Raw genomic sequence first — 57,454 nt, 5'->3', positions numbered from 1 at the left:
TCTGGCTTTTTTATTTTTAATTTTCTATTTGCGAATATAAACTACTACATCTGACTCTGTTTCGCCATTATTGTTTTCATATTCAGAGGTTATAGTAAGTGTATCTCCATCAATTGTATACATTGCTTCTTCAACACTATCATCATTATCACTAGCGTAACTAATAGCTAAAACTCCTTCTGAAGGAATACTCCATTCGCCTGTATCACTATCGCTATCTATTTCGCATTCTTCTGGATCACCAGTTATACTGCCATAAGCAATAAATTCAAATGACATATCTTCATTGAAGACGACAGTATTTTTTTTATCACAATCGTCCACTTCTACAAGCTCACCATCAATTTCCTCTTGGAAATAAGTCCATGAACCAATTAATGGATTGATAGATTCACCATCATCGTCTTTATCACAACAAACAATAGACTTAATAGAAAAGTTGAGGCTAAAAATAATTTTTTCATAATATTTTATTTAAGTTTGAGAAAATAAAACGATTGCTTTATAACTTTATTATGTAAGAATTTTATTGTTTAATATTTCATAAAAAATTTATTATTTCTTATGAAAATACCACCAGTTCATATCTCTAGTTAATTTATAACCTAATTTCTCATATAGTTTAATAGCCGCATTACCTTTAGTAGTGTGTAAAATGGCTTTTTTGTTGGCATTTAACACTTCTTTGGTTACATAATACACTAGCTGTTTCGCTAAACCACGCCTTGTATATTCAGGGTGCGTAACTACTGCACTTATTTCAATAAATTCATTTGTTTGCAATCTTTGACCAGCTATAGCGACTAATTTTTTATCTTTAAAAATGCCGTAATAATTTCCCATTTCAAAAGTTCTTTTTCTGTAATAACCGGGCATTACTAGCCAAATCAAATCATAAATAGCATCAATATGTTCTTCTGTAAGAGCAGTGATAGTTTCATTAATATCCACAGGTATCAAATTATCAAGTACCATTTGACAACCTTCAATTTTACGATCTAAAGCCACTTGGCTTTCATCAAAAATTGGAGTTTCATTTTCTGATACTAAAAAGAAGCTTTCAGAAATTTCACCATATGAATTCAAAGCTTTTGCTGTTTTTGAAGCATCAGTAAACGCACCAAACGGACAGATTTCAGGGTCATAAAAATCTACACCATTAAAACTTATTTTAAATTTTTCATGTGTTTCATTAAGTGAATGAAGAACTGGATTTTTTAATGTTTTTATAAAATGATTCATCTAAACAAAAATAGAAATTTTGCTTCTTTTTAAATAAGACTTTAATTCTTAGACCTATATTTAAAATATAGTTTTCTTAAAAGATAAATAGATACTGCTAAAAATATTCCACGCCCTAGAAAATAACCTGTAGGAACTTGATTTAAACCATAAAAAATGCCAACCAAAAATTTCCCTTTATATTTTAGTGATCTAATATTTTCAATGGAACTCCAGCTATCATAAGTTAAATAAAAGTATGTCGAAAAAGCAATTAGAATTAATAATCCTATATAATCTATATTTTCTTGTTTCTCTTTGCTCATAAGTCTATAACTTGCAATAGAAAAGTATTATTATATTACACCCTCGGAAACTTTACAACAAACACAGTTCCTTTTTCAGGCAATGAAGTAAAATCAATAGAACCATTATAAGTCTCTACAATATTTTTAACCATTCCTAAACCTAAGCCCATACCACTGGTCTTAGTTGTAAATTTGGGTTCAAATATTTTATCTTTATTCTCTTCTGTAATTCCGACACCATTATCTGCTACTGAAATTTTCACAAATTTATCTTCAGCAGAAACGGTTACTAATATGCGCGGTGATGCAACATCAGGCACTGCTTGAATAGCATTTTTAACTAAATTAGTCACTACACGTATTAGCTGTGTACGGTCTAATTCTGCTATAATTTCTTCATCATCAGCTATAAAACGAATGTAATTTTCATTAAAAATATCAAGTCCGAGCTTTACAATTTTAACCACATTCAAAGTTTCATTTTGTTGTGCTGGCATTTGTGCAAAATTGGAGAATGCACCTGCAATACTACTCATCGTATCAATTTGCTGAATCAAAGTTTTTGAATATTCTGTGATTTTTAATTTTATGTCAGGATCATCGGCATTGAACTTACGCTCAAAACTTTGAACGGTTAAACGCATTGGTGTTAATGGGTTTTTAATTTCGTGTGCAACTTGTTTAGCCATTTCACGCCAAGCTTGCTCACGCTCACTTTTGGCTAATTTTATAGCACTTATTTCTAGTTCATCAATCATTGCATTATATGCATCAATCAACTTTTCAATCTCACTTGACGGATTATCAATACGAATCTTTTCATTCGTATTGGTTAAAAAAGTAGCATTCATCCTATCAGACACATCTTGTAAAGAGCGTGTGATGAATTTTGATATAAAAAATGCCAACCAAATAGCTATCAATAACATTAAAACATAAACACCAGCAAGGCGAACTAAAAACTCTTTTAATTCTTTATCATTAAAAGAATTATCTTCAAAATAAGGTAAATTTAAAATTCCTATGCGCTTAAATTTGTTGTCAAGTATGTATGTGTATGAAGCTTGGTAGCTGTTTCCTGCTACTGCCTTTTCTTCTAAATAGCGAGCATCAACACTATTTTTTAGATGGTTTAATACTGATGGTGTTAAACACATGGATATAGAATCATTCCCAAATTTTGGTCTTGAACTCTTAATTAAACCACCCTCAAGGTCATAAATATTAAAATTTACATTGAGCACATCAGCTATCTCGTAAATTTCATCTTTAAAAATTAAATCTAAATTCTCGGTTGTAGCGACATAGGTAGTTTTACGAAGTGTATAACGTATGTTTTCTTTTATCTGTTCTTCTTTACGCTCTAATCGATCTTGGTGATAATCTTTTGCCTGTTCACCATATTGGTAAATTGTTACACCCGCAATTAATACAGATGCTACTAGCACCAATAAAATCATGGCTATAAATATTCGAGACCTAAGAGAGAACTTTGTAAGCAACTATTCTAGTTTTGAAATTAAAGATAACAATAATTGCACCAAAATATTTTAAGCATTGGGATTCTTGTCTCTAATGCGTTTATATAACTTAATACCTAGCATCAATAACACACCTAAACAAATAATACCTGCCACACCATACACCCAACTAAAGGCACTTTTTAAGATAACAATAAACACAATTGCAAATAACAAAATAGTAGCACCTTCGTTCCAGATGCGCATAAAATTAGAAGAATATTTAATTTCTTCACGTTGCAATTGTTTAAATATCTGATGTGTTTTTAGGTGATAAATAACTAACAAGAATACAAAACCAAGTTTTGCATGCATCCAAGGTTGTGATAACCATTCACTAAAAAGTATCAATAACCAAACAGCAAATACTATTGCTAGTATTGCTGATGGCCATGTAATAATATACCACAATCTTTTTGTCATCAACTTAAATTCTTTAGTTAGAATTTCTTTTTCTGGTGAAGTACGAAAAGATGCTTCAATTTGGTTAATAAACAATCTTGGCACATAAAAAAGACCTGCAAACCAAGTAATTACAAATATCAAATGTAATGATTTTATATAACCGTAAATTTCTGTCATTAGTCTTTTATAAATAGATAATTAAGTTTCAACTGATTAAACTCTTCATTGAAAGCTTCAATTTCGGTACTAATCAGCGCATCAAAAATACTTAATTGTTCATTTATTTTAGCCGTTAATTTATTTTTAACCGCAATATCTTGTTCAGTTGGCGGAAAATCATCAATTGAAACCAAACTATTTAAATGTCCTAACTTATTCGTTAATTTAATAGGGAAATTTAAAGGGTCTTGTCTACTTTGGTTTTTCGTTTGATATAAAGCTTTTTCTACTTCAGCAAATTTTTCTTTCATAGCTTTTGCTTTTTCAATTAAAACTTTAGTTGACTCATTATCTTTATACTGCTTTTCAAAAGCACTTAATTGTTTTGTAATTGTTCTAATTTTATCAATTGAAGTGTGAGCTTTGTCAATTGTAGTATTGATATCACTTATAAAATCAAATTGTTTTTGCATGGCTTCAACAGAAACCTCAGCTCTAGGATCTGGTAAAATTTTAAACTCCTTAGAACTTACCGCTCCATTAAATGACAAACTCACCTTATAAGAGCCTGGAACAGCTTTTGCTCCATCAAAATTTGCCCACCAAAAAATCATTCCATCTAATTTTTTAGCTCCTTTGCCTCTTGTATCCCAGACATGTGTGTTGCCACCTTTTTCAATTTTCAATTTTTCATCTTTTTCTTTTGATGTATTTGAAAATGTAGCAAGCGTATCTCCCTTTATACTCAAGTAAGTTAAAGCAATACTATCTGTTTCTTTTACATTATTTAAATAGAAATGTGTTACTACACCATTCGGGTGATTTTGACCTGATGTTTTTGACGCTTTTTTATTTGATCTCCCTTTTGTTCTATAGCTATCTTTAGGTTGAAATAGAATAACGTTTTTATTTTGGTCGTTCGTTTCAAGCTGATGTAAAACGGTTAAATCATCAATAATCCATAAACTTCTACCTTGTGTAGCAACAATTAAATTATCATCCTTAATTGTTAAATCTGTAATTGGTACAACAGGTAAATTCATTTGAAACGGATTCCAATTTGTTCCATCATCAAATGAAATATACATTCCTGTTTCAGTACCTGCGTAAAGTAAACCTTTTCGCTTAGGATCTTCACGAACTACTCTTGTAAAATGTTCATCTTTAATTCCATTAGTAATTTTAGTCCACGTTTTACCATAATCTGTAGTTTTATACAAATACGGGTTAAAGTCTCCTAACTTATATTTTGTAGCCGCAACATAGCATGTACCTTCATCAAAAGCAGAGGGTTCTATACTATTTATCATTGACCATTCGGGCATATTTGTTGGTGTAACATTCTCCCAAGATTTTCCACCATCTTTAGTTACATGAATTAAACCATCATCACTACCAACCCATAGCAAACCTTCTTTAAGTGGACTTTCATTAGCTGTAAAAATGGTACAATAATATTCTACACTAGTATTGTCTTGAGTAATAGGTCCTCCACTCGACTTTAATTTCGTTGAATCATTTCTTGTTAAATCATCACTCAAAAGTGTCCAGCTTTGTCCTTCATTTTCAGAAACATGCACATGATTGGAAAATGTATATAGTTTCTTAGGATTATGCTTGCTAAATATGATTGGAAAATTCCACTGAAAACGATATTTCATAGCTTCAGCGCCAGCACCCATTGGATTATCTGGCCAAACATTTATACCACGAACAGTATTTTTATCATGATTTACACGTGTTAAAAAACCATCATAACTACCACCATAAACAATATCATCATTTTTGGGATCAACAGCAATCCAAGCAGATTCTCCACCAGCTGTTTCTTCCCAATCTTCACTAGAAATACTAGAACCGTCACTTCTATGTTTTATTCTGATTGTAGAATTATCTTGTTGCGCTGCATATATACGATATGGAAAAGAATTATCTGTAGTTACTCTATAAAACTGAGCTGTAGGTTGGTTGTAGTACGTACTCCAAGTTTCACCACCATCATTTGAAATTTGAGCACCACCATCATCGCCAATAATCATTCTCTTAGAGTTCTCAGGGGCTATCCATAAATCATGATGATCACCATGTGGGGCATTAAATGTTGAAAAAGACTTTCCGCCATCTGTAGATTTGTGATAATTTACATTTAAAACATAAACCACATCTTCATCTTCAGTATCTGCATACACACGTGTATAATACCACGCACGTTGGCGCAACTTACGTTCTTTGTTTACTTGAGTCCATTTTTCACCACCGTCATCACTCCTGTACAAGCCTCCTTTTTCTTTATTCTCAACTATCGCCCAAACTCGATCGGAATTTTTAGGCGAAACCGTTACTCCGATAATTCCTAAAGTATCTTTTGGGAAACCTTCATTTTTTGAAATTTCTGTCCAAGTAACTCCACTATCTGTACTTTTCCAGAGAGCAGAACCTTCACCACCACTACTTAAACTATACGGTGTACGCTCTGCACGCCAAGTAGAAGCATATAATATTCTAGGGTTATTGGGGTCGATAACTAAATCTACAGCTCCTGCATGATCATTTACAAAAAGAACTTTCTTCCAGTTTTTTCCACCATCAACACTCTTATAAATACCACGTTCTTGTGTTGGCTTATAAATATTACCTAAAACTGCAGCATACACAATATCAGAATTGGTAGGATGCACTCGCAACCTTGGCACATGTCTACTCTTAGCTAAGCCTAATGATTCCCATGTTTTACCCGCATTTTCTGTTTTCCAAATTCCGTAACCTGAAGAAACGTTTCCACGAAGTGTTTTTTCGCCACCGCCAACATAAATTACATTTGGGTCACTTTTTGATACCTCAATAGCACCAATACTACCGCCGAAAAAGCCATCAGAAATATTTTCCCATTCTCTTCCTCCATTTGTAGTTTTCCAGACACCTCCACCTGTTGCGCCAAAATAAAATAAATTTGGTTGGTTAGGAACACCTGTAACTGCTGCAGAACGGCCACCACGAAAAGGACCTATTAACCTATACTCTAAACTAGAATATAAATTCTCAGGAATTTGAACAGTTGTTTGTTTTGATTTTTTTCTTTTCTGAGCTTGGCTAGAAAAAGGGAATACAGTAATAAGCAGTAAAAGCATACTACTTCTTAAAAAATTCGTTATCATCTTTTGAGTTAGTTATAATTAGTCACTCCCTAAATTAAGGAGATTTGAACGTTTCTGAAAATAATATGTGCTCTATCAAATTTAAAAATATGTATTGGTGTAACAAATCATTAAATTCCACTACTAATAAGTGTAATTTTTAATTTTATCTAGCCATGTTTAATACCAAATCTAAAAAAGAAATTTCAGAAGAAGACTTACTAATATTAACACAAGCTAAACAGCAAATGGACGATATTGGCTGGGCGATGAAAGGACTTAATAAAGTTGGAAATGTAATACAGAATAAGATAGATTTACTACCAGAAAAGCAATTAAATAAATTACAAAAAATCAGTTATGATATTTTATTGAAAGTAGTAAATGCAAATTTATTATCAATGAAAGCTGATAAAATTACTAACCAACCGATTAATAATGCTTACAAAGCTATGGTTACCACTTCTGGAGTTTTAGGCGGAACCTTTGGTATGATTGCTTTTACTGCCGATTTAACTTTGACCACTAAAATAATGATGCGATCTATTATGGATATAGCACGTAGCCAAGGTGAAGATATTACAGATTTAGACACACAATTAGCATGTTTACAGGTATTTGCTTTAGGTGGAAAATCTAAACATGATGATAATTTAGATACAGGTTATTATGCTACAAGAATAACACTAAATTCTACTATGAAAGGAGCTACTGCTGGCGCAGGAAAAATAACCTCAACATTATTAAAATCAAGTTCAAACCCTATAATTCAAGTTTTGGGCGCTATAGCCTCAAGATTTAGTGTTCAAGTATCTGAAAAATTTGTAGCTCAAGCAATTCCTATTTTAGGTGCTGCAGGTGGTGGGGCTATTAATTTGGCATTCATGAACCACTTTCAAAGTATGGCACAAGCACATTTTTCAATACGAAGACTTGAAAGAAAGTATGATGAAAAAACAGTCAAAAAAGTTTTTGATAAGATAGTTTTATATTAAATCTTTTTTAATCTCTTTTCTTAAAAAATACCCTGTAACTATTGTAGCTAAAACATCAGCAATAGGAAACGAAATCCAAACTCCTAATTCATCAAAATAATTAGGCAAAATTAATATCAATGGAATAAAAAAGAAACCCTGCCTAGTTAACGTTAATAGCAGTGCCGGAGTTGCTTTACCTATTGCCTGAAAATAAGCCGCTCCTATTAATTGTAAGGCAATTATTGGCGTTGCAGCAAATACCATTCGCATGGCAAAAGGTGAATGCTTTAAAACATATGCATTCACTGCTAATTCTGTTGCCGACATTCCCGTTTTAGAACTTAAAAAAAGTGAAGCTATTTCTGCTGGAAAAGACATTAGACCTATAAATACAACAGTTGCTAAAATTGATGCGTATTTGATAGCTGTATTGATACTTAAACGTACTCTATCATATTTTTTTGCTCCATAATTAAAGCCTGCTATAGGTAAAAAACCTTGTGTAACTCCAAATACAGGAAATAAAGCAAACATTAACATACGGCCCACAATAGCATACACTGCAACCATTGCTTCGCCGCCTAAACCAAAAAGTATGTTATTCATTAGTAAATACACAACACTAGTTGCCGCTTGCCTTGCCATAGTAACAAAACCCAATGAGCCTATTTCTTTTAGTAGAGGAAAATCAAATATTAAATGAGAAAAATTAATTTTTAATTCTGAATTTTTTGAAAGGAAAAAATATAAAATATAGCCAAAACTTAATAAATAACCTGTAGTAGTAGCCCAAGCCGCGCCTTCCATTCCCCAATCAAAAATATAAATGAAAAAATAGTCCATTATCAAATTGCCAATTGAAGGAATTATCATGGCTATCATGGCAAATTTTGGTTTCCCTTCTGCTCGTATAACAGAATTCCCTAACATGCATAGTGCAAGAAAGGGAACACCGTATAATACTATTGTATAATAAATTTTAGCAGGGACAAAAATAGTACCTTTTCCTCCAAAAGCAGGGATTATACTATCTACATAATACAAGCCCAATGCAACCATGCTAATAGTTATAACAAGTGTTAATGCTATTTGATTTCCAAAAGTTTTTAAGGCTTTTTCATACATATTAGCACCTAAGGCTCTTGATATTATACTAGCTCCACCAATACCAACTGACATACCTAGTGCTGCAATAAAAAATGAAACCGGCAATACAACATTTATAGCTGCAATTGCAATTGAACCAATCCAATTTCCTACAAAAATAGAATCAACCAACACATTCAATGACATTACCAAAATACCAATTGAAGCTGGTACTGCTTGGTTAATCAATAATTTACCTATTGGTAACGAACCTAATTTTTCAGAGGAAACTTTTGCCATTATGCAGGAAGTTTTCCACTAACTTCCCAATCATTAACCCATTTTGCCATTACTCCAACCCAATCGTCACTATCATTTAAACAAGGGATATGTTTATAAGCTTCACCACCTGCTTCTGTATACTGCTCCTCACCTTCCATTGCAATTTCTTCTAATGTTTCTAAACAATCAGCAACAAATGCAGGTGTAATTACAGCCAACTTTTTCTTTCCTTCTTTAGGGAAACGTTCAAACTCATAATCAGTATAAGGTTTCAACCACGGATCTTTTGGTAATCGAGATTGGAATGATATACTCACTTTGTCTTTTGGCAAGTTTAAAAAAGCTCTTACATTTTCAGTTGTATCAAAACATTGGTGACGGTAACATGTATTATGTGCTACAGAATTTGTTTGACAACAGCTACCATCTATTTTACAATGAAAACGTGTTGGATCTGATTTACGAATATGACGTTCTGGTATTCCGTGGTATGAGAATAACACATGGTCATAATCAAAATCTTTCAAACTTTCTCCTATACTTTCTGATAATACTTTTATGTATTCTGGGTTTTTATAAAATGCAGGAAGCGTTGTAAATTTCATTTCAGGAAAAAACTCATCTTTAACTTCCATTGCCTTTACAACTACTGTTTCAAAAGATGACATCGCATATTGCGGATACATTGGCACCAACAAAACTTCATCTACACCTTTATCTTTTAATTCTTGTAATGCATTTTTAATTGTCATACTACCGTAACGCATGCCTAATGCAACCGGCATTTGAGTATGTTTACGTAATTTTTCAGTAAACCGTTCAGAAATAACAATCAAAGGAGAACCTTCATCCCACCAAATTTTTGCATAAGCTTCGGCAGATTTTTTTGGTCTTGTTTGAAGTATTAAACCACGTACTATTATGTTTCTCAAAACTTTAGACACATCAATAACACGTTCATCCATTAAAAACTCATCTAAATATGGTTTTACATCTTTTGGTGTCGGGCTATCTGGTGAACCTAAATTAACTAATAAAACTCCTTTCATTCTATTTTAATTTACTTTAGTGACGCAAAAATAATACATGCTAATTTTAAAAGTTGAATTATTTTAATTACTTTATCTATGATTGCATAGTTATATTCAATTTTCACATAGATTTAACAGCAAAACAGTACTGTTTTCTTATGTTGTACGCTAACCAATAAACACAAAAGTATATGTTTAAAAATCTATTTAATGAACCAAACACATTAATTATTATACTAGTTGTTGTTCTAACGTTAGTATTACTTCAATATATAACCGTTCGTATTTTACGTAGATTCGGTAAAGACCCTAAATATCTGATTAATAAAAGTGAAATAAAAAAAGTTAGCACCCCTATTTTTATTCTCTTTTTAGGTATTTTATGTGGTCTAAAAATTATTCATGAATACCTAGATATTACTGAGCTCTCTTTTGTATTAGGCAAAATAAGTACTTTACTGATTATTATATCAATCACTTGGTTGATAATTGTAACTTTAAAAGTTATTAAAAGAAAGGTAATATCTAAATACGATGTAAATGCTTCAAATAATTTAAAAGCAAGACAAGTATATACACAATTTAATATTTTAGAACGGATCATTATTTTTATCATTATAATTTTAGCAATTGGTATTGCCTTAATGAGTTTTGATAGTATAAAGGAAATTGGAGTAAGTATTTTTGCTTCTGCTGGTGTTGCCGGTATTGTTATTGGTTTTTCTGCCCAAAAAATGATTGGTAGTATTTTAGCAGGAATTCAAATTGCAATTGCACAACCCATTAAAATGGACGATGTTGTAATTGTTGAAGGCGAATGGGGCCGCATTGAAGAGATTACATTAACATATGTTGTTGTAAATATTTGGGACAAAAGAAGGTTAATATTACCAACCACCTATTTTATAGAACAACCTTTTCAAAACTGGACCAAAACCTCTTCTGATATATTAGGGACTGTTTTTTTACATACTGATTATAATGTACCATTTGACGAACTTAGAAAAGAACTTACTCGTGTTTTAGAAAGTACAGACCTTTGGGATGGTAAGGTGAATGTTTTACAAGTTACAGATTCATTAGCCCAAAGTGTAGAAATTAGAGCTTTAATGAGTGCAAAAGATTCACCAACCGCATGGGATTTACGTGTTTTGGTACGCGAAAAATTAATTACCTTTTTACAAGAAAATTATCCTGAAAGTATTGCACGTACAAGAGTGGTTTTAAAAAACAATGAACAAACAAAATAGATTAGAACAATAGTGCGTTATACTGTATAAATACAATGCTTTGTTTAAATTTCATGAAAATAAAACTGTCCATTAAATTAACTTTTATTCTTGTTTTTTTAAGCACTTTTTTTGCAATTAATGCGCAAGAAAAAAATAGTTTGTTGTGGGAGATTTCAGGAAACGGATTAGAAAAAAGTTCTTATCTCTATGGAACCATGCATGTTAGTAAAAAAATCGCATTTAGGTTAGATGATGTTTTTTTTGAAGCATTAGACAAAAGTGAAGTTATCGCTTTAGAGTCTGACCCAAATACTTGGTTAGAAAACAATGATGCTATAACTTATGGTTTTGGGGAAACATTTATAACAAAAGCGTTTTACGATAGGTCATTTACAATGGATCCGCCGAGAAAAGAAGAGATTGCAGCTTTTTTGGGTCTTGAAGATAAAATGATCAATAATATTTTATACAGAACAGATCAAACTTCTCAAAATTTTGAAGAAGACACTTATCTTGATATGTTTATTTATCAAGCAGGGAAAAAATTTAACAAACCCATTGTTGCACTTGAAGACAATGAAGAATCATCAACGCTAGTTGGCCGTGCGAGTTTTAACAGTGTAAAAGATAAGCCTGCAGATTGGTTGCAGAAAAAAATGCAACTTCAAGAACCGTTACAGCTTTTAGAAGATGCGTATAGAGAGCGAAATATTAATTTATTAGATTCCTTAGACCAAGGAATGTATACTGATTATTATTTGAAGAATATGCTATATATACGTAATAAGAACATGGCAACTAAGCTTGATTCCGTAATACAAAAAGCAAAAGTATTTGCAGGTATTGGAGCTGCTCATTTACCAGGTAAAAATGGAGTGATTTCTTTATTAAGGAAAAAAGGGTATACTGTTAAAGCATTAACTTCAAAGACCACAAGAAAGGGCAATAAATTAAAAGAAAATTTTGAAGAAAAAATAAGAGAAAACAAGTATAATTTAGAAACGGTAGACGACGAATTTTTTTCTATTATACTGCCTAATAAATTATATCCAATAGCTGAGTTTTCTAATACATTTTATGTGTCACCTGATCTAGCGAATGGTAGTTTTTTCACCGCTAATAGAATCCCTACATTTTCATATTTAGACAAAGAAAAAACACTTACAATTGATGCTATTGACAAGCTCTTGTTTGAAAATATACCTGGTAAAATAATTGAAAAAAAATTCATCATAAAAAATGGATACCAAGGAATTGACATAAAAAATCTTCTTAAAAATGGTGAATACCAACGCTATCAAATATTCGTTACTCCATTAGAAATTATCGTTTTTAAAATGGGTGGGCATGATGATTTTGTATCTCAATATGCAGACACTATTTTTAAAAGCATTAAGCTTAAAAATTTAAATTCTACACTACACAAAGTAAGTTCAAACTATGACGATTTTGAAGTTGATATGCCCAAAACTTATAGTTTTACTAACTCAAAAAGAAATGGGAATAGATTAATACAAGCATTTGACTCCACAAATAATTCTTATCGGTTTTTAAAAAAATCAACTTTACATGATTATAAATTTATTGAAGAAGACACTTTTGAGCTAAAACGTATTCAAAAAATATTTTACAAAAAATTAGAGGTTAAACCTGTTTATAATCAATTTAAAAATAATAGTTTATTATCCTCTGCTATAATAGATACTTTAACCAATAAAAAACTTCATTTATACACAAAATTAAAAGGTGAAAATTATTATTTATTAGGAATGATTTCTTCAAACAGTAATGAAGCCATCAAGTACTTTAGTTCTTTTAAAATTAAAAACCCAAAATATACTGAAGCGTATACACAAGTTAAAGATACCGCTCTGTTTTTTTCAACTGTGACTTCTGTAAAGCCTCCTAAATTTGTTGCAAACAGTAATAGTTATCAGAAAAAAGATATTAAACCTTATAATGCTTACAGTAAAAAAACAATCTACCAAAATAAAAATAATGAAGCAGTTCACGTACAATTAAACAAGTCTCACGATTTTCTAATGTTCCCTAATATTGATTCTATCTGGAAGCTTAGAAAAAAGCTATATAGCAATAAAAAATTTAATATTAAAAATGTAATAACCAAAAGTAATGATGACGGATTTGATGTATTAGAACTTACTTTAACTGACACTGCAAGTACGAGAGGTATACTTATAAAAAATGTTATTAAACAAGGCTTACTTTACGAACTTAAAGCTGTTATTGATACAGCCGAAAAACCTAGTAAATTCATAACTAAATTTTTTGATAATTTTAAACCATTAGATACTGTAATTGGTGAAAATTTACTTCTTGATAAAACCACTACTTTTTTTAGTGCATTAAAAGCAAATGATAGCATTGCGTTAAGTGGTTATCCTTTTATTGCATTTAATAAATCACATATTGATTCACTAAAATATTATATTACTGAATTTGATTTTACTGAAGATCAAAAGAAAATACAGAGTTATTTAATACAACGTTTAGCACAATTAGATGATTCTGAATCTATGCAGTTCTATACTAATTTTTATGAAAATTCGTATAACAATTCCTCTTCACAAACCAAAATATTACAAGCCATAACCAAAAAAGAAACTGATGTTTCTGCAGAACAACTTTTAAGTTTAATGTCAAAAGATCTGCCATTAGTTTCTAGCAATTATGAAATATACCAGATCTTTAAACCTTATATGGATAGCCTGCCGTTGGCAAAAAAATTATATCCCGAAATATTAGATTATAGTGCAATTGAAGAATACAAGTCACCCATTTTTTCACTCTTAGCTAAATTAAAAACTAACGGACTTATAAAACCAAAAATTTATAAGAAGTATAGAAAACAAATGTTAAATGATGCCAAAATTCAATTAAAAAGAGAGCTAGGTAATACATCAAAAAATAACGTAAGCAATTATCAAACAAATTTATTAAGTATTAAAAATAAAAATGTTTTAGAAAGCTACATACAATTACTACACCCTTTTATAAAAGAAAAAGAAATTCATTTATTTTTTGATAAACTATCACTATTACAGGATGCCACTATACAGACTACAAATGTAGCACTTTTGCTTTCTTCTGGCAACACAGTAGACAAAAGTGAAATTAATGAATTAGCAACTGAGCTGGATAGCAGGAATTTATTATTTTCAAAATTAAAAAAAGAGGGGAAGCTAGCTTATTTTCCTAATGAATTCAAATCACAACAAATGCTAGCTGAAGCACAGCTTTTTGAACAAAAAAGTTATAATAAATCTACAGATTCAATTAAGTTTATAGCAAAGAAGAATATCGTTTTCAGAAATGAAAACTATACAGGCTATGCCTTTAAATATCTTAATGGTAGCGATTACGACAAGAATTTTAAAATGTTTATTGCTATTTATAAAGATGATTCTAAATTAAAATCTAAACCATTTTATAAAAATAACGGACGCAGAATTGAAGATACCGAAACAGATGATGAAACGCTAGATTTAGTTATTGAAGAATTTATACTAAAAGACAGAGAACGAGCTGAAGTTTATACCACAAACCAAATAAATAACTTTGGTTATTATGATTATTAATTTTCATTACCTTTAAATAATTAACTCTTTTTAATGCATAAAGATACCGACCAAAACCTAATAACTCCTGAATTTATAGATTTACTCCGTACAGAGGGAACTAAAATTTGGGCTATTTGTTTAAATATAAATTCTGATAATACATACAAACAAGCTATAGCTTCAATTTTAGATCCTAACTTTAAAAATACTTCCTATAAATTTGAGCATTTAGTTTTAAGAGATATTGTGAAAATTTACAACACATTTTCATTACATTATAATGCAACTTCAAGAATTCCTCAAAAAATAAAGTTTGCATTAATTTATTTATATGAAAAATTACAAGGAAAAGATTTAGCTAAAAGTTTTGATATACAAAAACTTACAAAACTACCGTTATCAAATCAGTTTGATAAGAATATTGCCCTAATACAAGAAACATCTTTCTTTCAACCAATTGAAAGTTTAAAATCTGAATATTTATCTACTTTAATACTTAAAAAAAATAATAGTTCTGCTTATGAAAGTGTTGCTTCTTTTTTAAATAGAACAGCATTAATAATGGCTCAATCTGATGGTACAATTGCCAAAAAAGAAGAGGAAACACTAAAAGAGATTTCTAAAAAAGTAAGCAACCCGAAAATTAGTATTAAAAATTCTAAATACAACGATGTTCCTGAAGACGACACTTTAGAAAAAGTGCTTGAAGAACTCAATGAATTAATTGGTTTAGAAGAAATTAAGAAAAATGTAAATGACCTTATTAACTTTTTAAAAGTTCAAAAATTAAGAGAAGAAAAAGGTTTAAAGACCAATCAAAATTCTTTACACTTTGTTTTTATGGGACCTCCGGGAACAGGAAAAACAACGGTTGCACGAATGTTAGGCAGAATTTTTAAACACTTAGGTTATTTAAAAAGAGGCCATTTGGTAGAAACCGATAGATCTGGTTTAATAGCTGGTTATGTTGGACAGACTGCAATAAAAACTGACGAAATTATTACCGCAGCAACTGATGGCGTTTTATTTGTTGATGAAGCTTACGCCTTATCTGGAGGAGGGTTAAATGATTTTGGAAAAGAGGCTATTGAAATTATACTAAAACGTATGGAAGATTTACGTAATAATTTGGTAGTTGTAGTTGCAGGATACCCTGATGAAATGGAAATATTTATTGAATCAAATCCTGGTTTACAATCACGTTTTAACAGGTATTTAAATTTTAATCATTATGAACCAAATTCATTATTAAAGATTTTTGAACTTATTGCTACTAAATCAGATTTTAAATTAACTGAAGATGCAAAAGATAAATTATTAGAAATAATTGAAAGAGTTTATGAAAAGAGACATAAAGGTTTTGGTAATGCTCGTACAATGCGAAATTTATTTGAAAAAATAATAGAAAGGCAAGCCAATAGAATTGTTACTCTAGATACTATTACCGAAGAATTATTAATTACAATTACTGAAGAGGATATTCCGGAAATACTAAAAACTGTAAAAGAGATTAGTGTTTTTGAAGAAGATTAAAACTTTAAGACCAATAACCGAAAATGACCATACAAGATTTAATTAACTGGTTTGACAACCGTGATACATACGTATTATATTATTATGCAATAATTTTGATTGCGACTCTCATTTGTATTTCAATAGTAAATAGAAATAACATTACGAGTGTTAAATATATAATGTCAATCATAGTTTATGGTGTTGCTATACCCGGAATTTTAGCTTTATTCTTAACATTATATAATATTTTGTTTTTGCATAAAAGCATGCTTGAGGTTAGTATGATCTCTTATTTTTTACCAATTATTGCTATTCTAGTGATTCTTTTTCTACTTAATAGAAAGATCAAAATGTCTAAACTACCTGGGTTTAGTAAACTTTCGAGTTTATTTATTATGATAAGTATTGCTTTTTTACTTATTTTCATCTTACAAAAATCATTTTTTGGCGTATTAATTTTAGGAAGTTTCACACAACTATTATTAGTTTTTGCAGTTATAATGGTGGTATTAAGGTTTGCATGGATAAAATTTTCAAAATAAAATAAGTGTAACAAAAACTAAATTTTATATACTAATAGTATAAATAATTATTTCAAATAACTGAAAACAGGGATGAGAAGTCCTTTAAAAATATTTAAATTTAAAGCTTCAATAACATATACGTTTAATATAACGAAGCACCAACCAAAAACAGCTTATAAATGGCAAAAGAAAAGTTTAATTGGAAATCTTTATTTGTAAATGAAGAAGGAGTTAAAACCTCTAAAACGAATACTGAAACTAAGATTGAAGAAGAAGTAAAAACAACAATAACTTCTAGTACAAAATTCCCTGAAAGCGAACCTAGTAAAACAATTAATGTAAATCCATCAGCAATTAATGATTCTGTTTTAGACACCATTATTGAAATGTATGAAAGTGGTTTTGATTCTTTAAACCTGCCTGGTTATGATTTTTACGAGTTTTTTAAAGCAATAAAAGCAGTAGGCTCTAATGATGCAAACGTTTATAAAATGGCCATGACCATGGCACAAAGTGTAGATTCTAAAGTCAGTAAGCAATCTTTATTAGAAGGTGCTTCATTTTACATTAAAGAAATAAATAATGTACATGAAAAATACCAAACCAAAGGAAACGATAAAAGAGATCAGATACAACTTGGTCAACAACAAAAGAAAAAAGAATTAACCACAGAAATTTCTACTTTAGAAAAGCAAATTCTTGAATTACAAACACAAATTAGTAATAAGAAAAACATCTTAAATTCTATTGATAATGATTTAGTTACAGAGGTATCTGAGATTGAACAAAAAATAGTTGCTAATGATATTGCTAAAAACAAAATTCTAGAAACAATAAACACCGTAGTTACAGGTGTTAACAACAACCTATAACAAACAACCTAACAACAAATGAATATTGAAGAATCAAAAAGTCATGTATTAGACTTGCCTATTTTAAAGCATTTTGATGATGAAAAAGGGGAAATATCATTAAACCCTAATAATTGGAGAAATGGTGAAAAAGGATTAAATACAGCCATAAAACTAGCATTATTTGCAGCTGTTGGTTATGGCGCCTGGGTATATATATTACCACCATTATTTACTGCTTTAGGACAAATAATTGCACTGGCAGGTGTGGCTATATTTATTGTGTTTTTTATTTTAATGCTCCCTGTAATTTTTAAAGGTTTAAGAAGGTTAACAAGGTTTCTTCATAAATCATTAATAAAACACGATCCATTTGGTGAATTACAAGAGCAAAAAATGAAGATGCTTAGAAATCGTAAGGTTTTTAAAGAATCTAAAGCTAAAATAAAGGCATTAAAGTCTAATATGGAAGCTGAGTCATATAAAGCTGAAAAAGAAGCCAAAGAATATCAAAATAGAGTTTTAATGCTTCAAAAACAGGCTCAGAAACTTAAAACTGAAATGGAACGCATTGTAAAAGAAAAAGGTTCTGGCGGTAGAGATACAGATGAATATGTAGATTTACATAGTGCGCTTGCTAAAAAATTATCAGAATCACAACGTGTAACTCATCAATTAGAACAAAGCAAAAGTTTCATAAAAAAATACGGTAGTAGAGCCCACGTTATGGGAAAACTAGATCGCAAATTAACTTTAGCAGGTACTGCAATTGACATCAAAATTTCTGATTTTGAAGTAACTATTGAAATGCTTGAAAAAGAATTTGAATTTGCAAGATCAGCAAGAGAAGCAACAGACAGCGCAAAATCTGCAATGTTATTTACAAAAGACTGGGAACTTGAATATGCTTTAGATGTAGTTACAGAAACTATTGCTATGGATATTGCTAGAACTCAAGAAAACTTGACTGACATTGATATGCTGACTTCAAAATATGATGTTGATAGCGATGAATTATACTCTCAGTTAGATTCACTTGCCGACAATATTAAAACTGGAAAAGATTTTATTCCAGATTCAGAACAATACAGCAACCCTAACTACAAACTAACGCATGAAGACAAGCAAGAAAGCGGTGGATTTGGGCAAATGTTTGATTAAATATAAATAACTTAAAAACTATAAATACAACACAAAATGGGTAAGATCTTACGAACAAAAAAACTCACCACATTATCAGAATTATTAATCGTCATTGTTTTGTTAGGCGGAATTTTAACTGCTGTATACTATTTTGCTCCAGGTTTGCGCGTAGGCGATTCTAAAGTTTTAGATGGTATCAACGTAGATAAACAAGATGTAAATAATGTAATTACATCTGCGAAAATGGAATTACCATCAACTAGTAAATCAAATGCTGTTAGCGACAAACCTTTAGTAAGAATTGCCGCTTATGCTTGGAATGCTCAATCAGGTATTATTGTTTCTAATGGTGGACCAAAAACTACGAAAGGTTCGTTAATGGAACAAAACGGTGTTAATCTTGAAATTATTCGTCAAGATTGGCTTTCTGAATTACGTAACATGCAAATGAAATTTGTTGAAGAGTTTGATCGTGGTGAAGAATACCCAGATGCCGATAAAAGTGCTTTTGCAATAATCATGATGGGTGATGGTGCTCCTTTTTACATTAGTACTATGCAACAAGCCTTAGATGATAAATTTGGTAAAGACAAATATCACGTACAAGTAGTTGGTGCTGTAGGTATTAGTTATGGTGAAGATAAATTAATAGGGCCTCCAAGCTGGAAAGTAGACCCGAAGAGCATGAAAGGCGCTTTAATTTCTACTGTTTTAGGTGATGGTGACTGGGTAACAGCGCTAAATTATTGTTTTGCTAATGGTTTAAAAGTAAATCCAGATTCAAATACCTACGACCCTGAAGCGGTAAATTTTTATCCTTCTCAAGATGATGATTACATTAAATCTGCAGAAGAATTAATAAAATCTCAAAAATCAGGATGGACAGTTCCTTTAAAAGAAGTTAAAAACGGAAAACTTACTGGAAAAACTATCAATAAAAAAATTGACGGTTGTGCTACATGGACACCTGGTGATAAAATGGTTTTTGATGCTTTAAGTGGTTTTACTGATATTGCATCAACAAAAGAGTTCAACAACCAAATGGCAACAACTATTATTGCTGTTAAAGAGTGGTCTGTTGAGCACCCTCAAATAGTGAGTAACATTTTAAAGTCTGCATTAACTGCATCAAACCAAATGAAACAATATGATGAGTGGCAAGTAAGAGCTTCTGAAGCTGTTGCTGAAACTTATGATTTAGAGTCTCCAGAATACTGGTATGACATGTTTAAAGGTCAGAAAGGTAGCAAAAATGGAATCGATTATAATATGGGTGGTTCTAGAGTTTTTAACTATTCTGATGTTATGCAGTATTACGGTATTACTGATGGTACAAATAGATATAAAGCTGTTTATAACCAAGTTTCTAGTTACTTAAAAGAATTAAACCCATTCGGTTTTAACGAGTCTGTTAAACGTATTGTACCTTATGATGAGGCGGTAAACTTGTACTTCATTAAAAATATTAATGACATTGAATCTGGTACTGCATATAAAGCAGATTATACTAAAGAAGCTAAAGAGGTAATGGCATCTGGTGAATGGAATATTAATTTTGACACTGGTAGTGCAAATATTTCTAGTTCTTCTGAAGACACTTTAGAAACTATTTATAACTTATTAATACAAGCTGAAGATTCTAAATTAAAACTAGAAGGTCATACAGATGATACTGGTTCATCAGAATCTAATTATGATTTATCTCAAAGACGTGCACAAGCTGTTGTTACTTTCTTAAGAGGTAGAGGCATTCCACAATCACGTTTCCAAACAGTAATAGGGAAAGGTGAAGATGAGCCTGTTGTACCGAATACTTCAAATGCAAGTAGAGCTAAAAACAGAAGAGTTGTTATTGAACTTTTAAAATAAGGTTTATCATTTAATTTCATCTTAAGGTGAAATTAGAATAACTAGTGAAATATATACTAACCGTCCTAAAATAGGGAATCCTGATTTAGGGCGGTTTTTAATTTCTAATTAAAAAAAATGAAAAATATATTAACTCCTTTCGAAAAAATAAATAAGAACACCAAATTGTTTATTTCTCTTGGCTGGGTGTTTGTTGTAGTATTAACTTGGTATTTATCAAGCATGGGAGAGAGGCATTTATTTCCATCTCCACAACAAGTATTTCAAGGCTTAGCTGAACTGTATAATGAAGGTCTTGTAGTACATATAGGAAGCTCATTACTATTGTGCTTTTCCGCCATAATAATTGCTATAATTATTTCATTAATATTTAGCTACTTATCTACTATACCATTAGTGCAACCTGTAGCAAAAGCACTAAGTAAATTGAGGTATTTACCATTAACGGGAATTACATTTTACTTAGCTATATTAATTAGTGATGCTCGCACCATGCAAATATGGGTTTTAGTAGTTTTTATGAGTACCTATTTGACAACCTCTTTATTAAGTATGGTAAACTCTATTCCTCAAGAAGAGTTTGATCATGCAAGATCATTGGGCTGTAACAGATGGGAAGTTTTATGGGAAGTTGTAGTAAAAGGCAGAATAGATTATGTTATTGATGTTATACGTCAAAATTTAGCAATTGTTTGGATGATGCTTGTAACCGTTGAGTCTATTTTAGTTGCAGCAGGTGGTTTAGGTTTTCTGATTAAAAATTCAGATAAGTTTATGAATCACGGGCGAATTATCGCTTTACAAATAGTGATTTTAGTAGTTGGTCTTTTAATTGATTTTGTACTAGACTACTTAAGAAAAGGTTTTTTTAGATACTCAAAAATATAAGTTAGATGCAATATACAAGTCAAAATACATTACTTTATGTTGAAAACTTAAGCGTTGCTTATGGTGATAAAACAATAATAAAAGACATAAATATTGTCGAAAAAGATACGGTAAGAGATGGTTCTGTCACAGGTCAAGTCATAGCTGTAGTAGGAAGATCAGGAACAGGAAAATCTACTTTTTTTAGAGCACTTACAGGCTTAGTAAAACCTACTACAGGAAAAGTTTTAATTGCAGATACCACTACGGATTCAATAGATGACGCTAAAGAGGTTCATGAAGGTGATATTGGTTTTGTAGACCAAAAATATACGCTTTTTAGAAATAAAACTGTTTATGAAGCACTTCAATTTGCATTACGTAATAAAGAAATGTCTAAAGAGGAAAAAGACAAACAAATATTAACCTATTTAAAAGATTGGGGCTTAGAAAAAGCTAAAGATCAATACCCTTGCGAGCTCTCTGGCGGACAGCGTCAAAGAACGGCAATAATAGAACAAATATTTTGTTCTGGTCATTATATGGTTTTAGACGAACCTTTCTCTGGCTTAGATGTTGGTAACATTCAAGATGTAAAAAATGCATTCAAATTAATTACCGAAAGTCATGAATTTAATACAATCATTTACTCTACTCATGATATCGAATTAGCAGTAGAATTAGCAGATAGTATTTACGTAATTGGCTACCCTGAAATTGATGGCAAAAAAATGCCTTATGGAAGTATCGTCAAACATATTGATATGAAAGCTTTAGGAATTGCTTGGAAAGAGTTTGGACTAGAACATTTAGATATTGTGAAGCAAATAAAAGAAGTGATGTTACAATCATAAAGAATATGTTTAAAACAATTACAACACTATTTTTATTTTTAAACTTCACCATAAGTTTTGCACAACAATTATTCTGTTCTGTGCAGGACAAACAAGCTGTTAAATCAAAAATTACACAACTGGAGTCTTTAATTAAAGATAATATAAACAATACCATGGTTGCGGTTGGAAAAACGTTTTTAGACACTCCGTATATAGCCAAAACATTAGAAATTGGTAATACAGAATCTCTAGTAATTAATTTACAGGGGTTAGATTGTACAACCTATATTGAAAATGTTCTTGCCTTTAGCTTACTTACTAAAAAAGACACACCAACTTTTGATGACTTTACTGACGTTCTTGAAAAAATTAGATATAAAGATGGCATTTTAAATGGTTACCCATCACGTTTGCATTATTTTTCAGAATGGATTGCAAACAATCAAAAAAAAGGTTTAGTAACTGATATTACTTCTGATTTAGGAGGACATATTAGCACTAAGGAAATTAATTTCATGAGTGCTCACCGAAATCTTTATCCTTTTTTAAAAGATAACGATACTAACTTGAAACAGATTCAGGCATCAGAAAATTATTTAAATGATAAAGAGATATGTATTTTACCTAAAAATGAGATTAAAGCAAATGAGCACCTAATAAAATCTGGAGATATTATTGCTCTAACTACTTCAATTAAAGGATTAGACATTACCCATACTGGTATTGCAACACGCGAAGAAGATGGACGCATACATTTATTACATGCTTCAACATCAGGGAGTGTAAAAGTTACAAAAAAACCTTTAGCAGATTATTTAAAAGGCATAAAAAACAATACCGGAATAATGGTTGTCAGAGTAAACAATTAAAATATTCGGTAATGATCGCAAATAAAAAAAGCCACCAAATTGGTGGCTTTTCTATATATAAAATTTGATGTTATCTTTTTAAACACCAATTGATAGCACCAATTAAATGCTTTCTAAAATCTAAATCATCATAAGAAGCTTCTGTATGACCTAAGCCGGTATAAAAAGCTCTTCCACCGTCATATTCATGATACCAAGCTATTGGGTGATCATCTCCATTTTTACCACCTGTATACGTAGATTCATCTAATTTTAATAACACATGAATATCTGGATTAATATCTTTAAAATCATACCACTCATCAAAATGAGACCAAGTACCACTTAAATGTGATGTTGACATATGACTACCATCAATAACCTGTATTGTTGCACGTTGCTCTTTTGGGTGACTTACAAAATATGCACCAACTAATTTACCATACCAAGGCCAACCTTGTTCCGTATCAGTAGCTGAGTGGATACCCATAAAACTTCCACCACTCTGAATATAAGTTTCGAAAGCACCTTGTTGTTCACTATTTAAAACATCACCAGTAGTATTTAAAAACAATACCAATTGATAATTAGCTAAGTTTTCTGTGTTAAATTCAGAAGCATCATCAGTTGAAACGATTTGAAAATCATTTCTAATTCCTAATTGCTTCAATGTTTTAATTCCTGTTTCAATTGATCCATGATTAAAACCTGATGTTTTTGTAAAAACTAAAACTTGTGGTTTTTCAGGAATTGTATACACAGAATCTTTTACAGGTTGTGTCTGATTTAAAACTACTTGTTGATCTATTTTAGTACCACCACAGGCAAAAAACAAAACACTAATTGCAAGTATTAATATATTCTTTACTAATAATTTCATAAATGACTAATTCTAATATTAATTGATAAATATCGTAAATTCTTCGATATTTTTACAAAATAACCTTTTAAATATTTATTAAACTAGTTATTTAACCAGCTAATGACATTAAGTACTTTTTAGGTGTAGTACCGTATTTCTTTTTAAAAGCTGCTATAAAATGACTTGATGTACTATAACCAACCTTCAGCCCTACTTCATTGACATTATGTTGACCACTCTCTAGCATTTTACGTGCATAATCCATTTTATAATCAAACAAAAAACTAAAAACGGAATCACCATAAATTTGTTTAAAACCTTCCTTTAGCTTTTTTAATGACAATCCTATTTCCTCAGAAAGCTCGGTTAATGTTGGCGGTTCAGCCATTCTTGAAATAATAATTTCTTTTGCGTTTCTAATTCTACGAACATTATCTTCATCAACTAAAAAAGGACATTGTTCAATATCAGCATCTTCATTCTTATTAAAATAAAGAGCAATTAATTCGTAGACCTTGCCTTTTATATATAGTTCTTTTATTGAAGGATGCAAGTTGTAATTCATCATCTGACTTAAAATTACAGCTATTGCAGGATTAAAAGCTTCTTGACTATAATATTTTTTATCTGTATTATCTTTACTTAAAAAAGGGATATAACTCGCTTCTTTAGAAAACAAAGAATGAAACTTTCGAATGGTCATAACAACAGAAACTAACCACGAATTAGGATTAAGTTCCAAATTTAAAGGTAAGTCTAACTGTGTATTATATAATAGTAGTGAACCTTCTTCAGGAACTTCAAGTGCATAACGGCCATCATTAAAAATAAACTTAGCACTACCTTTTGAGCAGAAATGAAATTGAATGTACGAACTATCAATTTCACGCGTAACCTTCTGCATATGAGCATCATCGTTCTGAATTTTTAAAACAAAGAAACCATCATCAATCAAAATTTCTTCAAATGAACCTTTAGCGTTATTTTTTTCTGACATAATATTAATTTTTTATATCACTCTATTTAGAAAAGTTATAAATAAAACTTGTTAAAACCTTTTATATGACAGTAAAAATACTACAAAGCAGTCAATTAGAGTATAAAAAAGTTTAAAAAAACTTAAAACGATACTTATTGTTCTTTGAGCGTTATTTTTTTTCAATTTTGGAACATACTTTTGTCACCGATTGCAAGAATCCCATGAAAGATTATCACATTTCAAAACACAATTCTTTATACACTATAGGTCTAAACTACAAAAAGGCAGATGCTGCAATACGTGGTAAGTTTAGTTTAAGTGAGCCTATAATGGATAAATTGTTAAAGCAAGCTAAGTCTCAAGGTATTGAAGGTTTATTAGTTACATCAACTTGTAATAGAACAGAATTACATGGTTTTGCACAACACCCTTTTCAACTTATAAAACTTTTATGTGACAATACAATTGGTACTGTTGAAGAGTTTCAAGAAGTAGCTTACGTTTATAAAAACAATGAAGCTATTAGTCATTTATTTAGAGTTGGTACAGGTTTAGATAGCCAAATACTTGGTGATTTTGAAATAATAAGTCAATTACGCCAAAGTTTTAATCGCTCAAAAAAACATGACATTGCTAATCCGTTTTTAGAGCGTTTATGTAATTCAGTAATACAAGCAAGTAAGCGTATTAAAAATGACACTGAAATATCATCAGGTGCAACATCAGTATCTTTTGCTTCTGTTCAATACATTTTTAAAAATGTTCCTGATATTTCTGAGAAAAATATTTTGCTTTTTGGAACTGGTAAGATAGGTAGAAATACTTGTGAGAATTTAATTAAGCACACAACAAATTCACATATAACACTTATCAATAGAACTAAAGATAAGGCTGAGAAAATTGCTGGTAAATTTAATTTATTGGTGAAAAATTATGGTGATTTACAAACGGAAATTAGAAATACTGATGTGCTTATTGTAGCTACGGGCGCACAATCACCAACTATTACTAAGGACTTAATTTATACAAAAAAGCCCTTATTAATATTAGATCTTTCTATTCCTAAAAACGTAGCCGATGATGTTGCTGATTTACCAAATGTAACTTTAGTTCATTTAGATCACTTATCACAAATTACTGATGAAACTTTAGAAAGAAGAAAGCAATTTATACCAGAGGCAGAAGCTATTATTGAGAAAATTAAAAATGAATTTATTCAATGGTTAGAAACAAGAAAATTTGCTCCGGTAATTAAAGCTTTAAAGAAGAAATTACATGTTATGAAAGACGAAGAACTTGACTTTCAAAGCAAAAAACTTTCTGACTTCAATTCAAAACAAGCTGATATTGTTTCAGAACGTATTATTCAAAAAATAACAAAACAATTCGCCAACCACTTAAAAGGTGAAAACACTGATGCTGATAATAGTTTAGCATTAATAACAAAGGTGTTTCAATTAGAAGAAACTATAAATGAGTAAAGTAATCCGCATTGGAACACGTGATAGCGAATTAGCGCTATGGCAAGCAAAAACTGTACAAAAACAACTACTAGAACACGGATACGAATCAGTTCTAGTACCTGTAAAATCATTAGGTGATTTACAGTTAGACAAACCTTTACATGAACTAGGAATTACTGGTGTTTTCACAAAAACATTAGATATTGCAATGCTAAAAGGCGAAATTGATATTGCAGTACATTCAATGAAAGATGTACCTACAGTTTTGCCAAAAGGAATTGTACAGGCTGCAGTTCTTAAGCGAGGAAATTATATGGATATTTTGGCTTTTAAAGACAATGAAGAGTTTTTAGGTCAGAAAGAAGGAATAATTGCTACAGGTAGTTTACGTAGAAAAGCGCAATGGTTAAATAGATACCCTACCCATACAGTGGTGGACTTGCGTGGTAATGTACAAACTCGTGCTGAAAAACTTGAAAATAATGAAAGTTGGAACGGTGCAATTTTTGCCGCTGCAGGTATGGAGCGTGTAGGTTTAGAGTTTGAAAACACAATTGGCTTAACTTGGATGGTTCCTGCTCCTGCTCAAGGTGCAGTAGTTATTGTAGCTTTAGAAGATGATGATTTTTGTAAGTCTGCATGTGCTGAGTTGAACGATAAAGAAACAGATATTTGCACAGGTGTTGAAAGAGAATTTTTGAACACACTTGAAGGTGGTTGTACTGCACCTATTGGAGCATTAGCCAATATAAAAGATAACAATATTAGTTTAAAAGGTGTTTTACTAAGTGTTGATGGTAAAAAGAAAATTGAAGTTGAATTTACATCAAAATTAGGAAAGCATGAAAATTTAGCACAAGCATGTGCTGAACGTATTTTTAGTCGCGGTGGTAAACTTTTAATGAGTGAAATTGCCGGTTTGGACAAAATACCCAATGTTTTTTCTACTAAAAAGCTTACACCTGAACAAAATGAGCTTTTTGGTTCTAATATCAAACCTTCATCAGAAGATTTTTTACAAATTAGCCTAAATCGTATTCCTAGGTTAAAGCTTAAAAAAGCAATTGACAATGTAATTATTACAAGCCAAAATGCCGTTGAAGCAATTATTGCTAGTATTAGTCCTGATGAATTAAAATTCAAAAATATCTACTGTGTTGGTCGTAAAACTAAACGTTTAGTAGAAAAAAGAATTGGAAAAGTTACTCATACTGAAAATAGTGCTCAAAAATTAGCAAATTACCTTGTAGAGTTTATGGAAGGTACTGAAGCAACCTATTTTTGTAGTAATATTCGTTTAGACGAATTACCATCAATTTTATCAGAAAACAATATTGATTTAAATGAAATTGAAGCGTATGAAACAAAACAATCGCCTATAAAAGTTGAAGATACCGTTAAAGGGATACTATTTTTTAGTCCGTCAACAGTTGAAAGCTTTTTACAGAAAAATAACAACACAGCAGTAGTTGCTTATTGTATTGGAGAAACCACTGCAACAGAAGCCAAAAAGCATTTTAGTGATGTTAAAATTGCAAAAATGCCTACTTTAGAGTCTGTTATTGACCTTGTCAATACAGACTACAAATAATTATAGATCTATATTAAGATGTTGGATAAAGTTAGATTATCTAACCTTGCCGTTCTATTCTTAGACCTTGGTTTGATAATCTTTTTGATTTTTGATTTTGGTTTTAAAGACTATCAAGATTTAAGACAGTATAAATTAATTGTACTGCCCACGCTAATATTGGCTCTACTTATATTTAATCTTTACAAGTATCGCTATTTTAAAAAAGAAAACATATCGAGTATAAGTCCGAAAATCAACTTATACTATTTAAGTATTTTAGTTATTGTTGAGGTAATTACAATCGTAAGTGAATTTGAACACTCATTATTTGAAACCTTTTTCAATTTTAGATATATAATTGAATACGGCTTACTTCTTTATTTTTTTATTAGGATATCTTTTTTAGTCAGAAGAGTATATGCTTTATATTTTAACCCAGCTATCCTTTTTATAGGAAGTTTCGCTTTAATCGCATTAGGTGGAACTTTCTTATTAATGCTACCCGCCTCAACCACAAATGGAATAAGCTTTATTGATGCTTTATTTACCGCCACAAGTGCAACATCTGTTACTGGTTTAATAGTAGTAGATACAGCTAAAGATTTTACATATTTTGGGCAAACAATTATAATGTTCCTTTTTCAATTAGGCGGTCTAGGCATGTTGACTTTCACCTCTTTTTTTGCGTATTTTTTTAAAACAGGATCCTCTTTTAAAGAAAGCCTATATATGAAAGACATTATGGGAAGCAATGATGAACTTGGTAGTATCATGAAAAAAGTGATGCAAGTTGTTGTTTTTTCATTATTGATAGAATTGTTTGGTGCTATATTAATATACAGCTCTTTGCCATTACAAGATAAAATAGCAAAACAAGGATTTTTCTCTATTTTCCATGCAATATCAGCCTATTGTAATGCTGGTTTTTCATTAGAATCTAACGGTCTGTATGATAAAAACTTTAGATTCAATTATTATTTTCAATGGATTATAATGGGATTAATTGTTTTTGGCGGTTTAGGTTATCACATAGCTTATAATGTAGTTCAATACTTAAAACGATATGTTATAAACCTATTCAGAACAAAAAATAAGATTTTTTTATCTCGAGTAATATTACTGAATACCAAAATAGTACTCTACACTACGTTATTTTTGATTGTTTCTGGCACAGCATTCTTTTTAGTTTCCGAACAACAAACTAACCTGTTAGAGCATACCACTTGGTTTGGCAAATTAACCACGTCATTGTTTTCATCAGTCACAGCAAGAACAGCTGGCTTTAATACTGTAGATTATGCGAATTTTAGTATTCCTGGTATATTGTTTATGATTTTATTAATGTGGATTGGAGCTTCACCTGCATCGACAGGTGGCGGAATTAAAACCACAACTTTTGCAATTGCATTATTAAACGTCATATTTGTAGCTAAAGATCAACCTTATATAGAAATTGGTACTAGACGAATAGCACCACAATCTGTACGCAGAGCCTTTGCTATTATAGCCATATCATTACTTTGTATTGGTTCAGGCATATTACTTTTACTAATCTTTAATCCGGAATTTAACCTAATACAAATTTCGTTTGAAGTCTTTTCTGCTTTCAGTACGGTAGGTGTGTCTATGGGTATCACATCCTATTTATCGGCAAGTAGTAAAATTGTTATAATCATACTTATGTTTTTAGGAAGAATAGGTCTTTTAAATTTATTAATAGGTTTATTGAAAAGCGTGAATCAAGATGATTACAGTTATCCTGAAGAAAATATTTTAATAAATTAATTCAAAATTACTCGTATGAAAATTATAATTATCGGACTTGGGAATTTTGGAATGTCAGCCGCAATAAATCTTTCAAATACAAATAATGAAGTAATCGCTGTTGATATAAATCCAGAGAGAATTGAGTTAGTTAAAGATCAGGTAGCACATGCAGTTGCTTTTGATGCAAAAAAAGAAGCCGCTTATAATTCATTGCCACTAAAAAACACAGATTTGGTAGTTGTTGCACTTGGTGATAAGAATGGTGCAGCAATAATAAGTGTTGCTATTATAAAAAAAATGACGGATGCTAAAATAATTGCAAGATCATCGTCACCTATTGAAGATACTATACTTGAAGCAATGGGTGTTGACGAAATTATTCATCCAGAAAATGAGTATGCTGAAAAATTTACAAAAACCGTAAATTTAGGTGGTAGTATTGATAATTTTGAACTTGATGATGATCATTTAGTTTCCGAAATTGAAGTGCCTAAAAATTATATAGGTAAAGCAATTAAAGAAGTAAATTTTAGACAAGAATATGATATTAATATAATTACAATTCTTAGATATCATAAAAAGAAAAACATACTTGGTAATTCATACAAAACAAAACAAGTATTAGGTACTCCTGGGCCAGATACAGTATTAGAAAAAGAAGATGTTCTAGTTGTTTTTGGAAAAGATAAAAATATAAAACGCTTAATAGGCTAAGCAACCAATTAGTTTATTTAAAAAAATAATTCAACAAATAGTAAAGAAAAAATGATAAAAAACGATTTATTCTTAAGAGCATTAAAAGGTGAAATTGTAGAACGTCCACCAGTTTGGATGATGAGACAAGCAGGTAGATACTTACCTGAATTTATGGAAATAAAAAAAGAATATGACTTTTTTACTAGATGCCAGACTCCTGAATTAGCTTCAGAGATTACGGTACAACCCATTCGCAGATATGGTATGGATGCTGCCATTTTATTTTCTGATATTCTTGTTATTCCTCAAGCGATGAATATTGAAGTACAAATGAAACCAGATTTTGGGCCTTATTTACCAAAACCTATTCGTACCCAAAAAGATGTTGACAATATAATAGTACCTGATGTTGAAATTGCTCTAGACTATGTAATGAAGGCAATTAAGGCCACAAAAGAAAAACTGGATGATGAAATACCATTAATTGGTTTTGCAGGTTCACCGTGGACAATTTTATGCTACTGTGTACAAGGGCAAGGAAGTAAAACATTTGACAAAGCAAAAGAGCTTTGTTTTACACAACCAATGGTAGCACATCAATTATTACAGAAAATAACAGATACTACCATTGCCTATTTAAAAGCTAAAGTAAAAGCTGGTGTAAATGCCGTTCAGGTATTTGATTCTTGGGGTGGCATGCTATCGCCAACAGATTACAATGAGTTTTCATGGAAATATATACAGCAAATTATTGATGCCTTAAAAGATGAAACACCAGTAATTGTTTTTGGTAAAGGTTGTTGGTTCGCATTAGGAGATATGGCAAAATCAGGTGCTTCTGCTTTAGGTGTAGATTGGACATGTTCAGCTAGAAATGCACGTTACTTAACTGGAAACAGCATTACATTACAAGGTAATTTTGATCCTGCACGATTATTATCACCTCCTGGAGATATAAAAAAGATGGTTACACAAATGATTAATGAGTTTGGTAAAGACAAGTATGTTGTGAATTTAGGTCACGGAATTTTACCTAATATTCCAATAGATAATGCAAAAGCTTTTGTAGATGCCGTCAAAGAGTATAAAGGATAAATCAAACAAATATGATTAAAAATATACTGATAGGAATTAAATCATATGGAGGTAGTTTAAAGCTAATTTCAGAATTAAAACTTTGGAATTATTTTTATATACCGGTTGTTATAAGCTTAATTACAGCTGTAATAATTGGCTTTGCAGCCTTTAGTTTATCAACACCTATTGGTAATTTTATAGCTAATATTTGGGTTTGGGGCTATGGTAAAGATATATTCATAAGCTTTTCAACAGTAATAGGAGCTATTTTAGTTTTAATTATTGGCTTAATAGTATACAAACATATCATATTAGCATTATCGGCACCTTTTATGAGTCCTGTTTCCGAGAAAATAGAAAAACATATATTGGGTACAGATATTCATTCACATACCAATTCTAATTTCTCAGAACAATTATGGAGAGGTATTAAAATTAATGCTCGAAATTTAGGAAAAGAGCTCCTGTATACAATACCGTTATTATTATTAAAATTTATTCCAATAGTAAATATATTTTCAACAATAGCAGTGTTTTTAGTTCAAGCCTATTATGCCGGTTTCGGGGGTATGGATTATACTCTTGAACGTCATTTAAATTATAAAGAAAGTATTCTATTCGTAAAAAAGAATAGAGGAATAGCTATTGGAAATGGTATCGTATTTATGCTTTTTCTATTAATACCGGTAATTGGAATATTAATTGTACTTCCATTATCAGTAACGGCTGCTTCAAAAAAAACAATTAGTATATTAAACAGCAATAATAATAGTAATCTACTTAATATTAAGTAGATTACTATTATTATTTAAAATTAAAGTTTAATGATTTTTAATGATGAAATATTTACAATTGAAGCGATTAGCACTAAAGATAGTTGGCGATTATGTGATTTTATCGTTACAAATTCAGATCGACTAAAAAGATATTTCACTAAAACTCTTCAACAAAATTTAAACCCTGCATTATCTGAAATATTTGTTGAACTCAAGGTTAAACAGTTTATAAATAAAAATGAATTTTTATTTACTTTAAAAGAAAAATCTAATAAAAGAATTATTGGTTTATGCTATGTAAAAGAAATCAACTGGGATTTAAATATAGCAGAATTGGCATACTGTATTGATTATCAATTTGAAGGAAAAGGAATTACAACGAAAACCATTCAGTATATTTCAAAATATTGTAATGAAGAATTAGATCTAAGAACATTACGAATTATTGCACACAAAACCAATTTAGGAAGCATTAAAGTAGCGGAAAAATCTAATTTCAAATGGATAAAAACATTATCAAATGAACATACCCCGCCAAATGAAGCTCCATTAGATATGGAATTATATGAATTATATTATGAAAGATAAATTTTACACATACATTCAGCAACTACAAGATACCATAACATCAAAACTTGAACAAGTTGATGGAACAGCTAAATTTCAAGAAGATATTTGGGAAAGGCCTGAAGGTGGTGGTGGTAGAACCCGTGTAATTGAAAATGGAGAAGTTTTTGAGAAAGGTGGCGTAAATATATCAGGCGTTCATGGGGCTTTACCAGATAGTATGCAGAAGTATTTTGACGTTAAAGATGCTGATTTTTTCGCTTGTGGTTTGAGTTTAGTTCTCCACCCAAAAAACCCAATGGTACCAACTGTACATGCTAACTGGCGTTATTTTGAAATGTATGATAAAGAAGGTAACATAGTTGATCAATGGTTTGGTGGAGGTCAAGACCTTACACCATATTATTTATTTGATGAAGATGCCATTCATTTTCATTCTGTTTGCAAAAAAGCTTGTGATTTACACAATCCTGACTTTCACACAACTTATAAGAAAAAATGTGATGAATACTTCTGGAATGCGCACCGCAACGAAGCTCGTGGCTTAGGTGGTTTATTCTTTGACTATTGTAAAGCTACTGAAGAAATGCAAATGCAAGACTGGTATAATTTTGTTACAGAAGTTGGAAATAGCTTTTTAGAAGCATACGTACCAATCGTAAACAAAAGAAAAGAATTAAGTTATTCTAATGAACAACGCAAATGGCAAGAAATACGTCGTGGTCGTTATGTAGAATTTAATTTAGTACATGACAAAGGCACTTTATTTGGTTTAAAGACTAATGGTCGAATCGAGAGTATTTTGATGAGTCTACCTTCGCATGTACAATGGGTATATGACCATAAACCAGAAGAAGGTTCTGAAGAGGCCAAATTATTAACTGTTTTAGAAACTCCTAAAAATTGGGTTTAAACATTTTCCTATAATACTAAAAGAAACACATATCGTACCTGATCAAAATATACCAATCAGATTATCTGATTACGCAAGAAGTATATTTATTACCGTTCCTAGCAGAGCTGGTATGAAAAAAGCAATCCAGAAAAAATATGTGAAAGTTAATAATATTATAGCTGAGACAGCAACACTTTTACAGGGTGGAGAAACTATTTCGCTTTATGGTTTAGAAGGTACAAAACCCGTTTTTGAAAAGAAAATAGACGTGATTTTTGAAGACGAGCATATTGCAATAGTATACAAACCTGCAGGTATATTGGTAAGTGGTAATAAGTTTCAAACTTTAGAAAATACTTTACCGTATAATCTGAATAAAAGTAGTGAACCTGATGCTTTAGTACAGACATTACCTGTTCACAGACTAGATTATCCAACTACAGGATTATTATTAATAGGAAAAACTGCAAAAGCTGTAATTCTATTAAAAAAAATGTTTGAAAATAAATTAATTGACAAAACCTATACTGCTGTAACTTATGGCGAAATGCCTATTAAAGGTGTTATTTATGATTCAATTGATGAAAAAGACGCGACCTCAGCATATAAAGTACTTGAAACATTAAAATCTGAACGGTATAATTTTTTAAATTTAGTAGAATTATATCCAAAAACAGGAAGAAGGCATCAATTACGCAAACATTTAGCAAGTATTGGAACTCCAATATTTGGTGATTTAGATTATGGAATAGAAGGCCTCATATCAAAAGGTAATGGCTTGTACCTACATGCTAGTAATTTAAAATTTAAGCACCCGATTACATGTGAAAAATTAGATATAACAGCTCCATTACCTAAAAAATTCAAACGCTTATTTAGTACCTTTTAAAATGCAAAATAATATATGCCCTTGTGGCTCTAAGAATAAATATACCGATTGTTGTAAAATAGCTCATACAGCAATTAGCAAGGTTAAAACTGCAGAACAGCTAATGCGCTCACGTTATACAGCTTTTACCATGGCAAATGGTGATTATTTAATGAAGAGCCATCATTCTACTACACGACCAATAAAAGATAAAAAGGCAATTGAAATATGGGCTAAATCTGTAAACTGGATTCGCCTTGAGGTTTTAGAAACTAAAAACGGTTTAGAAATAGATACTAAAGGAACGGTAACTTTCAATGCCTACTATTTTGAAAATGGAAACGTAGAAGTAATTCACGAAAAATCTGCTTTTGTAAAAGAAAACGATAATTGGATGTATTTAGGTTTAGCAAAATAAAAAAGTAAGATTTGCAACCTTGTTTTTTTATTTTTTCTACTCAATAGCCTCCTACTCCTCTACTTTCTTTAAATTATCGTCGGAATTACGATCTATCAATTTATTATAAGGGTCAATCCCGGCTTTTAAAGGTTTTTCGTCAGTAGTAACAGTAAACGTATTTTCTCCTGTATTTAACCACTCTAGTTTAAAGTAAAGTGGGCTTTTAATAGTTACTCCTTCATCATTAGTAATATCTTCTCCAAAAAGTCCAATATCAACCAGATTCTTTTTGTCATCTACTTTCTCTTCTTTCCCTTTATCATCGTAATATATTTTCTTAGAATTTACTGTAAACGTAGTTTCCCATTTGCCATTAGCTAATTTTTTGGTTGAAGCATTTAAAACCCTATTTTCATACAATACAATCTCTTTGAAACCATCATTTACTTTATACTTTAGAGAGTCTGGAGTAACTGAATTGATAGCATCATATAAATCTTGTGAAGATGCATAATAGCCCTTCTCATTATATTTAAATTCTTCTAAAAATTTCTTAAGTCCGGAATTAATAACGTCCTCCCCTATTACATCTTGTAAATCGTACATAATCATAGACCCTTTTTCATACCAAATATACTGACCGGTTTCAACATCTATTAAAGGACGTTCCGGCTTAAAACTAGATTTCCGGCTAGATAAATAATTATCTAAAGAGTTTTTCAAAAATGTTTTAATTGCATTTTCACCATACTGATGCTTCATAGTCATTAACGAAACGTATTCAGCTAATGTTTCTGAAATTATATTGGCCCCTGAAGTTTTACTCGGTGTAACAATATGTCCCCACCATTGGTGTGCAACCTCATGAGAAGTAACCCGAAAAGCATAATTAAAACTTTCTGAACTTGAAAAATCGGCAACAAACCCAAAATTTTCTGAATATGGTATTGTTGTAGGGAACGATTGTGCAAAATTAGAATGTGCAGGAAACTCAATTACTCTAATAACTGAATACGGATATTCATAAAAATTATTAGAATTATAGTCTAATGCAACTTTCACTCCTTTAATAAAATATTCTAAATTTCTCTTGTGTTTCGGTGAATGATAAATTTCAATATTTACTTTTTTACCACTTGGTGCTATCCAATAATCTTTTTCAATATCATAATTTGCTGAGACAAAATTGAAAAAATAATCTGATTTACCTTCAAGTTTATAATGGTAATAACTTCTATCATTATCTTCCCATTTCTTGGTCAGTAAACCTGGTGCAACGGCAATTTGCCCTTTGGCGGTACTTACAGTTGCTTCAAAACTTAAATAATCGCCATCTTCATTAAAAATATTCTGTTTTAAAGCCAAACTATCTGTTCGTGGAGGAAACAGAAAATCAAGCTCTTCTAAATCATATTTTTTACGAACTCCATTTTCAGATAAAGAACGTTCATAATGAAAAGTTGGAAAGATTGAATAATTGAAAAATGATCCGTTTTCTAACACTTCGCTCTCTAAACTATTTGTAAAACCATGTGTAGTTGCTTTTGTTTCAATGAGCATTGGAACAGTATCATTAGGTTGCAAAGTTTTTGGTAATTTATAAATGTACATTCTATAAGCGTCATCAGCTAAAAAAGGCTCAATTTCCACACCATCAAAAACAACTTTTTCAATTTTGGTGTCAACAATACCAAATGTTATTTCCATTAAAAGAGTATCTAAAGGAGTTTCATATTTGTTTGTTACTAGAAACTCTCCCTTAGCACTAATGTTTCTATCCTTTGGAAAAATATCAATAGTAGCTTTTAAATCCACAACTTTAATATGTGGCTGATTTAAAAACTTACCATATTTTTTTTCTGAATCTGCATTTAAATTTTCGCTATAATTACCATCTTCAATTTTATTTAAAACTTTTAAATTATAATAGCTATACCCTGCAACCGAAATAAAAGCAACAACAAAAAACAAAATATATGCTATTGTTTTACCAGAAAAACGCTTTTTTGCTAATATTAAACGCTCTTCAATTGAAGAATAAAAACCTCTGCTCCAAAAAAGTTTTCCGATTAAGGCCAAAATTGTTAAGGCTAGTATCCAGTATAAAGCCACCCAAAAGTTTCCTTTCAAATAGTGACCAAATCCATTTAAATCACTTATAAAGCTAGGCAATGATGAACCAAAAACTACTAATGGATTATTTGTTTTAAATGCAAGTTGTGCAATTATTGGTAAACCTACATAAATCAAAATAACTATAAAGTGCCCTAAAAATTTATTATTTACAATTACATGAATAAAAAATGCTAACAATAAAGTAATTAAGAATGTTGGAAGAATATAAAATATATTAAATGTAAGTGCCATTCCTAACTCATAATCAAAATACCCATTTACAGTTTGGTATAAAACACCTACTACAATATTTAAAACTATTAAGATTAATGAAACACCTAATAAAGCAATGATTTTAGAGACATATAAAGTGGTATTTGATACAGGTAATGCATCGTAAAATTCAAAAGTTTTATTCTTTCTGGTTCTATGTACCGCCTCACCTGAATACATAACCAAAATAACCATAGAAAAAATAGAAATTCCTCCTGAAATAAGGCTTACAATATATCTTGTGAGCGGTAAAGAGCTTGTGCTATATGTTTCATTTCCATTATATGCGAAGAAACATGCTAAAACAATACCGATTAGTATAAGCAATAAGAAAATAGGATCTTTTACAATTGATAAAAATTCAATTTTAGATAATGATAAAAGGTTAGTAAAACGTGCTTTTTTATCAAAAACTTGAACAATAGTTGGCTTAGTTTCCGGTGCTTTATAAACATCATCAGCTTCTTTAATAGATTTTTTATTCTTAGAAATTAAAAACTTTTTAAAAGAAAATTTAACGAGAGTAAAAACAAATAACAAAAGAGAAAGTGATAGCCATAATAGTCTATTAATACCAAACTCACCGAATACTGTAAGCTGTTTTGTATTTAATTCATCAATAGACCAGTAACGTGTTATATAAGTAAGAGCATCAATTCCGAAAGGGTCCGAATAAAGCGAAAGCCATTGTATGTCTAAGCTCTCAATTAGTTGGTTAGATACACTTGTTAGTATTAATAAAGTAATCCCTCCTAAATATAAAATTGACATTTTTTTGTAAAAAGTCATTAGGGTAAAAAACAAAACTCCTATCAAAAATGAATTTATTACTAACAGAAAAATAAAAGGATTAAAATATGAGACAAAGTTAAAGCCACAATATGTACCGTAATCTGGCCTGTTCAATAATGAACCCAATGTAAAACCAATAATAGTACCAACTATAGCGCCAATATTCATAATAGTAACAATAGTAAAACTACCAAAAAAACGTCCTAGAATATAACCTTTTTCAGTTATAGGAAATGTGAAATAAGTTTGTGCCGTTTTATGATCTTCATCTCTATAAACGGCAACTCCCATAATTGCAGCATAAAAGAATACATACAGTAAACTCATATTCCCTAAAACATCAATTATAGCATTTGGGCTATTGGTGAATTCCGCGGTAATTGATCTATTAAGTACCGCTAACAGAAGCGGTATAATAAACATTAAAAAAGTATATATATAAGTTGCAGGTCTTCTTAAACGGTATTTTAGTTCAAATAGAAATATTTCTTTCATAACTATAATACAATTTGAGGTTGGTTAATACTGTAGAAATAAAAATCTTCTAAATCATTATTAATTAACTCGAAACCTTCACCAGGTGCAAAATCACTAAATACATTCACGTTCATTTTACCGTTATGCAAATAGTTAGAAAGTACCATATATTCTGATTGGTATTTTTCAACTTCATTTTTCGTTATTGTTTTACGGTAAACCTTACCATCAAGTGAACTTGCTAATTCTTGAGGATGCCCTTGTACACTTATAGCTCCTTGATTAAATACGGCCATGTTACTACATAGGTTTACTACATCATCAACAATATGTGTTGATAATATAACTACAGCATCTTCACCCAACTCACTTAGCAAATTATGAAAACGATTACGCTCTAATGGGTCTAAACCAGCTGTAGGTTCATCAACTATTATAAGTTTTGGGTTTCCTATTAATGCTTGTGCAATTCCAAAACGCTGACGCATACCACCAGAAAAATCACCTAAATTTCTTTTTCTAAACTTATACAAATTAACTTTCTGTAATAAATCTGCCACATATGTTTTACGATCACTTTTATGATGAATTCCTTTAATTTTAGCAATATGATTTAGCATCATTTCTGCCGAAACTTTTGGGTAAACACCAAAATCTTGTGGTAAATACCCCAAAACCTTTCTCAGTTCTTCTGGTTGATCAAATACATCAATACCATCAAACTCAATGCTACCGCTATCTGCAATTTGCAACGTAGAAATTGTTCGCATTAGTGTAGACTTACCAGCACCGTTTGGCCCAAGTAAACCAAACATACCTTTATTAATTTCAAGAGTTACATTGTTAAGTGCTTTAGTACCATTTGGGTAAGTTTTACTTAGGTTTTGAATCGAAAGCATATTGAGTATCTGTTAACAGTTAGTTGTTCTTAATGAGTAAGTAGTCTAAATCTTAATAATGTTACAAAAAATTTATGTTTTTGAAAAGCCTGTACCTTCTTTTATTTGAAAGGGTTGCTTTATCTTTGTAATAACAAATAATTATCACAAAATTATATTCATATGTACCCATTAGTAAGAAATAGAAGGCTTCGTAAAAATGAAACCATACGTAGTTTAGTGCGCGAAACTATTATCTCTCCAAATGATTTTTTAGTTCCTTTATTTATTGTTGAAGGAAAAGGTGTTAAAGAAGAAATTGCTTCTATGCCAAACTATTATAGGTATAGTTTAGATCTTATTAAAAAAGAGGTAAAAGAACTTTGGAATATGGGTTTACGTTCTGTTTTACTTTTTGTAAAAGTGCCAGATGAGTTAAAAGATAATAAAGGTGCTGAAGTTACCAATGAAAATGGTTTAATGCAACGTGCCATTAAAACGATAAAAGATACTTGCCCAGAAATGATTGTAATGACTGACGTTGCTTTTGATCCATATTCAAAATATGGGCATGATGGTATTGTTGAAAACGGATTAATTTTAAACGATGAAACATCAGAACTTTTGGCAGAAATGAGTGTTTCACATGCAGAAGCTGGTGCTGATTTTGTTGCGCCTAGTGATATGATGGATGGTAGAATACTTACTATTCGTGAAGCTTTAGAGGATGAAGGTTTTACAAATACAGGTATTATGAGTTATAGTGCCAAATATGCAAGTGCTTTTTACGGTCCTTTTCGCGATGCATTAGATTCTGCTCCTGTAGATGCTCAAAACATACCTAAAGACAAAAAAACATACCAAATGGATTATGCTAATCGATTTGAAGCGATTAGAGAAACACAATTAGATATTGAAGAAGGTGCAGATATTGTTATGGTAAAACCAGGACTTTGCTATTTAGATATCGTTCGTGAAATTAAAAATGAAGTTGATGTTCCTGTTGCAGTATACCAAGTAAGTGGTGAATATGCGATGGTAAAAGCTGCTGCCGCACAAGGTTGGTTAGATCATGATGCTGTTATGATGGAACAATTAACGGCAATTAAAAGAGCAGGAGCTAATATTATAGCAAGTTATTTTGCTAAAGATGCTGTGAAACTTTTATAAATTGCTTATCAAAATACAATTAGAATCAAATAAGTTAAAAAAAAGTATAATAATTGGTATCTTAGGTTTTTCAAATTTAACATATGAGTCTTTTAATATTTTACGCAGTAATATCTATATTTTTCTCTTTTCTATGCTCAATTCTTGAAGCTGTTTTATTGAGTATCACACCTACTTTTATAAACGTTAATATTAAAGATGGTAAAGCTTTTGCTACCACGCTTGAAGAACTAAAAAAAGATGTTGATAAGCCTTTAATTGCCATTTTAACTATTAACACCATTGCACATACTGTAGGTGCCATATTGGTTGGTGTACAAGCTAAAGTTGCTTACGCAGAACTATACGGTTCTACACAAAGTACAGTTTTAGGTGTTACTTTTACTGAAGACTTAATGGTAGGTATTGTTTCTACTGTAATGACAATTTTAATTTTAATTGCTTCTGAGATTATACCTAAAACAATTGGTGCAACGTACTGGAGACAATTGGCAAATTTTACTGCAAAGTCATTAAAAATAATGGTCCTGGTTTTAAAATGGACTGGTTTACTATGGATTTTACAACTGTTCACTAAACTTGTTGGAGGAAAAGGGCATCATGGCAGTGTACTAAGTAGAGAAGATTTTACTGCAATGACTGATATTGCTCATGAAGAAGGAGTTTTTCAAAAATCTGAATCTACTATTATTAAAAACCTTTTGCGCTTTGATGAAGTACTTGTAAAAGATGTAATGACACCTAGAGCTGTTGTAAAAATTGCTTCTGACAAGCAAACAATAGGTTCTTTTTTTGAAGAAAACCCAAAATTAAGATTCTCTCGTATTCCTGTTTATACTGATAAGGTAGATAATATTACTGGTTTTGTTTTAAAAGATGTTATTCTTGAAGAGATTATTAAAAAGAATGATAACATACCATTATCTGAAATAAAAAGAGATATTGTTATTGCTAAAAGAGACACACCAATACCACAGCTTTTTGATATGTTAATTGCCAAAAGAGAGCATATTGCCTTAGTTGTTGATGAATATGGATCTGTAAGTGGTTTAGTTACGGTAGAAGATGTAATCGAAACACTTTTAGGCCTTGAAATTATGGATGAAAGTGACAGCGTTGCTGATTTACAAGTACTAGCTAGAAAAAACTGGGAAAATAGAGCTAAAGAAAGTGGTATTATTGATAAGGATTTAAAATAAAATGAAAGATTTTGTTTTTGTACCAACACCTTTAGGTATTGCCAAGCTTGTTGGTGACGAAAACGGACTTTCAGAAATTACTGTTTTAAACGCAACAGAACCAATAACAGATATTGTTCCTGAAGTATTAGAAGACGCGGTATATCAATTAAAAGAATACTTTGAAGGTAAACGAAAAAATTTTTCTTTAGACTTAAACCCAGATGGAACAGATTTTCAAAAACGAGTCTGGAAAGCACTTGAAGAAATACCTTATGGGAAAACCACTTCTTATTTAGAGCTCTCAAAAACATTAGGTGACACCAAAGCAATTAGAGCTGTTGCTAATGCAAATGGTAAAAATCCATTATGGATTATCGTGCCTTGCCATCGTGTTATTGGTAGCGATGGATCATTAACTGGTTATGCGGGTGGTTTGCAACGTAAACAATGGCTTTTAGAGCACGAAAGTCCGTTTAAACAGACCTCTTTATTCTAATTTTTACAAACCACTTGGTTTGTATATTGGTGACATTAGCTATATTCTCACCATGTTTTTACCGTTAATCGATACTAAAATACCTAAAAAAGTAGTTTTATATTACATGGATTTACTTCCAGCTATTAAAAACCAACTAGTTAGTTTGTTCTGTGTAATTTAATATCTATTGAAAAATCCGAAAAAAATCACTATAAACTGGGAGTTTATCAACTTAACTTTGATAAGTAACCAAATAAATTTCTAAATGAAAAATCCATCATTATACAACATTACCAGTAAAGCAGAAAGTGCTTTAAATCGTTTTCCTCTTATAATTAACTGGTCTATTTTAGGTTCAATTTATTTTATTATTGAAATTGAAGAATCCTCTTTTGAGCTTTTAAATGTCCTATTATTCATTAAAGAAAACTAAACATGTTACAAAAAATAAACCTTGAACATATTTTATTTTTAGATATTGAAACCGTTCCTGAGCAAGAAAATTTTAATGCGCTTAATGATGATAAAAAAGAACTATGGGAACAAAAGTCACAATACCAACGTAAAGATGATTTTACTGCCGAAGAGTTTTATGAGCGTGCCGGTATTTGGGCAGAGTTTGGAAAAATAATATGCATTTCTGTTGGATACTTTAATAATAATCAAGAAAGTAGAAGTTTCAGAGTTACTACTTTTCATGGTGATGAAGCAAAATTATTAACTGAATTTAAAAAATTATTAGAAGGGCATTTTAGTGCTCAAAAATATATGCTTTGTGGTCACAATGCTAAAGAATTTGACTTCCCTTTTATTGCTAGAAGAATGTTGATTAACCAAATTGATTTGCCTTATAAACTAAATATGTTTGGTAAAAAACCATGGGAAATTCCGCATATAGATACTATGGAATTGTGGAAATTTGGTGATTTTAAACATTTTACCTCATTAAAGCTTATGGCTAATGTTTTAGGAATACCTTCACCAAAAGGTGATATTGACGGGAGTATGGTTCGTGAAGTTTTTTATGTTGATAATGATATGAACCGAATTGTAAAATACTGTGAGCTTGATGTAGTTACTACAGCACAAGTATTTTTAAGACTTAGAAATGAAAAATTACTTGAAATCCACGAAATTAAAAATGTGTAATGTTTACTATGCTCCTTATTACTCAACTTTTCTAAAATCAATAACCATTCTTATATTAAAATAAGCTTTTAGTGACTTTAAGCAGAATAAAAGAATGGGGGAACTTCCTTCGCGATTGATCTTCATAATATTAGTTTTTTATAAATTTCATTGAATGTTGCTCACCATCTTCAAAAATGGTTAATGAGTATAAACCAGATGATAAACTGTTTACTTCAATAGCTTCATTATCTACTTTTCCATTTTTTAATACTGTACCCGAACTTGAAATAATACTATAATAAGCATTTTCACTTAACTCACCATTTACGCTTATTTGCTCTACGGTAGGGTTAGGATAAACAGTATATTTTAATTCTTTTTGAATGGCTAACTCTTCTTTTGTTAATTCGAAAGCTAGATCTGTATCTAAACCATTAAAAACAAAGCTTTTAACCATTGAGAAATCTGAAAAAATATTCATTGAACAATTTGTTCTTACTTGCACTTCATAAGCTTTACCTAAAGTTAAACCTTCTAATTGCACCATATTTTCTTCAGGAAAAAGAGTAGTCCATTCTTCTGAATTTTCTTCTTTGTATTCTACTTCGTAAAATGAATCTTCAGTTGCTTTCCAATCAACCATAATACTTGTTTCATCTACTGATGCAATTCCTATTTCTTCAGGAGCTTCCGCAGTACACGCTGTTAAACTTACATTTGAAACAATTAATGAAAAATTTTGAATATCATTTGTAATAGAACCTTTGTGACTAACCGTAATTGTGTAAGTACCTGATGCATTTTCTATTTCAATTTTTTCAAAAGGATCTACTAAGTTGTCACCTTTAGTTGCATCAGCACCAGCTACTTTAGCATTTAATTTCCAAGGAAAGTATTCGTTATTATTCTCGTCAGTAATTCTAATATCTAAATCATTTACTAATGCCGCTGTCGTATTGTTTAATTCACCTTTATTAATATATGTACCTGCTGGGTCTGTCCATGAAATTGAAGCCAATAATGTTTCGTTATCTTTTGCATCAACAGTAAAAGTATAGTTTTCTCCTTCTGCTAAGCTTTCTTCCGCAATTATACTTGTAAACTCATCATTAGTAATAATCTCTGCCGCATTTTTAGCATTGATAACTCCCCAACCCATTTTATAATCCGGACCTTTTTCATTTACATCATCAGCACTATGCAATACCAAACCTTTTAAAGTAGCCGCTTTCATAAACGTACTATTTAATTTTGAATAATATTCTTGTAACAACAACATTGTACTTGTAATTCCTGGTGCTGCCATTGACGTACCTGTATAAGTATCGTAACTAGAATTATCCGTTGCTTCACTTGAGTAAATATTTGCACCACAACCAGCAATATCTGGCTTAATACGACCATCATCAATAGGACCAAGACTACTATAAGTTGCTACTTCAGCATCTTTTAAATTACCGTCATTATCTACATTAGTATCAACAGCAGCAACATTAATTCCGTTTTTTGAAGTGGAAAATCCTAATAACAAATCAAAACCATCAGAGTTTTTTCCATAAATTGGAGTATCGTTATATTTTAAACTTTGTGCATTACCTGCTGCAGTTACCATTAAATAATAAGGAGCGTTATACATAATTTCATCCCAATCTTGTGATACTTGTATATAAGCACCAAAGTACCAATCAGGCACATTATTTGGTTGAATACCGTATGAATGGTTTGAAAGTAATAAACCATCTGCTGCAGCGGCAGTTACCTCAACTTTATCTGCACTCCAGTCATTAGTTACTGCAGTAGCATTGTAAGCAACACCTTTAGCTTTTGATTTTATTCCAGAAGATATCATAGTGCCCAAAACCATTGTCGCATGGTCACTTATTATTGAAGCTTCATCTGCAATAGTAGCTCTTGAATTAAATTCTTGGTGAGTAGGTAATGCAGCTCCAGAATCCCAAACGCCAACTTGCATTCCTGTACCACTAAGTCCTAAATCTAACAAACCACCTTCATATAAAGTGTTTGCTCTTGATATAGCACTGGTATTATCACTAAACGTACTGTAATACAAAGGCGTTCCATCTTCTCCAATATCAACCAAAGAAACATCTTCTCCTGTTGCTAACTTTTCAGAAAGCTTCAACCCATTTGCCTTTGCATAGGCGTTTAGTTTAATTTGCTTAGCATCAAACTCTTTAACGAATTTTGCGCTTACACTACTTAAATTTCGTGCGCTGTACTCAGACGATATACGTCTCTTCGATTCTTTGGTTTGTGCCGTCGCAAATGTTATATTACCAATAGCAAATAACATTAAAAAAGACATACAAACGCTCTTTGGGAAAGCAGTTGTGTAATCCATTTTGTAGGTTTAGTAAGATTTGGACTACAAATATATGTCAAATACACAAAACAGTCGTTAAAGAACGTGATTTTTTCGATGAAATACACTCAATTTGTTATTTCACAGTATTTTAGCCTCATTTTTTAAAGAAAATGAGACTTATTTATTAAATTTTAATTGAATATATACCGGAAAATGGTCACTATAACCGCCCATATAACGTCTACCTACATACGTTCTATACGGGCTACCTTTAAATTTACCTTTAAATTCAGTTAAAAAATGCTCATCAAAAATATTTGCAACATGGTAACTATGGGTCTTTTTTTCAAAATTTAAAAAACTATGCGAAATAATAATTTGATCAAAAAGCATCCAATTGAATTTGTAATTAGCACTACCCCTTTTTGGTGTTTGAAGTTTTTCCATTGGGTTGTACAAATTCTTTGTGTCCACTAAATTTTTTATGCTCTTTGTTTTTGGCCCATCATTGAAATCACCCATCACTATATAGTTAGGGTCTGAATATTTCTCTTCTATAGTTTCCATAAAAAAGATCAAGGTTTCTGAAGCTTTAATTCGTTTATACTCCGTTTCATCACCACCATCGCGCCTAGACGGCCAATGATTTACAAAAACATGTACATCTTCATTATTTAATTTACCATGCACATACAAAATATCCCTAGTCATATCTTGAGCGCCGTCTAAATTATTAACAATTAAAGGTAATGGTTTTGAGCTAATTACTTTAAAATAACGCTTATCATAAATAAGCGCATTATCTATACCACGCTCATCTGGCGAATCATAATGCAAATATGCATAATCTTCTTTTTTCAAATCTTCAACATTAATAAGGTCTCTCAGGGCTGTTTTGTTTTCGACCTCTGCTACACCAATAAGTACAGGCGCTTTTCCTGAAGTATTCTTGCCTATTTTTGCTATAGTACTCGCTAATTTGTTTAACTTACTTTTGTATCGTTTTGGAGTCCAATTTAATCTTCCATTAGGAGTAAAATCACTATCTAATTTTTTAGGATCATTAATTGTATCAAAAAGATTTTCTAAATTGTAGAAGGCAATTGTAAAAAGACTTTTATTGTCTTTTTTTTTAAAATAAGAAAAAAGCATAATTTTAGAACTAGACTTTCAAAAATACAAAATAGCTACAGTAGTATTCATTAGATTTGTACTTTAATTTAGTATATGTTAGAGCAAAAGGAAATAGATTATGAACGCACGGTACTAATCGGCGTTGTGAATAGAGACCAGACAGAAGAAAAGGTAAAAGAATATTTAGATGAGCTAGAGTTCTTAACCTATACTGCTGGTGGCGAAGTATTTAAACGTTTTACTCAAAAAATAGATGTTCCTAACCCTAAAACGTATATTGGGAGTGGAAAAATGAAAGATGTTGAGGCTTATGTTGAAGAGCACAAAATTGGTTGTGTGGTTTTTGATGATGAATTATCACCAGCCCAACAACGTAACATTGAAAAACAATTACGTTGCAAAATATTAGACCGTACCTTACTTATATTAGACATTTTCTCGCAACGCGCACAGACTAGTTATGCCAGAACACAAGTAGAGCTTGCACAATACGAATATTTATTACCAAGATTAACAGGACTTTGGACACACTTAGAAAGACAAAAGGGTGGTATTGGTATGCGTGGACCTGGTGAAACGGAAATTGAAACGGATAGACGTATTGTTCGTGACCGTATTTCATTATTGAAGAAAAAGCTTTTAAAAATTGATAGGCAAATGGAAACCCAACGTGGTAACCGTGGTGCTTTAGTTCGTGTAGCTTTAGTTGGGTATACCAACGTTGGTAAGTCTACCTTAATGAATGTGGTAAGTAAAAGTGAAGTATTTGCCGAAAACAAATTATTTGCAACGCTTGATACTACCGTTCGTAAAGTAGTTATTGGCAACTTACCATTTCTTTTAAGTGATACGGTTGGGTTTATCAGAAAATTACCTACACAATTAGTGGAGAGTTTTAAAGGTACGTTAGATGAGGTACGTGAGGCAGATTTATTATTACACGTTGTTGATATATCACACCCGCAATTTGAAGAACATATAGCCTCTGTAAATAAGATATTAGGGGAAATTGGTTCTTCTGATAAAAAAACGATTATGGTTTTTAATAAAATTGATCAATACGAGCATGAAACTATTGAAGAAGATGATTTAATTACCGAAAAAACTGAAATTCACTACACCCTAAATGAATGGCGCCAAACTTGGATGCGTAAGGTTGGTGATAGAGCTTTATTTATCTCGGCATTAAACAAAGACAATTTAGATGAGTTTAGAAAACGTGTTTATGATGAAGTAAGAGACATTCACGTAACTCGATTTCCGTACAATAACTTTTTGTACCCAGAGCATTTAGATGAATATTAGTACTTAAACATCTAAAAGAATATTAAAAGCCCCTTGAATTAATTCAAGGGGCTTCTAATTCCTACAAATTTAAGACTACAAAAAAAGACAATTTATCGAAAAAAAAAGCGGTTTATATACTCCACAACATTATAAGTCCAGTTCACAACAAACTTTGGTAAAAACAGTAAGGTTCGCACTATCTTTGACATGTAATTAAGTAACAGCCTTTTTCCCCAAAAACTAAGGACGTTATGAAACTACATAACGAGTGTGAAGGTTCCCCAAACCAAAACACGAATTAACAATAGCTAAAGTATTACCCAAATACTTTGAAATCCTACTTATAAAATGCAAAAAACGCTCTCAATTAATTGAGGGCGTTTTTTTATTATATGCTTAAATACAATATTACATCACTTTGCTAGCAAGGTATTTTTGAACCTCATACACATCAATACTTTTATTAAACTTTTTACTTACTGATGGTAAGTTTTCGCTAGAGATCCAAATTTTTAACTCCGCATCTAAATCAAAAGTACCTGAGGTTTCTAATGAAAACCTTGATATACTTTTGTAAGGCATAGATTTGTATTCCACTTTACTGCCTGTAAGCCCTTGAACATCTATTAGAATTAAACGTTTGTTAGTAAACATAAACGTATCACGTAAAAGTTTAAACCCTAATTCAATAGTTTCTGTTTCCATTAACAAACGGCTGTATTTTTCAGTTAGTTTTTCAACAGAAACTTCACTCGCGTTCCCCAATAATTTATTTAATAATCCCATGGTATTTTATAATTAGTTGTTTTTATTTTTTACGATTTAGAGGAATAAAGAAGTTGTTTGATTTTTACCTCAGTTCTTTGTTAGGTGTAGTTTTTTATTTCAGTCGAAGGCAACAATCGAGAATCTTCTAATCCAGCTGTCCTATGTCCCACATTTTGTAAATAATTTTTGTTTTTAGCAAATTCCATAAACTTTAATACAGACTCGTGTTCAACAATCAAAATAGCATCCCATTTTTCAGATTCAGGTCCGATTAGAAAACCATTACTTTTTCCATAATAGATTATTCGACTCCCTACTTTTTTCAATTCAGGTAAAGTATTTTTCATATACAATTTGTATGCTTCTTTACCGCTAACTTCATTGTCAGGTTTTATTTGTCCCAAGTTTGTATAGTCAGCTTTTTGTCGGAACTTTAGCAAGTTCAGCATTACAATTTTCCCTTTATTATGAAAGTCCTGATAGAATTTTTTTCCAGATTCAGGATTTGCATCTATATGTTTGTTCATATTATTTGCGGTTTGGTCAAATTACACCTAACGTACGGATATGTGTACTAGTGCACATATATTTATATATAGCTACTAAAATAGAAAAAGTAATCCTTTTAATAATGTATAAAACCGTAATTACCTACAAATAAAATATAATTACAATTTTTATAGTTCTTGATAATAGCTATAAAAAATGAAAAACTTACATTTTTTATATTACAAAATTTTGCCTTTTACCGAAGAAAAAAGCATTTGGTGAAGCACACAACATTATTGCTTGGCCTCACAACAAAAATAATATCCAAACAATGTGTTGGTTGTATCTTTGACGTGTAGTTGAGTAACAACGTTTTCCCCAAAGAACGTTTGTGATAAAATTACATAACGAGTGTGAAGGTTCCCCGAACCAAAACACGAATTAACAATAAACTGTATTACCCCAATAATACTTTGAAGTCCTACTTACAATATGAAAAAATGCCCTTATTTAAGGGCATTTTTCATTTTATATAGTTAATGTTTATCTGCTACAGTTTCTTTTTTGAGCGCTTTTTCAACTTCTTTGTTCAATTGGTCAGCTAAATTGCGGTACCAATCTAAATGTTTAGACCATTTACCACAACCACCATGGTGTTTAGGGCACATAGTGTCTTCCCATGTTTTAGAGCAATTTGGACATCGTCCAGCGGTATCAAAAGTGTTCCAAACATGACCACAACTACATTGCAAATACGCTCCACCATCTGGTTCCCACTCACATTTTGGGCAAGCTATTTTAACTCTCATAAGCTTCTAGTTTTTGGTAGGTTAAAATATATTTCTTTTAAAATTACAAAAAATAAAAAAAGAATTTACACAAGTCTAAGTGAGAATGGTTTGCAAAAAAATCAGCTTTTATTTAGAATCAATAGGGCAACTTTTAATACCTAATAATGCGTACAACGGACAAAAACTAATAAACCCTTTAATTAAGAAAACTGCAGCTACTACCAACATAATAATTCTTTATCATCAAATTTAGAATACACTTAAATTAGCCCCTCAAGTACAATTAGTGAAACTTTTACATATTCTTCTTCGCATATTAACTCTGTATTTTTTGAAAATACTTCTCTAAAAAATTTATTTGAAATACTCTCAAGCAATAGAAGCTTTAAAAAAGATAATATTTTCTTATCAAATTAGAAGCTGTAGTTAATAAAATTAATTTATCATGTATTTGAAAAATATTTTAAACAAAAAAGCTGAATAATGGTACCATTATTCAGCTTTTTTGTTTAAAATAAACTCTTGTATAATTTAGTTTACATTTTTACAATTATAAATTCAGAACGTCTGTTTTCTTCGTGCTTTTCTCTAGTACACCATTTTGTACTGTCACAATCATTAAGTAGTCGATCTTCACCATAACCAATTGCGCTTTCAATTCTACTTGCATCAATACCTTGTGATATAATATAATCTCTAGATGATTTAGCTCTCTTATCAGATAAATACCTGTTATACTCACTAGCACCACGACTATCTGTGTGAGATTCAATCTTAATAACCATTTCAGGGTATTCAGTCATAACTTCAACTAATTTATCCAATTCTTTAGAGGCATCTTCACGTATAAAAGATTTATCAAAATCGAAATAAATCATATCAACCTTAAGCTTTTTGATATTTTCTTCAATTACAATTAATTCTTTTAATTTTTTAAGTGATATATCTACTATTTCCGTATCATTTAAAGTAGATACAACATTTTGAACATCTTCAAAATATTCCTTTCTGTTAGTTTTGATAGTGTATTTTTTGTTTCCATCTAAATCTTCGAAAACAAAACTTCCATCATCATCTGTTTCAACTTCTTTTAATTTAATGTTATTTTCATCTAATAACATTACAAGTGCTTTAGGCATTTTATCACCTGTTATCAATTCTGTTACTACACCTGCTATAGCAGTATTGTTAACTTCTTCAACTTCTAAACGTTGAAAAGAATAAATATCATCATCACCCTTACCACCAGCTCTATTAGAAGCAAAGTAGCCCTTTTGTGAATCTTTACTTATGATATATGAAAAATCATCTTTATTACTGTTTACAGGTTTACCTACGTTTTTAACTTCTTGAAAACCATCTTCATCAAAAGTAGCCTCAAATACATCTAAACCACCAAGTCCTACATGACCATTTGAAGAAAAATACAGTTTATTTTCTGTTACATATGGAAACATTTCTCTTTTTTCAGTATTAATTTCAGGCCCTAAATTTCTAGGCTCAGAATAAGTGCCATCTTCTAATACATCAACAACAAAAATATCTGAAGCCCCAATACTACCAGGCATATCAGATACAAAATATAATAATTTACCATCAGCACTCAATGCTGGGTGACCTGTAGAATAATCATCGCTATTGAATGATAATTCTGTTGGCTCAGACCAATCATCTTCTTTTTTTACAGACTTATAAATCTTTAAATGGTTTACTCCGTTCTTATCTCTTTTTAACTTTTTCTCATAATTATTTCTTGTAAAATACATTGTATTATTATCAGGAGAAAAAGTAACTGAAGCTTCGTGATATTTAGAATTTATCTCTTTAGAAAATTTAATAGAATTTTTTAAATCTGAAGACTCCTCATTTACTTTAGCTACATATAAATCTAAATAAGGTTGATTATTCCATTTATACTTTCTCGTATTAAATATAGAAGAATCTTTTGCTGAAGCAAAGACAATTTCATCAGTATTATAAAACATCGGAGAGAAATCTGAATATTTACTATTAACACTCAAGTTATTAATAGTAAATAACTCTTTCGAATTTACAATTTCATCTAAAATAGCGGCCTTTTCTTTAATGTAAGACTTTGATTCTGTGGCTTCAAGTTTATTGTACAAACGCATTAACCTCTTAGCCTTTGCGTATTTACCATTACCTTTTAAGGCATGAGAGTATCTAAAATAGTCCTCTGAATTCATTTTACTTTTATAATCACTATAAAGTATATCATACCAATAATATGCTTTTTCCATATTGGTATTATAGTAATAAGCGTCTCCTGCTTTTTTAATTAAACTCGATGAATGGTTACTTTCTTTCTCTAATGCTTTTTCATATAATTCAGCTGCTTCAGCATACCACATTTTATTAAAATAATAATCAGCTTTTTGTACTAATCTGGTATTATTAGGTCGCTCAGAATCTTCTTTATTTTTTTCTTTTAAAGAATTAAGCATATCAATGGTAACATCATCGATAGGAATAGAGTTTGAGTTAACAGTAGCTACACTTTGTTGTGAATAAACACAACAATAAAAGAGCAAAATTAATAATGTGGTAATTTTTTTCATAGTAGGTTATTTAGAAAAATCTTGGGGATTTTAGTATGTTTTCTAATGTTAAAAACTGATAACGCAAAAATATTTCATGAGTACCAGAGTTGTATTGTGTTAAATTATTTATTGTAAAATCATAAGCATAGCCAATACTAAATTGAGGCGTAATTTGGAACCCCATTAAAGCACTTACAGACTCGCTCCACCTATAATTAACGCCAAAATTGAATTTTTCGTATAACAAAAAGTTTGCAGAAGTGTCTACACTTAAAGGTGCACCGTTAATATGTTTTACAAAAATTGAAGGTTTAAATTTTAAATCTCTATTTAAATCTAGAACATAACCTGCAATTAAATAATAATGTATTTTTTCTGAAGCTTCTTGTTCTTGTATTTCATCATACCTAATATCTGTTATAATATTGGGTACAGATAATCCAAAATAAGACCTATCGGTATAATAATAAACCCCCGCACCAATGGTTGGTAATAACTTACTATTAACATTCTGATTAAAAACAGTATCAGGATCCCTATATAAACCTTTAGACCAATCTAAACTAAACATTCTAACTCCTGCTTTAATACCAAGACTTAACCTATCACCTCTTCTATTTAAAATAAGCTGATGGGAATAATTACCATCTATATAAGTCTCTTGCGATGGACCAATATCATCTTGAATAATAGAAAGACCCAATCCATCAAATAAACCAACTGGTTTATCTACACCTACTGAGATTGTTCTAGGTGCACCATCAATACCAACCCATTGATCTCTATACAAACTCAAAATTGCTAGATGACCTCTTGTACCAGCATAACCAGGATTAACTGTCATTGTATTATAATTATACAATGTAAACTGCGGATCTTGTTGGCAATTTGCTTTAATAGCACAAATTAATAATGCTAGAAATAGTATACTTTTTTTAATCTTACTCATTTTTAAAATTTTATAGCTAACATTATCTGATTATATACAACCAACCTGTTCTTGATTTTTCACTACTATCACCTAGGTTTAATAAGTAATAGTAAGTACCTGACGGCAATTTATTTTCACTACCAATTTTAACGCCGTTGGTAGATGTACCATCCCAAGTATTGTTATAATCTTTAGCCTCATATACTTTAGTTCCCCACCTATTAAATATTTGCAAATTATTATTTGGATAATTTTCAATACATTCAATAAAAAAGAAATCATTAGCACCATCGTTATTGGGAGAAAACTCATTAAATACTGTTAAACATTCCTCTTGAGTTACCTCAGGTGTCACTTCATCTCTATCATTGCTAATGTTATCATCGATTTGATCAACATACACAAGTTCTGCTATATTGGTATAATCATCAATTTCAGTAACACCAACTGTCATTTCTAATACAGCGGTTTCTCCAATGTTTACTAAAGGAATATCCCACATACCAATTGACTCATCATAAGTTCCTAAACTTTCTGTATGACTAATAATAGTATATCCATCTGGTAAAACATCTTCAACTCCAACATTAGTTGCTGTATACCCACTATTATTTAAAACAGTTATTGTAAATATTACAACATCGCCCATGTATGTCTGGTCTTTATCTATTGATTTATTAATTTCAAGATCAACTGTAGGAGAATCTATTATATAGTATGCTTCATCATCTTCACTTTGATCTCCATCATCATTGTTAGGAGAAGAATCTGGATCAAATTGATCTGTTGAAATAACTTGAACACTATTTTTATATTCATCTAAAGTATTAGAAGGAGCATTTACTGTTACCTCATAACTAAATACTTGACTGCCAATCGGCATAGTTGCTATAGTCCATTCGATAGTATTACCAGAAACAACACCACCATCATTTACAGAATTAAGCGTATAACCAATTGGTAAAACATCAGCAATAGAAACATTTGTAGCTATACCAGGTCCTTCATTTTCTAACGTAATTTCAAAAACTATGGTATCACCTGCATTAGGATTTGTAATTGAACTACTACTAATTGATTTTGCTATAGTTAAATCTGCAGGAATCAAATCTAAGAATACATTATCTTCATCATCTTCACTCTGATCACCATCATCATTATTAGGGGTTGAATCACTATCATATTCAGTTGCTTGAGTGATTTGAGAAGCATTAAAATATTCATTATTTACATTTATTGGAACATTTACTGTTGCATCAAAAGAAACAGTTACACTATTCCCTGAATTTATGCTCAAGGCTTCCCAAGTAATAATATCACTTGATTGAGTACCTCCATTATTAATTGAGTTTACTGTAAAACCAATTGGTACATAATTTTCAATATTTACGTTTGTGGCATCAGAAGCTCCTGTATTTGTAACTTCAATAAATATAGTAACCACTTCACCGGGATTTGCTTCTGAATCTGAAATTGTGTTTGAAAGCTCTAAGTCAATAACTTTTGGAGTTATATTAACACTATCCTCATCATCTTCACTCTGATCACCATCATCATTAGCGGGAACTGAATCCGGATCGTAATTAATAGTATTTGTAATTTCTGCAATGTTTAAATATTCATTAGAATTTGAAGTAGGAACATTTACTGTTGCACTAATAGCGATAGAAGCAGATGAGCCATTTACTAAATCAGGCAATGTCCAATTTCCATTAGAAGTATCATAATCACCACTAGAAGTGTCACTTACATATGTATAACCAGACGGCAAAATATCATTAACAATAATTCCAGCACTTGAATCAGAAGGTCCATCGTTAGTAACAGTTAATGTAAAGACTACATTACTGCCAACATTCGGTGAATTGTTATCTACGATTTTCGTTAGACTTAAATCTGAAGTAGCGCCAACATAAATTGTAACTGAATCGGTATTATCACATCCTTCCGTATTTGTCCCAACAACTGTATATGTAGTAGTTACTAAAGGAGTGACTGAATCTCCATCAGCTACACCATTATCCCATACATAACTTGATGCTCCAGAACCTGTTAAAGTAACACTTTCACCAGCATTAATTAATGTTGAAGTTGCATTTGCAACAACAGTTGGTAATGCTTTAATTTCTACAACTATTTCTGAACGTGGTCCTTCACAACCATTGGCATTCGTCTGACTTACATAATAAGAAGTATCGCCTACCGTTGCCGTACTTGGCGTTGGAGCTGTTGAGCTTCCAATACCTCCAGTTGCTGTTGTATACCATAATAAATTGGTACCACCAGCTGTTAAAGCACTTGCTGTATCATTTTGACAGTATTCAACATCTGAAACTGTTGGTGCACTTGGCAATGCATTTTGAGTTATTACAACTGCTTCACGTGTACTACTTATACATGCTGTTGTCGTATTTCTTGCTTCTGCATAAAATGTTGTAGCTCCATTTCCTAAACTAGTTGGTTGATAAGTTAAGCTTCCTGTTGAAACCGCTGTTCCGCCAGTTGAGCTAGTATACCAATCTACTGTTTCATCTGAATTTACTGTTACTGATATTGTTGGTATAGTTTCGTCAGCACAATATTCTAAATCACCACTATCTGAACCAGGTTGATTTACTACTGGGCAACTACAGTCTGGCGAAGTAACATTTAATGTATTTTCACATGAAGTTGTTCCGCTTGTTGCAGTAATAACTATATCTGTTCCTGATGAAACGTCTGATATTGTCCAATTATCACTACCATTATTCGTAACTGTTCCTGCTGTACTTGTAACAGTTGACCCAGAACTTACATCAATTGATATAGAATATGTAGTTAAATCTGCAGCACATGTTGCAGCACTTGTTACACTTATTGTCGGTAATGAATTTACTGTTACTACTATTTCTGAACGTGGTCCTTCACAACCATTGGCATTCGTCTGACTTACATAATAAGAAGTATTGCCTACCGTAGCAGTACTTGGCGTTGGAGCTGTTGAGCTTCCAGTACCACCAGTTGCTGTTGTATACCATAATAAATTAGTGCCACCAGCTGTTAAGGCACTTGCTGTATCATTTTGACAATAAACTACAGGACTTGTTACACTTGGTGCAGTAGGTAATGAATTTATGGTAACTATTATTTCTGAACGTGGTCCTTCACAACCATTGGCATTCGTCTGACTTACATAATAAGAAGTATCACCTACGGTTGCTGTACTTGGTGTTGGAGCAGTTGAGCTTCCAATACCACCAGTTGCTGTTGTATACCATAATAAATTGGTACCACCAGCTGTTAAAGCGCTTGCTGTATCATTTTGACAGTATTCAACATCTGAAACTGTTGGTGCACTTGGTAATGCATTTTGAGTTATTA

General features: G+C 31.0%; 47 protein-coding genes. 26 read left to right on the top strand and 21 right to left on the bottom strand.

Features of this window, described 5'->3' with window-relative positions:
• Nucleotides 1-24 precede the first annotated feature (24 nt).
• The 6 genes from KO500_RS14340 to KO500_RS14315 form a co-directional block, all read right to left on the bottom strand.
• Nucleotides 25-375: a lipocalin family protein gene (locus KO500_RS14340; RefSeq protein ID WP_303488923.1), complete on the bottom strand. Its 351-nt coding sequence runs from the start codon at nucleotides 373-375 to the stop codon at nucleotides 25-27.
• 180 nt (nucleotides 376-555) lie between these two features.
• Nucleotides 556-1,242, bottom strand: coding sequence for a GNAT family N-acetyltransferase (locus KO500_RS14335; RefSeq protein WP_215957252.1), 687 nt, complete (start codon nucleotides 1,240-1,242; stop codon nucleotides 556-558).
• Between the two features lie 41 nt (nucleotides 1,243-1,283).
• Complete coding sequence (locus tag KO500_RS14330) at nucleotides 1,284-1,547, bottom strand: hypothetical protein (RefSeq protein WP_215957251.1); 264 nt, start codon at nucleotides 1,545-1,547, stop codon at nucleotides 1,284-1,286.
• A gap of 35 nt (nucleotides 1,548-1,582) precedes the next feature.
• On the bottom strand, nucleotides 1,583-2,989 hold the full coding sequence (locus tag KO500_RS14325) for a sensor histidine kinase (protein ID WP_215957445.1): 1,407 nt from the start codon (nucleotides 2,987-2,989) through the stop codon (nucleotides 1,583-1,585).
• Nucleotides 2,990-3,079: 90 nt separating this feature from the next.
• Nucleotides 3,080-3,631 (bottom strand): CopD family protein, encoded by a 552-nt coding sequence (locus tag KO500_RS14320; protein WP_215957250.1) that lies wholly within the window; start codon nucleotides 3,629-3,631, stop codon nucleotides 3,080-3,082.
• Nucleotides 3,631-6,741: a WD40/YVTN/BNR-like repeat-containing protein gene (locus KO500_RS14315; RefSeq protein ID WP_436835712.1), complete on the bottom strand. Its 3,111-nt coding sequence runs from the start codon at nucleotides 6,739-6,741 to the stop codon at nucleotides 3,631-3,633. The genes KO500_RS14320 and KO500_RS14315 overlap by 1 nt, the downstream gene beginning before the upstream one ends.
• Nucleotides 6,742-6,923: 182 nt before the next feature.
• Here KO500_RS14315 and KO500_RS14310 point away from each other — a divergent pair, with 182 nt between their 5' ends.
• Nucleotides 6,924-7,742, top strand: a complete 819-nt coding sequence (locus tag KO500_RS14310; protein WP_215957248.1) for an EcsC family protein — start codon at nucleotides 6,924-6,926, stop codon at nucleotides 7,740-7,742.
• On the opposite strand, the gene KO500_RS14305 is transcribed toward KO500_RS14310, so the two are convergent.
• Nucleotides 7,734-9,110: an MATE family efflux transporter gene (locus KO500_RS14305; RefSeq protein WP_215957247.1), complete on the bottom strand. Its 1,377-nt coding sequence runs from the start codon at nucleotides 9,108-9,110 to the stop codon at nucleotides 7,734-7,736. The two genes, KO500_RS14310 and KO500_RS14305, sit on opposite strands and share 9 nt — an antisense overlap.
• Nucleotides 9,110-10,141, bottom strand: coding sequence for a ferrochelatase (hemH, locus tag KO500_RS14300; protein WP_215957246.1), 1,032 nt, complete (start codon nucleotides 10,139-10,141; stop codon nucleotides 9,110-9,112). The genes KO500_RS14305 and hemH overlap by 1 nt, the downstream gene beginning before the upstream one ends.
• Before the next feature lie 173 nt (nucleotides 10,142-10,314).
• Here hemH and KO500_RS14295 point away from each other — a divergent pair, with 173 nt between their 5' ends.
• The 9 genes from KO500_RS14295 (at nucleotide 10,315) to KO500_RS14255 (ending at nucleotide 23,410) form a co-directional block, all read left to right on the top strand.
• Nucleotides 10,315-11,373, top strand: a complete 1,059-nt coding sequence (locus KO500_RS14295; protein WP_215957245.1) for a mechanosensitive ion channel family protein — start codon at nucleotides 10,315-10,317, stop codon at nucleotides 11,371-11,373.
• Between the two features lie 53 nt (nucleotides 11,374-11,426).
• Entirely contained in the window at nucleotides 11,427-14,954 is a 3,528-nt protein-coding gene (locus KO500_RS14290) for a TraB/GumN family protein (RefSeq protein WP_215957244.1), read from the top strand.
• Between the two features lie 33 nt (nucleotides 14,955-14,987).
• Entirely contained in the window at nucleotides 14,988-16,469 is a 1,482-nt protein-coding gene (locus KO500_RS14285; protein ID WP_215957243.1) for an AAA family ATPase, read from the top strand.
• Between the two features lie 685 nt (nucleotides 16,470-17,154).
• Nucleotides 17,155-17,847 carry a hypothetical protein gene (locus tag KO500_RS14280; protein ID WP_215957242.1) on the top strand — a complete coding sequence of 231 codons (693 nt, stop codon included), beginning with the start codon at nucleotides 17,155-17,157 and terminating at the stop codon, nucleotides 17,845-17,847.
• Between the two features lie 18 nt (nucleotides 17,848-17,865).
• On the top strand, nucleotides 17,866-18,987 hold the full coding sequence (locus tag KO500_RS14275) for a hypothetical protein (protein ID WP_215957241.1): 1,122 nt from the start codon (nucleotides 17,866-17,868) through the stop codon (nucleotides 18,985-18,987).
• 36 nt (nucleotides 18,988-19,023) lie between these two features.
• Nucleotides 19,024-20,838 carry an OmpA family protein gene (locus KO500_RS14270; RefSeq protein WP_215957240.1) on the top strand — a complete coding sequence of 605 codons (1,815 nt, stop codon included), beginning with the start codon at nucleotides 19,024-19,026 and terminating at the stop codon, nucleotides 20,836-20,838.
• Nucleotides 20,839-20,955: 117 nt separating this feature from the next.
• Complete coding sequence (locus KO500_RS14265) at nucleotides 20,956-21,726, top strand: ABC transporter permease (RefSeq protein WP_215957239.1); 771 nt, start codon at nucleotides 20,956-20,958, stop codon at nucleotides 21,724-21,726.
• A gap of 5 nt (nucleotides 21,727-21,731) precedes the next feature.
• Entirely contained in the window at nucleotides 21,732-22,559 is an 828-nt protein-coding gene (locus KO500_RS14260; RefSeq protein ID WP_215957238.1) for an ATP-binding cassette domain-containing protein, read from the top strand.
• 5 nt (nucleotides 22,560-22,564) lie between these two features.
• On the top strand, nucleotides 22,565-23,410 hold the full coding sequence (locus KO500_RS14255; RefSeq protein ID WP_215957237.1) for an N-acetylmuramoyl-L-alanine amidase-like domain-containing protein: 846 nt from the start codon (nucleotides 22,565-22,567) through the stop codon (nucleotides 23,408-23,410).
• Nucleotides 23,411-23,480: 70 nt separating this feature from the next.
• Here the strand turns inward: KO500_RS14255 and KO500_RS14250 are convergent, their stop codons facing one another.
• Together KO500_RS14250 and KO500_RS14245 are read right to left on the bottom strand one after the other, a co-directional pair.
• Entirely contained in the window at nucleotides 23,481-24,269 is a 789-nt protein-coding gene (locus KO500_RS14250) for a ThuA domain-containing protein (RefSeq protein WP_215957236.1), read from the bottom strand.
• A gap of 91 nt (nucleotides 24,270-24,360) precedes the next feature.
• Entirely contained in the window at nucleotides 24,361-25,248 is an 888-nt protein-coding gene (locus KO500_RS14245; protein WP_215957235.1) for a helix-turn-helix transcriptional regulator, read from the bottom strand.
• Nucleotides 25,249-25,451: 203 nt separating this feature from the next.
• Here KO500_RS14245 and hemA point away from each other — a divergent pair, with 203 nt between their 5' ends.
• From hemA to KO500_RS14195, 10 genes are all read left to right on the top strand, one after another.
• Nucleotides 25,452-26,711, top strand: coding sequence for a glutamyl-tRNA reductase (gene hemA, locus KO500_RS14240; protein ID WP_215957234.1), 1,260 nt, complete (start codon nucleotides 25,452-25,454; stop codon nucleotides 26,709-26,711).
• Nucleotides 26,704-28,284: a hydroxymethylbilane synthase gene (gene hemC / locus KO500_RS14235; RefSeq protein ID WP_215957233.1), complete on the top strand. Its 1,581-nt coding sequence runs from the start codon at nucleotides 26,704-26,706 to the stop codon at nucleotides 28,282-28,284. Before hemA ends, hemC begins: the two co-directional genes overlap by 8 nt.
• Before the next feature lie 18 nt (nucleotides 28,285-28,302).
• Complete coding sequence (locus KO500_RS14230) at nucleotides 28,303-30,051, top strand: TrkH family potassium uptake protein (protein WP_215957232.1); 1,749 nt, start codon at nucleotides 28,303-28,305, stop codon at nucleotides 30,049-30,051.
• A gap of 15 nt (nucleotides 30,052-30,066) precedes the next feature.
• Nucleotides 30,067-30,747 carry a potassium channel family protein gene (locus KO500_RS14225; protein WP_215957231.1) on the top strand — a complete coding sequence of 227 codons (681 nt, stop codon included), beginning with the start codon at nucleotides 30,067-30,069 and terminating at the stop codon, nucleotides 30,745-30,747.
• 51 nt (nucleotides 30,748-30,798) lie between these two features.
• Nucleotides 30,799-31,824, top strand: a complete 1,026-nt coding sequence (gene hemE, locus KO500_RS14220; RefSeq protein WP_215957230.1) for a uroporphyrinogen decarboxylase — start codon at nucleotides 30,799-30,801, stop codon at nucleotides 31,822-31,824.
• An 11-nt stretch (nucleotides 31,825-31,835) separates the two neighbouring features.
• On the top strand, nucleotides 31,836-32,600 hold the full coding sequence (locus KO500_RS14215) for an EI24 domain-containing protein (protein WP_215957229.1): 765 nt from the start codon (nucleotides 31,836-31,838) through the stop codon (nucleotides 32,598-32,600).
• Between the two features lie 30 nt (nucleotides 32,601-32,630).
• The gene (locus tag KO500_RS14210; RefSeq protein ID WP_215957228.1) at nucleotides 32,631-33,170 is read left to right on the top strand and encodes a GNAT family N-acetyltransferase; all 540 of its coding nucleotides are present in this window, start codon (nucleotides 32,631-32,633) and stop codon (nucleotides 33,168-33,170) included.
• A complete protein-coding gene (gene hemF, locus KO500_RS14205; protein ID WP_215957227.1) occupies nucleotides 33,160-34,062 on the top strand; it encodes an oxygen-dependent coproporphyrinogen oxidase in 903 nt (300 codons plus the stop codon). Before KO500_RS14210 ends, hemF begins: the two co-directional genes overlap by 11 nt.
• 112 nt (nucleotides 34,063-34,174) lie before the next feature.
• Nucleotides 34,175-34,933, top strand: a complete 759-nt coding sequence (locus KO500_RS14200; protein ID WP_252732526.1) for an RluA family pseudouridine synthase — start codon at nucleotides 34,175-34,177, stop codon at nucleotides 34,931-34,933.
• Between the two features lies 1 nt (nucleotide 34,934).
• The gene (locus KO500_RS14195) at nucleotides 34,935-35,330 is read left to right on the top strand and encodes a YchJ family protein (protein ID WP_215957226.1); all 396 of its coding nucleotides are present in this window, start codon (nucleotides 34,935-34,937) and stop codon (nucleotides 35,328-35,330) included.
• 51 nt (nucleotides 35,331-35,381) lie between these two features.
• On the opposite strand, the gene KO500_RS14190 is transcribed toward KO500_RS14195, so the two are convergent.
• Nucleotides 35,382-38,987, bottom strand: a complete 3,606-nt coding sequence (locus KO500_RS14190) for an ABC transporter permease/M1 family aminopeptidase (protein WP_215957225.1) — start codon at nucleotides 38,985-38,987, stop codon at nucleotides 35,382-35,384.
• A gap of 2 nt (nucleotides 38,988-38,989) precedes the next feature.
• On the bottom strand, nucleotides 38,990-39,868 hold the full coding sequence (locus KO500_RS14185) for an ABC transporter ATP-binding protein (RefSeq protein ID WP_215957224.1): 879 nt from the start codon (nucleotides 39,866-39,868) through the stop codon (nucleotides 38,990-38,992).
• A gap of 162 nt (nucleotides 39,869-40,030) precedes the next feature.
• Here KO500_RS14185 and hemB point away from each other — a divergent pair, with 162 nt between their 5' ends.
• The 5 genes from hemB (at nucleotide 40,031) to KO500_RS14160 (ending at nucleotide 43,825) form a co-directional block, all read left to right on the top strand.
• Nucleotides 40,031-41,017 (top strand): porphobilinogen synthase, encoded by a 987-nt coding sequence (gene hemB, locus KO500_RS14180; RefSeq protein ID WP_215957223.1) that lies wholly within the window; start codon nucleotides 40,031-40,033, stop codon nucleotides 41,015-41,017.
• An 83-nt stretch (nucleotides 41,018-41,100) separates the two neighbouring features.
• Nucleotides 41,101-42,216, top strand: coding sequence for a CNNM domain-containing protein (locus tag KO500_RS14175; RefSeq protein ID WP_215957222.1), 1,116 nt, complete (start codon nucleotides 41,101-41,103; stop codon nucleotides 42,214-42,216).
• 1 nt (nucleotide 42,217) lies between these two features.
• Entirely contained in the window at nucleotides 42,218-42,694 is a 477-nt protein-coding gene (locus tag KO500_RS14170) for a methylated-DNA--[protein]-cysteine S-methyltransferase (protein ID WP_215957221.1), read from the top strand.
• Nucleotides 42,695-42,941: 247 nt separating this feature from the next.
• The gene (locus tag KO500_RS14165) at nucleotides 42,942-43,109 is read left to right on the top strand and encodes a hypothetical protein (protein WP_215957220.1); all 168 of its coding nucleotides are present in this window, start codon (nucleotides 42,942-42,944) and stop codon (nucleotides 43,107-43,109) included.
• A 2-nt stretch (nucleotides 43,110-43,111) separates the two neighbouring features.
• Nucleotides 43,112-43,825 (top strand): 3'-5' exonuclease, encoded by a 714-nt coding sequence (locus tag KO500_RS14160; protein ID WP_215957219.1) that lies wholly within the window; start codon nucleotides 43,112-43,114, stop codon nucleotides 43,823-43,825.
• Nucleotides 43,826-43,955: 130 nt separating this feature from the next.
• Here KO500_RS14160 and KO500_RS14155 read toward each other — a convergent pair whose 3' ends face one another.
• Nucleotides 43,956-46,169 carry a S8 family serine peptidase gene (locus tag KO500_RS14155; RefSeq protein WP_215957218.1) on the bottom strand — a complete coding sequence of 738 codons (2,214 nt, stop codon included), beginning with the start codon at nucleotides 46,167-46,169 and terminating at the stop codon, nucleotides 43,956-43,958.
• Between the two features lie 141 nt (nucleotides 46,170-46,310).
• A complete protein-coding gene (locus tag KO500_RS14150) occupies nucleotides 46,311-47,285 on the bottom strand; it encodes an endonuclease (protein ID WP_215957217.1) in 975 nt (324 codons plus the stop codon).
• Nucleotides 47,286-47,360: 75 nt separating this feature from the next.
• On the opposite strand from KO500_RS14150, the gene hflX reads away from it, so the two are divergent.
• A complete protein-coding gene (gene hflX, locus KO500_RS14145; RefSeq protein WP_215957216.1) occupies nucleotides 47,361-48,572 on the top strand; it encodes a GTPase HflX in 1,212 nt (403 codons plus the stop codon).
• 390 nt (nucleotides 48,573-48,962) lie between these two features.
• Here hflX and KO500_RS14140 read toward each other — a convergent pair whose 3' ends face one another.
• The 7 genes from KO500_RS14140 to KO500_RS14110 all read right to left on the bottom strand — a co-directional run.
• The gene (locus KO500_RS14140; RefSeq protein ID WP_215957215.1) at nucleotides 48,963-49,340 is read right to left on the bottom strand and encodes a PH domain-containing protein; all 378 of its coding nucleotides are present in this window, start codon (nucleotides 49,338-49,340) and stop codon (nucleotides 48,963-48,965) included.
• A gap of 80 nt (nucleotides 49,341-49,420) precedes the next feature.
• Entirely contained in the window at nucleotides 49,421-49,849 is a 429-nt protein-coding gene (locus KO500_RS14135; RefSeq protein ID WP_215957214.1) for a DUF1330 domain-containing protein, read from the bottom strand.
• A gap of 498 nt (nucleotides 49,850-50,347) precedes the next feature.
• Entirely contained in the window at nucleotides 50,348-50,620 is a 273-nt protein-coding gene (locus KO500_RS14130; RefSeq protein WP_215957213.1) for a hypothetical protein, read from the bottom strand.
• A gap of 108 nt (nucleotides 50,621-50,728) precedes the next feature.
• On the bottom strand, nucleotides 50,729-50,830 hold the full coding sequence (locus KO500_RS14125) for a YgaP family membrane protein (RefSeq protein ID WP_215957212.1): 102 nt from the start codon (nucleotides 50,828-50,830) through the stop codon (nucleotides 50,729-50,731).
• Between the two features lie 308 nt (nucleotides 50,831-51,138).
• Complete coding sequence (locus KO500_RS14120) at nucleotides 51,139-53,181, bottom strand: OmpA family protein (RefSeq protein ID WP_215957211.1); 2,043 nt, start codon at nucleotides 53,179-53,181, stop codon at nucleotides 51,139-51,141.
• Between the two features lie 10 nt (nucleotides 53,182-53,191).
• Nucleotides 53,192-54,112 (bottom strand): PorP/SprF family type IX secretion system membrane protein, encoded by a 921-nt coding sequence (locus KO500_RS14115; protein WP_215957210.1) that lies wholly within the window; start codon nucleotides 54,110-54,112, stop codon nucleotides 53,192-53,194.
• Between the two features lie 22 nt (nucleotides 54,113-54,134).
• A partial coding sequence (locus KO500_RS14110) for a gliding motility-associated C-terminal domain-containing protein (protein WP_215957209.1) occupies nucleotides 54,135-57,454 on the bottom strand: 3,320 nt, incomplete at its 5' end.

This window comes from Cellulophaga baltica (assembly GCF_018861125.1).
GTDB classification, from domain to species: domain Bacteria; phylum Bacteroidota; class Bacteroidia; order Flavobacteriales; family Flavobacteriaceae; genus Cellulophaga; species Cellulophaga baltica_A.
The sequence above is the reverse complement of the archived record's forward strand: the minus strand, read 5'-3'. Positions and strand labels throughout refer to the sequence as shown.

Bases quoted from the DNA above. Each gene is read 5' to 3' on its own strand.
- KO500_RS14295 (WP_215957245.1), top strand. From the start codon at position 10,315: ATGTTTAAAAATCTATTTAATGAACCAAACACATTAATTATTATACTA.
- KO500_RS14320 (WP_215957250.1), bottom strand. From the start codon at position 3,631: ATGACAGAAATTTACGGTTATATAAAATCATTACATTTGATATTTGTA.
- KO500_RS14200 (WP_252732526.1), top strand. From the start codon at position 34,175: ATGAAAAAAGCAATCCAGAAAAAATATGTGAAAGTTAATAATATTATA.
- KO500_RS14115 (WP_215957210.1), bottom strand. From the start codon at position 54,112: ATGAGTAAGATTAAAAAAAGTATACTATTTCTAGCATTATTAATTTGT.
- KO500_RS14260 (WP_215957238.1), top strand. From the start codon at position 21,732: ATGCAATATACAAGTCAAAATACATTACTTTATGTTGAAAACTTAAGC.
- KO500_RS14265 (WP_215957239.1), top strand. From the start codon at position 20,956: ATGAAAAATATATTAACTCCTTTCGAAAAAATAAATAAGAACACCAAA.
- KO500_RS14315 (WP_436835712.1), bottom strand. From the start codon at position 6,741: ATGCTTTTACTGCTTATTACTGTATTCCCTTTTTCTAGCCAAGCTCAG.
- KO500_RS14330 (WP_215957251.1), bottom strand. From the start codon at position 1,547: ATGAGCAAAGAGAAACAAGAAAATATAGATTATATAGGATTATTAATT.
- hflX (WP_215957216.1), top strand. From the start codon at position 47,361: ATGTTAGAGCAAAAGGAAATAGATTATGAACGCACGGTACTAATCGGC.
- KO500_RS14190 (WP_215957225.1), bottom strand. From the start codon at position 38,987: ATGAAAGAAATATTTCTATTTGAACTAAAATACCGTTTAAGAAGACCT.
- KO500_RS14230 (WP_215957232.1), top strand. From the start codon at position 28,303: ATGTTGGATAAAGTTAGATTATCTAACCTTGCCGTTCTATTCTTAGAC.
- KO500_RS14325 (WP_215957445.1), bottom strand. From the start codon at position 2,989: ATGATTTTATTGGTGCTAGTAGCATCTGTATTAATTGCGGGTGTAACA.
- hemC (WP_215957233.1), top strand. From the start codon at position 26,704: ATGAGTAAAGTAATCCGCATTGGAACACGTGATAGCGAATTAGCGCTA.
- KO500_RS14225 (WP_215957231.1), top strand. From the start codon at position 30,067: ATGAAAATTATAATTATCGGACTTGGGAATTTTGGAATGTCAGCCGCA.
- hemH (WP_215957246.1), bottom strand. From the start codon at position 10,141: ATGAAAGGAGTTTTATTAGTTAATTTAGGTTCACCAGATAGCCCGACA.
- KO500_RS14280 (WP_215957242.1), top strand. From the start codon at position 17,155: ATGGCAAAAGAAAAGTTTAATTGGAAATCTTTATTTGTAAATGAAGAA.
- KO500_RS14305 (WP_215957247.1), bottom strand. From the start codon at position 9,110: ATGGCAAAAGTTTCCTCTGAAAAATTAGGTTCGTTACCAATAGGTAAA.
- KO500_RS14125 (WP_215957212.1), bottom strand. From the start codon at position 50,830: ATGTTGGTAGTAGCTGCAGTTTTCTTAATTAAAGGGTTTATTAGTTTT.
- KO500_RS14310 (WP_215957248.1), top strand. From the start codon at position 6,924: ATGTTTAATACCAAATCTAAAAAAGAAATTTCAGAAGAAGACTTACTA.
- KO500_RS14245 (WP_215957235.1), bottom strand. From the start codon at position 25,248: ATGTCAGAAAAAAATAACGCTAAAGGTTCATTTGAAGAAATTTTGATT.
- KO500_RS14335 (WP_215957252.1), bottom strand. From the start codon at position 1,242: ATGAATCATTTTATAAAAACATTAAAAAATCCAGTTCTTCATTCACTT.
- KO500_RS14210 (WP_215957228.1), top strand. From the start codon at position 32,631: ATGATTTTTAATGATGAAATATTTACAATTGAAGCGATTAGCACTAAA.
- KO500_RS14135 (WP_215957214.1), bottom strand. From the start codon at position 49,849: ATGAACAAACATATAGATGCAAATCCTGAATCTGGAAAAAAATTCTAT.
- KO500_RS14165 (WP_215957220.1), top strand. From the start codon at position 42,942: ATGAAAAATCCATCATTATACAACATTACCAGTAAAGCAGAAAGTGCT.
- KO500_RS14140 (WP_215957215.1), bottom strand. From the start codon at position 49,340: ATGGGATTATTAAATAAATTATTGGGGAACGCGAGTGAAGTTTCTGTT.
- KO500_RS14275 (WP_215957241.1), top strand. From the start codon at position 17,866: ATGAATATTGAAGAATCAAAAAGTCATGTATTAGACTTGCCTATTTTA.
- KO500_RS14285 (WP_215957243.1), top strand. From the start codon at position 14,988: ATGCATAAAGATACCGACCAAAACCTAATAACTCCTGAATTTATAGAT.
- KO500_RS14195 (WP_215957226.1), top strand. From the start codon at position 34,935: ATGCAAAATAATATATGCCCTTGTGGCTCTAAGAATAAATATACCGAT.
- hemF (WP_215957227.1), top strand. From the start codon at position 33,160: ATGAAAGATAAATTTTACACATACATTCAGCAACTACAAGATACCATA.
- KO500_RS14290 (WP_215957244.1), top strand. From the start codon at position 11,427: ATGAAAATAAAACTGTCCATTAAATTAACTTTTATTCTTGTTTTTTTA.
- KO500_RS14130 (WP_215957213.1), bottom strand. From the start codon at position 50,620: ATGAGAGTTAAAATAGCTTGCCCAAAATGTGAGTGGGAACCAGATGGT.
- KO500_RS14155 (WP_215957218.1), bottom strand. From the start codon at position 46,169: ATGGATTACACAACTGCTTTCCCAAAGAGCGTTTGTATGTCTTTTTTA.
- KO500_RS14270 (WP_215957240.1), top strand. From the start codon at position 19,024: ATGGGTAAGATCTTACGAACAAAAAAACTCACCACATTATCAGAATTA.
- hemB (WP_215957223.1), top strand. From the start codon at position 40,031: ATGTACCCATTAGTAAGAAATAGAAGGCTTCGTAAAAATGAAACCATA.
- KO500_RS14150 (WP_215957217.1), bottom strand. From the start codon at position 47,285: ATGCTTTTTTCTTATTTTAAAAAAAAAGACAATAAAAGTCTTTTTACA.
- KO500_RS14160 (WP_215957219.1), top strand. From the start codon at position 43,112: ATGTTACAAAAAATAAACCTTGAACATATTTTATTTTTAGATATTGAA.
- KO500_RS14120 (WP_215957211.1), bottom strand. From the start codon at position 53,181: ATGAAAAAAATTACCACATTATTAATTTTGCTCTTTTATTGTTGTGTT.
- KO500_RS14185 (WP_215957224.1), bottom strand. From the start codon at position 39,868: ATGCTTTCGATTCAAAACCTAAGTAAAACTTACCCAAATGGTACTAAA.
- KO500_RS14215 (WP_215957229.1), top strand. From the start codon at position 31,836: ATGATTAAAAATATACTGATAGGAATTAAATCATATGGAGGTAGTTTA.
- KO500_RS14175 (WP_215957222.1), top strand. From the start codon at position 41,101: ATGAGTCTTTTAATATTTTACGCAGTAATATCTATATTTTTCTCTTTT.
- KO500_RS14170 (WP_215957221.1), top strand. From the start codon at position 42,218: ATGAAAGATTTTGTTTTTGTACCAACACCTTTAGGTATTGCCAAGCTT.
- KO500_RS14250 (WP_215957236.1), bottom strand. From the start codon at position 24,269: ATGAAATTATTAGTAAAGAATATATTAATACTTGCAATTAGTGTTTTG.
- KO500_RS14255 (WP_215957237.1), top strand. From the start codon at position 22,565: ATGTTTAAAACAATTACAACACTATTTTTATTTTTAAACTTCACCATA.
- hemE (WP_215957230.1), top strand. From the start codon at position 30,799: ATGATAAAAAACGATTTATTCTTAAGAGCATTAAAAGGTGAAATTGTA.
- hemA (WP_215957234.1), top strand. From the start codon at position 25,452: ATGAAAGATTATCACATTTCAAAACACAATTCTTTATACACTATAGGT.